The organism is Metabacillus bambusae (assembly GCF_017497975.1).
Lineage (GTDB): Bacteria > Bacillota > Bacilli > Bacillales > Bacillaceae > Metabacillus > Metabacillus bambusae.
Genome location: NZ_JAGDEL010000010.1, coordinates 115,195 through 172,865 on the forward strand (window position 1 = coordinate 115,195; position 57,671 = coordinate 172,865).

Below are 57,671 nucleotides of genomic sequence, written 5' to 3' on the forward strand. Positions count from 1 at the left end.
CAGCACGAAAGAACATATGATCGAGTTTTAAAGCTGTATGAGGAATGGGAAGATGATTATTTTCAAAGTACAGAAAGGTCCTCTCGATTAGCGAAACTGATTAAGCTAGAGAAAAATACGTCAGCTGAAGCTTTATTAGAAGCATTTGATCTTTTGCAACATATCCAGCAGATCATGTTAACAAGACAACAAAATCTTGCAGAGTTACTAATTATTAAACAAGATATAATTCAGTATGAAAATACAGTAAATGAGACATTGGAAGCCTGTGCGATGGAAAATGATTCAATAGAGGAAGCAGTATATGAGTTATTCAAGCTTTCTAGCTTAGAAGTGGAAAAAAATGAGCAACTCTTGAAAATCATGGATAGAAAAAATGAAACAGAAGAAGCGATAAACACATTAACGAATAAAATGAACTTTTTGAAAGATGAAAAAGATGAATTATTAACTAGAGTTGGTGTGGAAAATGAAGATGAATTTCGTAAAAAGGCGAAAAATTATCTAAAAAGTGAAGAATTAATAAAACAGAAGGTATGGGTAGAGAAGCAGCTAATCACTGAAATGAATGTGAATCTTGAAACGATACAAGTTGATGAATATGAGGATATTGATGAGAAACTGTTCGAGCTGGAGAAAGCAATTGAATTTAGTGAACAGAATGAAAAGCAAACACAACAAGAATATTCTAGTGTATTACACAAGATAAATGAGATCGAGCAGAGTGGAACATATTCAAGGCTTAGACATTCTGCTGAAAATGAAAAGGCTGTTGTTAGAGAGTATGCGGAGCAATGGGTAGTACGTGCGCTAGCGAAGGATCTATTAAATCAAACGGTTGAACGACATCGTGAAGTCAGATTACCGGCTTTGTTAGCTTATATAGAAGAATACTTTAAAAAACTAACATCTAATAAATACCAACATGTGTTTTTACCAAAGAATAAGCAATCATTTATTGTTGAACGAACTGATGGAATGAGGTTTTTTGCCGAAGAGCTAAGCCAAGCAACTGCTGAGCAATTGTACTTGTCCATTCGGTTAGCACTCGTAAAAACAATAAATGAACAATTTCACTTACCAATTATGATTGATGATAGTTTTGTTCATTTCGACCATCATCGAACCGCAAATATTATGCAGCTTTTACAAGAGCTAAAGCAGGATAACCAAGTCATTTATTTTACATGCCATCAGCATATCTCAAAAACCTACCATTCTAGTAATATGGTCAACTTATCAGAACTATATGTAGGGTAGAGGTAAAGATTTTTTCACCGTAAATTTGTAATAAAACCGTAGGTTGAATAACTATGCTATACTATCCATACAAAACGAATAATACACTTATATCGTTCATGAAGACATTAATTAACTTAAATAGTAGCTTAAAAAACTGAGAGGAGCTTTGTTTATGGCAAAAGGTATACTCCATTATGATGTAGGTGAACAAGTAGATGTACATCTGCTTATCAAATCTTCTACAAAGGGGATTGCAAGCAATGGAAAGGCATTTTTAACACTAATCTTACAAGACACATCAGGTGAAATTGAAGCAAAGCTCTGGGATGCTTCCCAAGATGATGAAGCTACCTATTCGCCACAAAGTATCGTTAAAATCTTTGGTGATATTCACCATTATCGTGGACGCAATCAATTAAAAATTCGTAACATTCGTCCAAAGCATGAGGAGGAATCTGTAGACATTGCAGACTTCCTAGAAACGGCTCCAATTGCGAAGGATGTCATGAATGATAAAATCACACAATATATATTCGATATGAAAAATCCAAATATTCAACGACTAACAAGATACCTGCTGAAAAAACATGGGGCTGCTTTTATTGAATATCCAGCAGCAACAAAGAATCATCATGAATTTGTATCTGGATTAGCATACCATGTTGTATCAATGCTTGATTTAGCGAAATCAATCGCAACATTATATCCGAGTCTTGATACCGATCTCCTATATTCAGGTGTCATTCTTCATGATTTAGGAAAAGTAATTGAGTTGTCAGGCCCAATTAGTACGACCTACACAGTTGAGGGCAACCTGATAGGACATATATCAATTATGGTGAATGAAATTGCGAAAGCAGCGGAGCATTTACAAATTGAAGGCGAAGAAGTAGTAGTTCTTCAGCATTTAGTTCTAAGTCATCATGGTAAAGCTGAATGGGGAAGTCCAAAGCCACCTATGATAAAAGAGGCAGAAATCCTCCACTACATTGATAATCTTGATGCCAAGATGAACATGCTTGACCGAGCACTTGAGCGGGTTAAGCCTGGTGAATATACAGAGAGAGTATTCGCCTTAGACAACCGAGCATTTTATAAACCAACTTTTCATGAGTGATCGATCTGAATAACCTCAAATTAATCGATTCATAAAGGGCAGTGTGGTTCCTTCCTAGGTTTCAAATGTAGTCTTACTATATCTACAAATATATGGAATATTACTTGCTTTTCCTACATAAGTATCTGTAAAAGGGCTTGTTTCATTAATTGTGTACAAGTTTTAAAAGGGGGAAGCATAGATGCTTTTATTACCATGGTGGATATATGTGTGTATTATCGGAATACTTGTTAGTGGATACATGGCCTTCAAAACAGCACGTGAGGATAAACTCGTTGATCATGAGTTTATAGAGAAGGAAGGCCAAGTATTTATTGAACGAATTGAACAGGAACGTCAAAAGAAACAAGAAATGTTAGAACAACAAAAAATTCAGAATGACCAAACAGAAACTGAAAAGTTTTCAGCAAGCTGAAAAACCTTCTATGCTTTTAAACATAAAAGAAGAGGCTGATTGAGCCTCTTCTTTACTATTTCAATAAGAGCTTGGTGTTTACTTTTCTTCAGTGTCAGCTTCTGTTTCAGTATCAGTTTCTTTTTCAGCTTCAGGTTCTTTAAACAGATCTTTTAAATCCTCATCTTTAACTTCAATGCTTGCATCTTCCATTTCTTTATCTAATACTGTTTGAATTGTCTCTGGTAGCTGCAATTTTTGGTTAAGGACTTCATCTTTTAAAGATTCCTTCATTTCATCAAAAGGTTTAACGGTTTCGGTTACTTTTATAATATGATAGCCATAATCAGTCTTAATTGGTGCACTTACTTCGCCTTCTTTTAACTTAAAGGCAGCCTCTTCAAATTCTTTCACCATTTGACCTTCACCAAACCAGCCTAATTCACCGCCATTTTGGGCAGAACCTGTATCAGTTGAGAGTTCTTTAGCTAGATCCTCGAATTTTTCTCCAGCTGCAAGCTTCTCCTTAACTTCTTTTGCTGTAGCTTCGTCAGCAACTAAGATATGGCTCGCTTTAACTTTTCCCTCTAGCGTGTCATAGTATGCTTTTAAATCCTCATCAGTAACTTTTACTTCCTCTTCAGCTGCCTTTTTTCTTAGTAGATCTACTTTTAGAATTTGTTTAACGACATCTTCACCTTGCATTTCAACCATGCTTGTAAATTGGGCACCCAATTGTGTTTTATATTTATCAAACTCTGTTTGAATTTCCTTATCAGAAACTTCATATTTTTCACTTAGTACTTTTTCATGAACTAGTTCTGTTAACGTGTCTTCACCAAAACGATCCTTCATTGCTTGGTAAAATTCATCTTTTGTAATATTTCCTGCTTTTGTTTCTACAACAACTTCAGAATCTGCATTGTTGCAAGCGCTTAATGCGAATAGGGTTGTTGCTGCTGCTAGTGCAATTGCTACCTTTTTCATCTTCTAATACAACTCCTAGTTATGATATTTAGAAATTTACTCATTAGATTAAACTTGGCTTAAAGCCTAGTTCTAATGGCGAAAGACTTAGTTTGCTTATACTATCTGCAGAAAAATATCTGGATAGTACAAGAAATACTATACCATAATGTGACAAATTCAAAAAGTTTTTTCAAGATGAGTCGCAATTTGAGGTTTTCATTTCTTCAACGGGCAGTAAAAGCAGGTAAATCCCTTCAAGATTTTAGAGTTGGATAGAAGAAAGGGGGGATCTATCTTCGCTATAAAGATTCGAAGAATAAAACACATTAATATAAGAAATGCATCAGACTGGGCGAACGTCCAATCATTAGAGAACAAATGACCATAGGATATTTGGAAAAGATAAAGGAGGTAATTTATTATGAGTAAAGGTTTTTCAAACAACTTTGCATTACTTGTCGTATTATTCATTTTGTTAATCATCATTGGAGCTTCTTATCTTTAATAAAAGGTAGCTACCGAGTGCATAAATTTTTCCACTATTGTGGCATATGCCTATTCGAATGTAGGCTTTACAGCATAGGATATTGTAAACATATAAAGGGGGTGTCATAATGGGCGGAGCATATTCAGGTGGATTCGCGTTGATCGTTGTATTGTTCATCTTATTAATTATCGTTGGTGCAGCATGGTTATAAGCTAAAGAAATAGCTGACAGGGATTCCTGTCAGCTATCATTCTTGAAAAATACAGAAAGTAATCTTTCTAAGTAAACAAGATTTCTATGTATGAAGAAATTAGCAAAATAGTGATAAGAACATTTATTGTTCTAAAAACCTTTGTTTGGCGGTCTTCAGGAATCTCACGTACTAAGCATAAAGCATTTGTAAGCTTGTTTATATAAAACAAGATAAAGACAGCAAACAGAATGAAGAAAATTAACATATTGAGATCCCCCTTCCCTCATTATACATATTAGATTACCAAACTATTTATGAAAAAGATAGCAATAAACTCTCAGTAAAATGAAATAAATGTAAAAAAGTGACAAGGTCCCTCCTTCACTTTTTCAACAGTTAGGAAAGTATAAAATTTTGTACATAGTTTTGGTGTCTAGCTCCAGCGCCTAGCCCCTCTTGGGTCTACAGCCACAAATGAATTGAAGACAAAGAACGTCTTCTATTCATTTGCGTCTTATGCTTTTCGGGGCTGATCAAGGCGCTTGCGCTTTTCTTATGAGGGTTATTTTTGTACAAGTACTTCATAGCCATCTTCAAATTCTTCAACAAGACACATTTTAGGTGCGAATAATATATGTTTAATAAAAATAAAATCTGGTACGCAAAGGCCAATATGGAAGGCCATAGCGATACATAAATAGTGTATATATGCAGGAAAATAAAGACTCCCTAACAATAGAGCTGTTGTGATAAAAATGAACGGAGCAAGTAAAGACAAGAGCATGTTACTTTTTTTAATGCTATGGCATGCTTTTATTTGGAGAATAGGTAACAGGTAATAAAATTTTATTTTTAATGAAACGCGACATCCACTTATTAGCAAAGGAAAGGCATGCAGTAATTTATGAATTGGAATCATGCTAATCAATAATAAAACAAACATTAAAAAATGTCCGTCTTCAAGATGAACGTTTGGTAATAGTAAATTAATAGGTAAATAGGTTAAAATAAAAACAACTATCATTGTTAGCATTGATATTAAAAGGATTCTGTGTATACCAATGTCCTTTGAAAGGTTTATGGTTTTCCAGCAGTTCATCTTTTCACCGTCCAAACTATTGTTAATTCTGAGTACTACCATACTTTACGACGGTGTGATAAAAAAATCAATACGAAAAAAGTAGTTGGAAGCGCATTAATAAAAAAAGAATTTTGGAAAGTATGTCTTTATTTGTCGAACGGTAAATATTCTTCTGATTTTTGTTAATATTATGGTCAATTTAGACAATAAGACATTTAAAAATCATAGAAGAGTGCGAATTTGTGTCCATCTATAAAGTAAGGATACATTACAAGTGATAAGATCTGCCTTTTCTTAAACAAGGAAATACTATACAATAAAGGACAATAATGTGTATTGAGAAAGAAGGTACGACATGGATTCTTTAGAAAAACGTTTGGCTAATTTAGAATATTATCATACATTAATGTTGCAAATGATTGAGCCAAATCGATTTCCTTTCTACTATCTAGTCATGGAAAGAGGGTTATCACGAGAAGAGATAGAAGAACTATATAGAATATGTGATGAATTGACTTACCTTCATGAAGAACAAAAAGCGCAAGGATTAGTGATCTTTACAGATCTCCTTACGCAGTTTGCGGGTCAATTGAACGAAAAGCTTGAAATAGTTGAAACTGTTCAAGCAATGTCAAAACAGGGCTTATATAAATCTCTCATGAATGACTTCATAGCCCTAATGTAGCAAGTATTCATCAGCTTGAGGATAATAATTGTTCAGACTTAGTCTCTTTTTTTATAAGAGTTCCGTTATCCTCATATAATGAATCCTCAATGTTATTAAAGGAGCGTTCAAAGATTTCCATGAAGTCATCGCCATAAATGTTGCGGATGATGCACATCATTTCTATCATTTCAGGAAACTTCCCATACAAATTTTGAAGTGGGAGAGCCCCTTTAAATACAGAATTTCTGTCTGGACTAAAATCTTCTAAAAGCTGTGAAAGAACTTCTTCCCCTTGCTTTGTAAGCTTAATATACGTGTTTCGCTTATCATTAGCTTTTTTAGAAAACTCTAAATATCCTCTTTCTTCCAACTTTTTCGAAAAGTTGAACGCAGTAGATACGTGCATTACTCCGAATTTAGCAATCTCTGAAATGGAAGCCCCATTTAAATGGTCAGCAATCCAAAGGATATGGTGCTCGTTGATATTTAAGTCATACGGTTTTATCCATTGTTGCCAATCCTTCTCGATCGTTTTCCATAATGCTTTACTTAGCTGCGCAACGCGCTGACTAAATAATAAGGCTTCCTTCATTGTATATTCCTTTTCATTATGTTTCATCACCGGTCACCCCTGCTCTTCCCAGAATGTATTATTCTCTATTATGCCAATAAAATAAAGATTAATAAAGATATAAATTTACGAAATTTTTAAATATTTTCACAACTCCTTATTTACCAAGACTTCACAGCACAAAAAAAGTGTGTTGAAAGAATTTTCCAACACACTTTTTACTGAAAAACAAAAACATTTATTTCAATTATTGTAGAAGGGAAATTAGCATTTCGTTAATTTAACAAGTTAGGTTTCTTTGTCATCTAAGAAAAATTTTATTGCAAAGTTTTCTCTAGCTGCTTAATTTTCAGCTCAACTTCCTCAATCTCTTTTTGCAAATCTTTTTTATGTGGTTCAATTTCTTTCTGAAATTGATTGATGGTTCTTTTTAAGTCGGTTGAAACTTCCTTGACAACTCCTGAACTTTCTTTAGCCGTAATCACAATTTGATTTTTTAATGCGATGCTCTCGGCCTTTAATTGTTGTATTGTTTCTTCAATCATTTTACGGTTGATAGTAAGTTGACCTCTCATCTCTTTTCCTGATGATGGGGTAGTCAATAACGTTGCTATTCCGCCAATTATTCCACCAACTATAAAGCCACAAAATAATGATTTGTTTTTTGACATATTCACAACTCCAATCATTACTAGATATATGTACTTTTCTACATGAATTTAAAACATCCTTCTTAACAAGTTACCCAAACAAGTCTTCATTAAACATTATACATAGATAAATACCTGTGAGCATAAATATTTATATAGGACTTGGAAGGGATTCTTCTTCGGGAATTTAGTGAGGACAGGTTGTCATTTTAGTTTTGTACCCTAGTTGCTGCCACAGTGACCCAAAAGAGGTTGTATAAGTGATTAACGGAGCGCTAGTATCGGCCTAGGGTCTCAAAGCCAATAAAAACAGAAAGGAAAAGTGCATCTATCTGTAATAATCGTCTTGTTTGTCAAAGGCTGACCAAGGAGCTTCCGTATTTCACTAAAAAGGGGGATGAGCATGTCAGGTGTTATCTTTTTATTTTTTGTGATAAGTTTATTACTTTTTATTGGAGCTTTTCATTATTTTAGACTTTTACAGCAATCAGCATCTTATCCGCCAAAAAAGGTAATAAAGCAAAAGGTAACGGTTCTTGCTTCAGCAGGCGGGGGAGCTTTGCTGATTGGTATTATGCTTATCTATTTTCAATAGATTTAATCTGGATCTAGGCTAAGACTGGATAAACAATAAAAAAACCCGATCCTTAGGGGTCGGGTTAATATTGTGTGCTATAGGTTATTACGCGATTGTTATTCGGTTAGAGCGTTTAAAAATAGCCTGAACAATTGGTAAAATCACAATCATCGCTGCTCCATTAAATAATGTGGCTGGAAGAACAACAGTTAAAAACAATGTTGTGAAGGCGACACCGCCTGGTAATCCAACAATCATTAAAGCGGCAGATAAGAAAATTGTTCCTGAAACAATTGTGCCAATCACTGCTAGAACAGTTGCTGTAGCTACCTTTTGTGCAATTTTCTTTACTACTAAGAATAATCCGTAAAACACGAATGCTGTAATGAATTTGTCAATAATATTAGGGATTTGCCCACCTGGAAACGTAGTTGTTAACGCAGATAGAATTCCTGTAACAATACTTAGTAATGTTACATTTTTTAGACTTGGGAATAAAATAATTCCTATAAACATCATGATCAGCATCATATCCGGCTTCATTCCATTGTAGAAAGGCGGCATGACCATATGGAGCACAGCCCCAATTGCAGCAAATAACGATAATGTAACTAAAACTCTTGTATTCATTTCTCAACTCTCCTCTTCTAATCTCTTAGCTTTTTCCCTCCAATAGTGAACTATTTTCCTATTGCAAGAGAAGTTATTTCATATTATAGCAGTAAAAATAAAGAACGTACAGATTTTTTCTGGATGAAAAAAAAGAAGAGGTTGACTCAAAATCAAAGGAGCAGACCGATCCAACATAATATATAGTCTCGAAGTTGATTCAAAAGATGCTATATATTGTGTTTGGATGGTTAGACCCTTTGGAGTCAACCTCTAAGAAGGATTATTTACTGATTTTGATTTTTAAATTCAGTCATAAATTTAGCTAATGCCGCACATGCTTCTTTTGGAACTGCATTATAAGTAGAAGCTCTGCAACCACCAACGGAGCGATGGCCAGCAAGACCGATAAACTGACGATCTTTCGCCTCTTGAAGAAATTTCTTCGTTAATTCTTCATTAGGTAGGGTAAAGGTAATATTCATTAAAGAACGACTGTCCTCTGTAGCATGTGCTTTATAAAAGCCTTCACTTTCGTCAATTGCAGAATAAATGTAGCCAGCTTTTTCTTCATTGATTTTTTGTATAGTCTTAACGCCACCTTGTTCCTTAACCCACTCTAATACTAGTGAAAGCATATAAATCGCAAAAGTTGGCGGTGTGTTATATAAAGAGTTACTTTCAGCATGTGTTGAATACTTTAGGATCGTTGGAACATTCGTACGCGCTGTTTCTAAAAAGTCTTTTTTCACGATCACAACAGTAACACCTGAAGGACCAAGGTTTTTTTGAGCCCCAGCATAAATTAGTGAGAATTTCTCAACATCTATTTCCTTGCATAAAATATCACTAGACATATCAGCAATTAATGGAATCGGACTTGTTGGGTATTCATTCCATTGGGTCCCGTAAATCGTATTGTTTGATGTAATGTGTAGGTATGCTCCATCTTCAAGATCTTCCATAGAATAGTCTCCTGGAATATGAGCATATTTAGCTTCCTTACTTGATGCTAAAATGCGAGTTTCTCCAAAAACTTTCGCCTCTTTTAAAGCTTTTTCAGACCAAGCGCCTGACATAATAAAATGGGCAGTTTTGTTTTCTTGAAGAAAATTCATTGGAATCATTGTAAATTGTAAACTGGCTCCACCTTGTAAAAATAAAACTTCATACGTATCAGGTATTCCTAGAAGCTCTCTTAGTAAAGTATTCGCACGATTGTGCACATCTTCATAATCTTTGCTACGGTGGCTAAGTTCCATAACAGACATTCCAGTATTTTGGAAATTGACTAGTTCTTTTTGTGCACGTTCAAGCACTGGTAATGGAATAGCTGCTGGTCCTGCATTAAAGTTATAAGCTCGCAATTTAATTGCCCTCCTTGATTGTACGTAAAATAATACTCATATCCTATCATGAATAGATAAGGAAATATAGACTGAATATTTTCATCTTTGTGAATGTTGATCATGAAAACGATAACAACATTTGAATAGGGAGAAAATACACATATCACAGTAAAATGAGATAGGAAATTTTGTTTCTCTACTTTTTTAAACTCAAAAATAAGTATTCTCTTTACGATCAATAAAAATCCAAATGGTCTTGTTAGAATCGTCCTATATAAAAAACCAAAACTGCTTTTGCAATTTTGGTTTAGTCATTTTTTAGTCATTATTATGAGATCCCGTCATTGATAGAAGTTGCAATTTCTTGTAGTTGTTCAGAATTGTATTCATCTGTGTGAGGTTTCCAAACAGCTCCAAATCCATCACCTTTTCCGTATCTTGGGATAATGTGCATATGATAATGGAAGACAGATTGTCCAGCTTTTTCACCGTTATTATTGAGTAAATTTAAACCTTCAGGTTGAAATTTATTTTTGATTGAATTGGCGATTTGTGGTACTACCTCAAATACTTTTCTAGCAATTTCAGGAGTTAACTCATAAATATTTTCTTTATGTACCTTTGGAACAACGAGTGTATGTCCTTTTGTTACTTGACTAATATCAAGAAAGGCATAGACGTGCTCGTTTTCAAACACTTTAGCACTAGGAATTTCTCCGTTAATGATTTTACAAAAAATACAATCACCCATGTTTTTCACACTACCTTCATAAAAAATTTTCCAAAGAACAATTTTCAACATCATTTGTATAGCAAGTATGTTATTTTTTCAATTATAACCGTATTTTACCATAGTTACACCAGAAAGCGGAAGCGTCTCGAGCTGCTCCTGACAAGCAAGAAATGTTACAACTATTAAAAAGCATACAAAAGAACAGGGTGAATCGAATGATCACCCTGTTCCTGAAGAAGGGAAGTTAAAACTCAAAGTTTTGGGATATTATCTTTGATAAACACCTCATTTAACATTTTGTTAAATGCTATCTGATGTGAAAATCACCATTGTTCAAAACGACCATCCCCTTGTTAAGTGATTAAATAATAAACTTAACAATATAAGAAATTGTCTTTAACAAACACCTCATTCACAAAATGATTGTAAAAATACAAGCGTTTAATTCAGAGAATTGCGGCCCGTAGACACCTCATTTCGTAAGTGTTGCTTTATCAATGGTTACAATATATCTTCAATTAAAGAAGAAAATTGTGTTTGATAAACACCTCGTTTAACATTTTGTTAAATGCTATCTGATGTGGTAATCACCATTGTTCAATACGACCATCCCCTTGTTAAGTGATTAAATAATCTTAACAATTAAGAGAAATTGTCTTTGACAAACACCTCATTCACAAAATGATTGTAATACCGAGCATCTAATTCAAGAGAATTACGGCCCGTAGACACCTCATTTCGTCTGTGTGTTACTTTCAATGGTTAAGAATGTTTAACTACCTTATTGAGAAAAATAGTTGTCTGGAACAAACACCTCATTTTTAAGGTTTCGTTTTGACAAGCTATCCCTTCCTCACTAATTATGATGTCCCTAATGAAGTTAATTATGCGAAAAAATTATCTCAATTAGGACAAGTGTATATGATTTTGATAAGATAAAAAGAAAGGCTCTGTTAAAGCTCATTGGAGCGGAAATGTGAGATTCCCGCTGGAGTGCGAGTCCAAGGGAGACTCATGCAGGTGCAAAGCAACGAGGAGGCTCCCGGACCGCCTGCGGAAACGGACGCCTGCAGCGGAAATCAACAACCAAGTTTAACAGAGCCAAAAGAAAAAGGAGAACAACATAAAAATGACGTTGTTAAAAATAGATCACTTAACTGGTGGATATACTCGAAATCCGGTTTTAAAGGATATCTCGTTCGAGGTAGATAAAGGGCAAATAGTTGGATTAATTGGATTAAATGGTGCTGGAAAAAGTACAACGATCAAACATATCATTGGATTAATGGAAGCACATAAGGGCAAAATCTCGATTAATGATAACACCTTTGCTGACGATGCAGCTGCATATCGCTCGCAATTTAGCTTTATTCCTGAAACACCAATCCTATATGATGAGTTAACGCTTCGTGAGCATTTGGAATTAACAGCAATGGCATATGGTCTAGATAAAGATACGTTTGAAAAACGACTTCAATCGCTTCTTAAGGAATTTAGAATGGAAAAGAGATTAAAGTGGTTTCCAGCGCATTTTTCAAAAGGGATGAAGCAAAAGGTAATGATAATGTGTGCGTTTTTAATTGAGCCTTCATTATATATTATAGATGAACCGTTTGTAGGGTTAGATCCACTTGCGATTAACTCGTTACTGGAAATGATGGAAAAGGCAAAAAAACAAGGTTCAGCAATACTAATGTCAACTCATATTCTTGCTACAGCAGAAAGGTATTGTGATTCATTTATTATTTTACATAATGGTGAGATCCGTGCTAAGGGAACGTTGGTACAGCTAAGAGAGCAGTTTGGAATGAAGGAAGCTACTCTAGACGATCTTTATATTCAGTTAACAAAGGAAGATCAAGATGAATAGCATTGATGAAATCTGGAAAACAAGGGTTAATCACCATATAAATGAAACAAGGGCTTACTTAAAGTATATGTTAAATGACCACCTTCTTTTTGTCTTTATCTTTTTAGCAGCAGGTGGGGCAATAACTTATCAAAAATGGCTTGAAACATTGTCTCCAAATTTTCCAGCCATACTAATCATGACGATTATATTTTCGTTAATTGTGATTTCCTCTAATGTCCGTACCCTGTTAATAGAAGCTGATATGGTTTTCCTACTGCCTATGGAACATAAGTTAAAAAGTTATTTTAAGAAAGCTTTTTCCTATAGTTTGATTACTCAAAGCTTTATCATTATTGTTGGAATCATTTTGTTTTCCCCACTGTATTTTAAAGTAGCTAATATAAACGGACGTGTGCTACTTATTAGCATAATTTTGTTGCTTATTGTTAAGTACTGGAATTTGCGCATAAGCTGGAAGATGGGGTATTTTACAGATTGGGCGGCTAAGTGGAGTGACCTTCTCGTTAGATTTACAATGAATGTATGTGTCATCTTTTTTATCCTTTCCCAACAATACGTATTTGTGCTCGTCCTATTTCTATTAATGGCAGGCTATGATGGATATTTTTCTAAGCTTGTGAAGCCGAAAGCAATTAAATGGGATCAGTTGATCAAAAAAGAAGAAGAAAAGAAACAATCTTTTTATAAAATAGCGAATTTATTTACAGATGTTCCGAAATTGAAAAAAGGAGCAAAACGTCGAAAATATCTCGATTGGATATTGAAGCAGGTGAACTATCATCAAGAGAATGTGTATGAGTATTTATATCTTCGAGCTCTACTGCGTTCAGGGGATTATTTCGGAATAATAATTAGACTTACAATTATCGGAAGTGTCATTCTAACTTTTATTAATGAACAGCTCATCGGAAGTTCCATAGTTATGGTTGTGTTTACGTTTTTAACTGGGATTCAAATTATGAGTTTGTATAAGCACTTTGAATTACTGGAACTACCAAATCTTTACCCCAATGCCAATAAGAATAGATTACGTAGTTTTATTAAAATTATTTTCAGGATATTAATGGTACAAACAATTATTTATTCTGTTGTTAATCTCATTACATCAACAATTTACATTTTTGTGTTGACTGTATGTGTGGATGTGTTGTTTGTTAGTGTGTTCGTTCTTGTTTATATGAAAAATCGTTTAAATAAGAGTGAAAAGGATGTCTACTAAATGACTTATGAAACGCAAATGGCAGAAGAGGCTAGATTATGGAAACAAAAGCTGATGAGAAAGCCTTCCTTTCTAGAGAGATCCTCTAAAAAGGCACAGGTAAAGTTTAATCAGTTTATACCGGAAAAGGTCCATCATACCATTACTGAAAGTATTAAGAAGATGGTTCAGGTTACACTTGTAGGTTCTAATATCACAACATTTCCGAAGAAGGTTGAAAACCAAACATTTGAAGAACGTGAACAACTAGTTCTAAAATCAATCGATACATTTAAGAAAACAGCTGCGATTGAAGGTGCATCAACAGGTGCTGGTGGTATTCTATTAGGATTAGCAGATTTTCCGTTATTCCTAAGTATAAAAATGAAATTTTTATTCGAGGTAGCAAGTATATATGGTTACAGCACAAAGGAATATGAGGAAAGATTGTTTCTTTTATACATTTTTCAGCTTGCCTTTTCAAGTGAAACACATAAGGAAGAACTTCTTGACCTAATTGAACAGTGGGAAACGAAAAAGCACGAAGTAAAGGATTTAGATTGGCGCATTTTTCAGCAAGAGTATAGGGATTACATCGATGTCATAAAGCTTATGCAAATACTCCCAGGTATCGGGGCGGTAGTTGGAGGGGTTGCTAATTACCATTTAGTTCAGCAGTTAGGTGAATGCGCGATGAATTGCTTTCGATTGAGGATTTTTTCGAATCATTGAAAAGAGAATTTGAAATGATGTTGCAACATTTCCTAGATACAGAACAGATTTGCAAACTATATATTTTTTCATAAACAGGCGTGAACCATTAAAAAAGGGTTGCGCCTGTTCTTTATTTTTGTATGAGTGTTTAAGTTTGAAGTGAGTGGAAATGCAATAAGAATTTCCTTATCTTTACAATAAAAATGAAACTTTACTGTTTTTTATTCGTATAAGTATATGTAACTAGTTATAGGTGACCAGTACTAAGTTGTACAACGTAAAGACATAAAGAACTAAGTTAAAAGCTCATATAGAAATTCTAAAGTTTTAGTTTAATACCCTACATATATAGGGTTTAATTAGATTACTTTTTTAGAAGGGGGAAGCGAGAATGTTAGATTTCATTGGAGTACTTATGTTTTTAATTCCAGTATTGATTATTGCAGCACTTGGAGGTATTGGGTATTTCTTTTGGGTAAGATATCGTTACCGAACAGCAAGATCCAATCAAGCTTTAATCATCACAGGTCCGAAGTTAGGTGACCCTGAGAAAGAAACAAATATTTTCACTGATCAAGAAGGACGTTCAATGAAAATCATCAGAGGTGGAGGATATCGCTTAAGAAGGTTCCAAACATCAACACCTGTTAATCTTACGTCGTTTCAGTTAAAACTATCCACTCCACGCGTTTACACAAATGGTGGTGTACCGATTGTTGCTGATGCTGTAGCGATGGTTAAGGTTGCAGATACATTAAATGGGATTGCAAATTATGCTGAACAATTTTTAGGTAAGGATCAAGAAGAGATTGAAGCTGAAATCATTGAGGTGCTCGGAAGTAACCTACGTGCGATTCTCTCTAAGATGACCGTAGAAGATATTAACAGTGACCGAGAGAAATTCAATCATGATGTATCAGAGGTTGCTCAAAAGCAACTAGATTTAATGGGGTTCAAAATTACGTCCTTAGGTCTTACAGACTTACGTGATGCTGATGAGGAAAATGGGTACTTAGAAAACTTGGGTAGACCACGTATTGCTGAGGTTCGAAAACTAGCTGAAATTGCTGAAGCGAACAGTGAACGTGAAACCAGGATCCATAAGGCCCAAACTGATCAAGAGGCAAAAGAAGAAGAATACAAACGTCAAATTGCCGTTGCCGAATCTAAAAAGGAGAAGGATATTAAAGACGCAGCCTTCAAAGAAGAAACCGAACGTGCTCGAGCGAAATCAGAACAATCCTATGAGTTAGAAAAAGCAAAATTAGCAAAAGAAGTAAAAGAAGAGGAATTAACTCTTAAATTCCTAGAACGTGAACGTGCAGTTAAGCTTGAGGAAGAAGAAAGTAAAGTTCGGAAAACAAAAGCTGATGCTGAATACTATGAAACAACTCGTAAAGCCGAAGCTGAGGCACGTAAAGCTGAAATTGATGGGGAGGCGAAAGCGAAAATTCGCAGGGAAGAGGGTTCTGCTGAAGCTGATGTTATTCGTGAACGTGGTAAAGCCGAGGCTGAAGCTCGTAAGCTTTTAGCTGAAGCAATGGAAAAACATGGCGATGTTATTATCACTGAGAAATTAATTGAAATGCTACCGGTATTTGCTGAAAAGATTGCTCAACCACTTAACAATATTGATTCAGTTAAGATTATTGACTCAGGTAACGGACAGGGTGTCCCATCTTTTGGGAAGAGCATTACAAGAACGATGGTAGACATGCAGGAGCCTTTAAAGGAAATGACAGGTATTGATGTAGCTCAATTATTAAAATCATATGTTTCAAGGTCAAATGGAAATCAAAATCAAGGTGCACCTACAGTCTTAGCTACAGAGCCGTCAGACAATAGCAAGGTAGAAGATGTAACAATTGATGATGATCTTAAGAGTATGGGATCTTAAAACAAATGGGGATCACTGTGGTACAAAAAATCTCCTAAATTAATAAAATAGTAGTTCAAAAAACAGGCGCTTTTCTTTAAATTAGAAAGCGCCTGTTTTCTTTTGGGATAAAGGCTGATCATTAATTTAAGATATAAAGCTCACTGTTGATTTTGGCACTTTGTTGATAAGAGAGAACGCCTGCAGCGGAAATCAACAACCAAGTTTAACAGAGACTAAGATATTGAAACAGGCTTATTATTCACTGAATCTAGTTGATACTGAATTGTTGCTTTACATAAAGTTTTTGCAGCAATGAGAAGCGCCTTTTCATCGATATCAAACTTAGGGTGATGATGTGGGTAGGCATTATCTTTATTTGCAGGCATTGCCCCAGTAAAAAAGAATGTACCTTTCACATGCTGCAAATAATAAGCGAAATCCTCACCACCCATTTGTAATGGACTTTCTTCAATCTCATAAACACCAGGTACTTGCTCGGCAACGCTTTTAAGAAATACTGTTTCGACAGGATGGTTCACAACAGCAGGGTATCCTCTAGTAAATTGATAATTGTATTGGGCATCATTCATTAAGCAAGTACCTTTAACGACATGTTCGATCTCTTGCTCAATTTGTAAACGCACAGCCTCATCAAATGTCCGAACAGTTCCGATTAGTGTCGCTGAGTTTGCAATGATATTAAAGGCATTTTCTGCAACAAATGAGCCAACAGTTACGACTGCTGAATGGATGGGATCAACCTTTCGACTAACAATTTGCTGTAAGTTGGTAACTACTTGGGAACCAATGAGAATTGCATCTTTTGTTTTATGAGGTTGTGCTCCGTGGCCACCTTGACCTAAGATATTGATTTCAAAGCGATCAGCCGCAGCCATAAAAGGTCCTACTCGATATTGAATTTTTCCAACAGGCTCACTTGCCCAAAGGTGGGTACCGAAGATGACGTCTACTCCATCTAAGCAACCATCTTTAATCATTGAATTTGCTCCACCTGGCGCATATTCTTCTGCATGCTGATGAATAAGAACAATATTACCATTTAGCAGATGATGATTGCTGAACAGAACTTTGGCTAACACAAGTAATGTTGCTGTATGACCATCATGGCCACAAGCATGCATCACACCAGGTACAGTAGATTTATACTCAACATCTTTTTCATCTTGAATGGGCAGAGCATCAAAGTCTGCTCGTAATGCAACTGTTGGACCTGGTAAATCCCCTTTTATTGTTGCCACAACACCGTTACCACCTACATTTGACCTTACCTCAACACCAAGTTTCTTATAATAATCCACTATATATTTCGCTGTGTTCACTTCCTTGAAGGATACTTCGGGGTGCATATGTAAAAAGCGACGGATCTCTACCATTTCTGAAAAATGGATATCCAGTGACGACCATAGATGATCAAGCATAATTTTCCTCCTTATTGATTTAGTGTATAAATAATATGGTTGTAAATCTAGAAGTTGTGTAAAAAGCATATGTCTTGAAATTGAAATGTATTAAAATAAAAAAGGAATTTATATTAGCTCGATTGTAGTTAAAAAATTTGAAAATTACAAGAATTTAATGAGGGTTGGAGGAATATTATGAAAAAATAATATTTTGCGTCTTTGTTAACACTGGCATTAATTCTACTAATTATTTTTATCAAAGTGAATACAATCAGTGCGATTTATTCAACTATCGGGAAGGGATTGTATAGCTTACATGATCAACCTTTAGTAAGTTTTATAAAATGGGTTGGTATTCTAGGTACTACTATAGGGATTGTAACAGTTCTTTTTGTATCCATGTTATTATTTATCATTTTTCAAAAAAATGTTAAAGCTGCAACCGTTTTGTTCTTATCTGTTCTGATTGGGAATGTAGGGAACAAGCTTCTAAAAGCTCTCATTGAAAGAGAACGTCCTACATTTCCAGAGCATATCGAGGACGGCTTTAGTTTTCCTAGTGGACATGTAATGGTTGGACTACTATTATTTGGCATGATTGCATACTATTTAATAAGAGCAAGTCAAACAATAAAAGTTAAACAAACAATTCTAATAAGTACTAGCTTGTTACTGATTTTAATTGGTTTCAGTAGACTACTAGAAGGGGAATACTTTCTCACTGACATTATAGGTGGTTACATAGCTGGGGGACTTGTATTAATAGGGATGATCTCAATAGATCAGGTCTTACATACGAAAATTGAACGAAGGAAAGGTAAGAACGACGTTGCTCTATAACGTCGTTTTTATATTAACAGGTAGCTAGGTTCATAAGTTGGAAATGACGATCCGAGGAGATGATCACTTCATGAAAAAACTGTTGAGTCTTATTTTACTAATCGCTATGATACAGACTGTTGTAGCGTGTTCTTATGGAATGGCTGGGAAGACATTAGATAATGTTAACGACCAAGAAGAAACAGAACAATCTGGGCAAAAAAATAAGATTGAAATGGAAACGGCAAATGAAAATGATCAAGATCAAGAGGAGTCAAAAGCCAAGAAGCTTCCCCCTGTAAATGAAAAGGACGCGGTCAGATTAATTCGTGAACATCTCGGCTTGGAAGAACATACTACATTGCATGTGGAGGTTGATCATGAGGAAGGAAATAAGTATGTGGTTCATGTTTATGAAATTGTGACACATGATGATATTTCTCATACAGCCACATATGGTTGGTATTATGTTTCAAAAGACTCTGGAAAGATTGAGGATATGATGGAATAGAAAGATAAGAAAACTCCTACTTCCTGTAGGGGTTTTTTATTGTCACCAGGAAATTATAAAATTCTTGTACTGTGGATAAGCGCTTGGCATCCAGCTCCAGCGCCTAGCCCCTCGAGGTCATAAGATAATTTAGAATTGAAGGCAAAGAACGCCTTCTATTCTAAATTATCTTATGCTTGTCGGGGCTGTTTAAGGCGCTTGCGCTTTTGTTCTTAAGTTTAGTTATTGCATTATATTGGAAATTATTATATAGTACATTACAACAGTAATGCACTATATGGAAAGAGGTTTGAAAGGAGGCTTGCGCTTGATTTTAAATACAGATAGTACAAAACCAATCTATGTTCAAATAGCAGAATGGCTAGAAACAGAGATTTTGAGTGGCAACATCAAACAGAATGAAAAAATCTATTCACAATATCAGCTTGCAGACATGTTCAATATTAATCCGGCAACTGCTGCGAAAGGATTAAATATTTTGGCTGATGAATTGATTTTATATAAAAAGCGGGGCCTTGGAATGTTTGTTTCTACTGATGCAAATTCCATTATTCTCAACAAACGGAAAAATCGAACGTTGAAAAGATTAGTTAGGGAAATTGTTATGGAAGCAGAGCGGTTAAGTGTGAGTGAAGATGAATTGCTACAGATGATTAAAGCAGCGAATAATGAAGACAAGGGGGATGTATAATGAAGGTCGTCGTTTGTAATGAGGTTTCGAAAGTATATGGACAGAAAAAAGCGTTGAATAATTTGTCCTTCTCGATAGAAAAAAATAAAATAACGGGTCTTATCGGTAGAAACGGTGCTGGAAAAACAACGCTTTTGAAATTAATCGCTGGGTTTATCCACGAAACTTCTGGAGAGGTACACGTTTTTTCAGAAAAACCGTTTAACAATTTGAAGGTTTCTTCTAACAGAATCTATATTGATGATCAGCAATACTTCCCAAACTCGTTAACCCTAAAAGACATTCTCCAATCAGCTCGTACTTTTTATGCAAATTGGGATAAAGAGCTTGCTGATCGTCTCTTTGACTATTTCTCTTTTCATCCAAAGCAGCACTATTATACTCTTTCTAAAGGTATGAAGAGTACTTTTAATATGATAATAGGCTTAGCTGCAAGATGTCCATTAACAATTTTAGATGAACCAACAACAGGCATGGATTCTTCCGTAAGAAAAGATTTTTATAGAGCCTTACTAAAGGATTATATTGACCACCCTCGAACGATCATCCTATCTAGTCATCTATTAAATGAAATCGAGGATCTATTAGAGGATGTATTGCTTATTAAGGATGGTGAAAAGCTCTTGCATCTTCCAGTTGCGGATTTGAAGGAATATGCAATTGGGATAAATGGTAAAGAAGATATTGTAATGGAAATCGTTTGTAGCAGAGAAATTCTTCATCAAAAACGAATAGGTATAGATGGCGTCTATGTTGTAGTAGAAAATAATTTTACAGAGTTTGAGACTGAAAATTATAGATTGAAGGGTGTTGAAATGACCTCAGTTGCTTCAGACGATTTATGTACATATTTAACGAGTAAAACGAATGGGGGGATTGATGATGTTTTTAACAGAGGTTAAGTTAGTTGATATAGTGAAGAAACAGTTTATGTATAAAATAAAAGCTTACTTAAGTGTTTTTAGTTCATTGCTAACCATACAAATCATTGGAATTCTCTTATCAACGACCGGTAGTAGATCAATGGGTACTAGTTCTAATGGTTTCTCACTGAATGTTAGCTATTATACAGGAGATATCATCATAATTTTTACAATGATATGGGCCTTGATAAGTGCAATTATTATTACGACAAAAGCCTACCGAAACGATGACTTTGTTTTTGTGTCTAATCGATTAAGCAGTAACCTTTCAAATATTGTTTTTTTACTATTTGCTAGTATCGTCGGGGGAATTACTACTATGCTTTCTGGAATTTTATTTAAGGTTATCATGTACTTTATTCTAGATGATGGAAATGTGGCGACAACATTTATTAGTATTCAAGAATTAATAGTAGGGATTATTGCTAGCATCCTTTATGTGTTTTTACTAGCATCCTTAGGATATTTTGTTGGAATGCTTGTGCAATTAAGTAAGTGGTTCACTATTATCCTTCCCGCAGTATTTTTAGGCTATTTATTTTTAGGAGGGAATAGGAACGGAGAGCCAACCTTTTTACTAGAGATAGGGAAATTTTTTATAGATGAAGCCTCATTACTCGTATTTTTCTTAAAGGTAATCGCTGCTGGAAGTTTTTTATTTTATGTTTCTATTATTCTGTCAAATAAGATTGAGGTGAGACAATGATTTTAACGACAATTATTCCGTTTGTACTGTTATTATTAATAATCGTAATGATTTATAAGATGGTTAATGTTATTAAGAAGGTACCATTTTTTCAAAAGCTTAACTTGAAATGGATGTTAAGTATTTATGGAGTTTTGTTACTTGTAGCAGTTGGATTATTTTATGTGCTTCCGATTGAGAGATCTTCAACTTCAAATAAAATCGTTGATAATCAGGATGAACTAGTGAAAGTCGAGAAGGCAAGACGTTTATTAACGATGGCTGCTTCTGAGGGAAAACAAATAACCAAGGAAAATATTGATGGCGTTGAGATAAAAAATCAATGGGATTTTACTTACGGAGAAAAACAGCTTGATGTCACTATATCGGATGAACAGCTTGGAACGTTGTTTACGTTAGTAGAAAGAAAAAATGTAAATGATGATAGAGTAGAGGTAATACAATATCATACAAGAACTATTATTGAAAACCTGGATATTACGGATGATATTCGCCCTTTAACTTTAGAATTAGCAGAAGGTGAATTAACGATTAGAGACACAAATGCTGTAGAAATTCACTTCGGGAAATTCGATAAAGAATTTACAATTTCTCAGTTTACTGAAGAAAAGGGATTAGAAGATTCATTTATCGATGAAGATCATATTTGGGCTGAGAATGTACTTTATATTCGTGTTCCAAAGGATATGGATGTTAATGGAGACTTCAAGTTTGTGACACAATAATTCTATTTTTATGGCTGTTTTAGCAAACTTTGTTGCTAATTACCAATTACCAAGTAATGCGGTGTGGTTGATTGCAGCGAGAGTTGCCCGCTTTCTGCGGGGCGGGCGGTGAGCCTCCTCGGCGTAAACGCCTGTGGGATCTCACCTGTCCCGCTACTCCCGCAGGAGTCTCGCACTTCCGCTCCAATCAACCAAATAGTTTTTGTTTTAAAAGCAACAATCTCTTAGAAAAGAGCCTTTTTATTAATGGTATGAATTGTGATTGAAGCAACATATGAGGAAAAACTAGCACTAATTCAAGCTCGCCATAACTTAGGTACACGGATAGAAATGAGTTCATCTTCTGTAAAAGAGCAAGAAAAATGAAATTAAAGTGCTGATCTATTTCTAGATTCTAGATATTATTTTCATAAAAAAGGATGCTCATTAGGATTAGACTGTTAAAAAAGGAACGCATTTTGATAGTAGCCTAGATTTTCATCAATATACTAATAACAAAAGAAGCTATGAACTTATATGTAGTAGTTCAGTAGCTTCTTTTATCTCTTTGAATGTATTTTTCAGTCCCCTCTGGTCTAACCCTTATTGGTTTAATCACTTCAAGTTAAATATGCAGGCTGTTCCCTTGAATTAGAGCTTTAATTCTAAAAGCTAAACGTAACCTTAATGTTTCTTCTGGTTCTTTCAAACTTCTGCCGATAATTTCCTCGCATTTTTCTAAACGATAAATCACAGTATTGCGGTGTACATAAAGCCGCTTTGCTGTTTCAGACATTTGACAATGTGTTTCTAAATAAACAGCCAACGTTTGTAGTAGTACTTGATGATCCCTTCTTGGTTCATTGGCAAATGCTTGAAATGTATCTGTATAAAACTTTTTTAATTGATCAAAAGGAACCATACGTAAAATTTCTGGAACCTCCTTAGGTTGGTATATTTCAATGAATTGTTTCTTTCCGGACATCTTTCCGTAATATAGGGCGTCAGTTGCTTCTTTGTATGAGGTAGGAACTTGGATGAGTTGTTCAGCGTAATTACTAATACCAAATGAAAGTTCCTCTTGGAAGTGAGCAGAAATCTTTATTTGTATTTTCTTTAAAAATGAGAGGAACGGTTGTTCAATCCCTTTCCATCCGCTTTTCATTTCCATTAGTAAGATGTATGATTGATCGATTGTGAAAAAGTGTATTTTTTGATGAAATCTTTGAAGTTCTGACTCAATTGTATCGTAAATCAGTTCCTGCTCGGACTGGTATTGCATCAAAGTAAGATTCTTCTCTTCATCATCTATTTTACCAACTGCACAAACATATCGTTGTTCATTTACTATCTCAAACTCTTTAGCTCTACTGATTACCTCTTCGGTGGTGGAAAATGCTCCTTTAATAAAGTTGGTAAAAAACTCGTTTTGGATACGTCTTGTATTTTGCTTAAGTGCATTTTCTTTCATTAATTCAAATGCAATAACATTTGTTGCTTGTTTAATGGTTAAAATCGTTGAGCGATCTGATAATGGTATAGATCCTAATGTACATAGGTAACTATACTGTTTATGTGTATAAACAGGGAATAGCGTGATTGTCTCTCGAGTTTCGTTTAATAATGAGAAAGCAGTCATTGTTGTTTTAGGGAAATGAAAGTAATGGCCGGTGGCAATTAATAATTCGATGTTTTCGTAAAGTTTTAAATTGTGAATTTTCTTTCTTCCTATTGGCTGTAATTGATGATTGAGCAGGACAACAGGTAAGCGAATAAGAGAAGATAAACTCTCAAGGATTTTATGTATGCCTTGCCCACTCATAATATGATTTGTAAATTGCTGATGTGTTTGCATGGCTTGATGAAGTTCATTTGTACGAATATCAAGGATATAACTGAGCGACTTATTTACAATATCGCCTAGTGAAGTGTAAATAGGTAATTCTAAAAGTGGGAAGTGAAGTTCATTTGCAAGTGAAATAGCTGCTTTAGGTATTTCTTGTAGAAATCGCTTTGTTTTAATTCCTAATCCCGAACATCCTTGTTTATTCATCTCTATAATAAGAAGTAAAAGTGAATCAAGATCATCCTTGAAATGGAAGGCTGTCGTTACGAGTAATTCATCCTTCTTTAAAAAGTGAATAATATCAGGAGCATCCATCATATTTACAGTACTTACTTCACGATCAACACCATATTTTCCTGCGATTAATTCTGCACCGTTGAACTGGGGAAGATCTATTAATTCACTTATTCTCATGTTTTCTCCTCCTGTTCTTTTGAGTGATTACAAGTTTCTTATGTTTTTAATGAGAATTTTAGACAATATAAACAATAAATTTAGTAAATGTTCTACATATATGTGAATGATTTTAAAGGATGTTTATTTTAAAATCAATATATATATTACTAAATATGTTAACTTTTATAACAATCTACGATAGGAAAAATAACTGGAATAGGGGGGATTAGGTTGGTTATAAACGAGAAATCACCTGCCTTATTCGGACAAATTGAAGAGATGGTGGAGTGGTTAGGTTCATTCGGAAAAAGTAAAAGTAATGGTGTTACAAGGCAATTGTATTCAAATGAATGGCGATGTGCACAACAAGCACTTGAGAAACGGATGAAAAAGATTGGATTAGATGTCTATTTTGATGATGTTGGTAATCTATTTGGAAGATTAACAGGTAGTCAAGAAGATTCTACTACTATATTAACAGGATCTCATATTGATACTGTCATTGATGGTGGAAAGTATGATGGAGCATATGGTGTCATTGCTGGCATGATAGCTATGCAGTATTTATTTGAATATTATGGAGTTCCTAAAAAGAATATAGAGGTTGTTTCATTGTGTGAGGAAGAGGGGAGTCGCTTCCCAATGACATATTGGGGATCTGGTAATATTACTGGTGTAAGAACCATGGAGGATGTTCGAAATTTAGTGGATCTTCAAGATACTTCTTTTATAAAAGCGATGCACGAATCAGGGTTTGGTCAAGGAGAATATCGACAACCAAAACGAGATGACATTGATTGTTTTGTAGAACTTCATATAGAGCAAGGTGAAGTATTAGAAAGAGAAGAAAAGTCTATTGGGATAGTAAGTCATATTGTTGGGCAAAGAAGATATGAAATTACCGTTATTGGGGAGAGTAATCATGCGGGTACGACACCGATGGCTTGGCGAAAAGATGCGTTGTATGTAGCATCTGGGCTTATTCAATTACTTATTCAGAAAGCAAGAGAGACAAATTCAGATTTAGTAGCAACAGTAGGTCAGATAAATTTAGAGCCAAATATTGCAAATGTTATTCCTGGTAAGGCTACATTTACTATTGACATTCGCCATAGTGAAGATGATGTTATTGACCGATTTTCTATGGGTATCTTTAAAGAATTTCAGTCGATTACGGATAGCCATAATACTGAATTAAGGATTAAAAATTGGATGAATGAAAAGCCGGTAAAAATGTGTGAAAAATTGATTGAAATTTCTGAATCGATTTTAAACAAAGATCAAACCCCTTATAAAAAAATGGCGAGCGGGGCGGGTCATGATTCACAAGTATTTGGTTCGTTTTGTCCAACCTCTTTATTATTTGTACCAAGTCATAAAGGGATCAGTCATTCACCACATGAATTTACTAGTACAGAGGATTTAGAAAAAGGAATTCGACTATTAATAAAGGTTTTATATGAATTAGCCTATTAAGGGAGGAGAAAACAATGAATACTTTTCATGAAATAAATACACCGTTACGAACGATAATGACTCCAGGACCTGTTGAAGTGGACCCAAGGGTTTTGCGTGCTATGAGTACACCGATACTTGGGCAGTTTGATCCAGCGTTTACACAGATGATGAATGAAACAATGGAAATGCTTCGTCGTGTGTTTCAAACAAAAAACAAGTGGGCATTTCCGATCGATGGAACATCTCGTGCTGGTATTGAAGCTGTTTTATGTAGTGTTTTAGAACAGGGTGATAGAGTTTTAATCCCGATATATGGAAGGTTTGGACATTTGTTAACGGAAATCGCTGAGCGAAATGGTGCTGATATCCACATCATGGAATGTGAATGGGGAGAAGTGTTTGATCAAGAAGAAATTATTAGTGAAATAAAAAGGGTAAAACCAAAAGTGGTAGCGATTGTCCATGGTGAAACATCAACTGGATGTATACAGCCTTTAGATAAGATTGGGCCTGCCTGCCGAGAGCTTGATGTATTATGTATCGTGGATGCGGTTGCAACGATAGGTGGAACAGAGGTAAAAGTAGATGAATGGCAGCTTGATGCAGTAATAGGCGGCACCCAAAAGTGCTTATCTGTCCCATCTGGTATGGCTCCTATTACGTATAATGAGCGTATTGAACAGATTATCACTGTTCGTAAAAAGGTGGAAAAAGGAATTGCGACAGAACATGATTTTTTAGATGTGAAGCAGCAGCCAATTCGTAGTAACTATTTTGACTTAAGTCAGCTGCAAGATTATTGGGGACCGAGGAGGTTAAATCATCATACCGAAGCCACATCAATGCTTTACGCATTACGGGAAGGGATACGTATTGTTTTACAAGAAGGACTAAAGGAACGATTTGAACGCCATCGTTTACATGAAAAAGCACTTGTAGAAGGAATTAAAGCGATGGGCTTGGAATTATTTAATGATGTCCCTTGGAAGCTGCCTATGGTTACATGTATAAACATTCCAGTTGGTATCGACGGTGATTCAGTAAGAACAATGCTTCTCCAACAGTTTGGGATAGAAATTGCAAGTTCATTTGGACCTCTGCACGGGAAGATTTGGAGAATCGGATCGATGGGATACAGCTGCCGAAAGGAAAATATCTTGTTTGTGCTGGCTGCTCTTGAGGCTGTGCTTATTCGTCATGGTGCATCACTTCAAGTAGGGAAAGGATTACAAGCTGCACTTACTGTATATGAGGTATCCCATTTAGTCGTGAAATAGTAGTAAATACGATTTGGTTGATAATGAAAATAAGGCGAGAGTCCTAAGATTACTTTAGAAGATGATTTGAAACGAAAGAAAATTTCTGTTCATATGGAGGGGACGATGATGAATGATAAATGGAGTGCATTCGTAGATAAGGATTTGGCCATTGAACCAGCAGTGTCTGGACAGTTAGATGGTTTAACATTTGCGGTAAAAGATGTAATTGCAATTCGAGGGTATACAAGTGGAGCGGGGAATCCTGATTGGCTCCGAACACATGATCCGGCAAAACAACATGCACCGGTCATAAGTCTCCTTCTCAATCATGGAGCAAAGCTTAATGGAACTACACATACAGATGAGCTTATGTACAGTTTGAATGGTGAGAATTTTCATTACGGAACACCTGTAAACCCTAAGGCACCTGGTCATATTCCAGGTGGATCCTCCAGCGGATCGGCAGTTGCAGTTTCTTCTAGTCTCGTAGACTTTGCATTAGGAACAGATACAGGGGGATCTGTTCGTATCCCTTCTTCCTATTGTGGAATCTATGGTTTTCGACCTACGCACGGTGTAGTCCCAATTGAAGAAGTAATACCTTTAGCGAAAAGCTTTGATACTGTTGGCTGGATGGCTAGAGAACCACAGTTATTACTGAATGTTGGTCAAATACTTATAGAGAATCAAAGTAAGAATGGGCGTTTTAATCGAATTTTCTTAGGAGAAGACGCTTGGGATCTGTTGGATAAAGAAAACAAAGAGGCTTTATTAGCTTGTATTCCTTCAGTAGAAGAAATAACGGATGACATTGAGCGGGTACAAATATCGGAAGAGGGTTTAGGGGTATGGGCGAATACGTTTCGTACCATTCAAGGAATTGAGATTTGGGAGGAACATGGTGAATGGATTCGAAAGGAAAATCCAACATTTGGACCTGGTATTGCAGAAAGATTCCAATGGACAAGTGCATTGAAAAAAAGTGAGAGTAAATCTCAATATGAATTAAGAGAAAAAATTCGCGAATCGATGTCAAACCTTTTAGGGGAAGAAGGGTTATTAATCATTCCAACTGCTCCAGGATCAGCACCGTTATTACATTTACATGGAGATAAAGCAGAGCAATATCGAGCGAAAACCATGCAGCTATCATGTATCGCTGGCTTAGCAGGCCTACCTCAGGTTACGCTTCCTGTTGCAGAAGTGAACGGACTTCCGATAGGATTATCGTTTATCGCTAATCATAATCAGGACCTGAAATTATTAAGTTGGGCAAATGAATTTTTTGAGAAAAGGACTGTTTAAAAATATAAGCTAAAGATAGACAGCTAATTTTAACTTTTACTTATAGTTAATCTACTTATTAAGAACTTTTTTGCATAACAATTAAGGAGAATTATGTAAAAAGCATTTTATGATTGATATAAGGAGAACAGATATGATACTAGCAACCGTGAATGCAGAAGGAGAAGAAATCGCTGCAATTATTTCTGGTGATAAAGTAATTTCAATGAATACGATAAACGAGATAGTGGGAAAAAATTGGAGTAAAGGCCTTTTTGATATTTTACAAAAGGGACAATTAGCTGATATAACTTTGTGGTATAACGAAGAGGGGAAGAGTAAACTGAATCAGTCCCCTCATATTCTTGCAGAAGAAATTACATATGCACCACTCTATCGTAATCCAGGGAAAATCTGGGGAGTCGGCATGAACTATATGGAAAAAGCAATAGAATTGTCAGGGAAGCCTCCTGAAGAAGAACCGGTTATGTTTATGAAACCTGATACTAGCTTAATTGGTTCTGAGGAATCTATTGTGCTGCCGCCTCAGTCTAGTATAGTAACAGCAGAAGCTGAACTTGGAATCATTATTGGAAAAACATGCAAAGATGTTAAGGAATGTGATGCATCAAGTGTTGTAGCTGGTTTTACTACTACATTAGATATGACTGCGAAGGATATTCATGCTAAAAACCCACGTTATATGCAACGATCTAAAAGTTTTGATACATTTTTTAGTTTTGGTCCGTATTTTATAACTGTTGATGAATTTTCTAACATTAAGGATCTTACTGTAGAAACTGTTTTAAATGGAGAAGTTCATCATCGTAATGTCGTAGCAAATATGATGTACCAGCCCTGGTGGATTGTATCTTTTTTTTCTCATAGTATGACTTTACATCCAGGGGATATTATTATGACAGGTACGCCTGGATCCGTTATAATTCGTCATGGCGATGTAGTAGAATGCAAAATTAATGGGTTTAAAAATTTACTAAACCCTGTAAAAGGAGTTCCTCGATAGGCCATTTACTATTGTATGAATAACATCATAGCGAGCAAGTCAAGCCTTTCTTAGAAAGTGCTTGGCTTGTTTTGTTTTTTCTAGGAAATTATAAAATTCTTGTACTGTGGATAAGCGCTTAGCATCCAGCTCTAGCGCCTAGCCCCTCGAGGTCATAAGCTAATTTAGAATTGAAGGCAAAGAACGCCTTCTATTCTAAATTAGCTTATTTGCCTTATGTTGATCAAGGCGCTTGCACTTTTGTTCATAGGGAAATTCTTTCAATAGACAAATCCTTTGATGTTTTCGATTCTGGGAATTTTGTATTTGTAAAAAATATGTTCTTCATTAATCCCGCTTCGGCCAAATTTCAAAAGCTATACTAAATGAATTTATGCTTATGTAATATAACTTCTCTTAATTTTGGTTAAAAAGCACAAAGAAATATCGGAAAATTCACATATCTCCTAATGAATTTTAAAAACAGCTAGTATAAACTGTTATTAAAGTCTAATGTTAGTTTTCGTTACATTAAATGTGAGTATATGTAACTGTATATGTAAAGTGTAAAACCTATCTATACTGAAAGGATGGAATAAAAATGGCGATAGAAAGAAGTGTAAATGTATCTAAAGGTATTCACAATGAACTTCAAGTAGTAAAAAAGAAGTTCGTAATGCCGCATATTTATGTCATTTTATTTTTATTTATTGTACTTGCGGGAATAGCTACTTATTTCGTTCCGGCGGGTGTATACGAAAGAATTCCAGGGCCAGAAGGGAGAACAACGATTGATCCGAATTCATATCAACGAGTTGAACAGACACCTGTTGGTTTGACTGACTTTATGACAGCAATACCAAGGGGGTTAGTAGCTGCTGGTGAGGTTGTGTTTTTTACCTTTATTATTGGAGGAATTTTTGTCGTAATCAGAAAAACGGGACTTATTGAAATCGGGGTAGATAGGCTAACGAGGAAATTTGCGACAAGAAGTATTGTGTTAATTCCGGTATTAATGGTTGTGTTTGCTACTGTTTGTAGTTTGATTGGCACCCAGGAATTAAGTTTAGTGTATGTTCCAGTTATTCTGCCATTAATGATCGCTTTAGGTTATGACTCAATGGTGGCTGCTGCTGTAGCTTTAGTAGCAACGACTGCAGGATTTATGACGGGCTTTCTTAATCCGATTAATACAGGTCTAGGTCAAAAGATATCAGGGCTTCCAGTGTTCTCGGGGATCGAGTTACGGTTTATAGCTTTTGTTGTATTTGCCTTAGTGGGAATCCTTTATATTATTCGCTATGCTCAAAAAGTGAAAAGAAATCCAGAAACTAGCTTAGTTTATGAAGAAGATTCAAGTAAAAGATCGGTTTATCTAAATAAAACCGCAGTGGACAAGCGTCGTGCAACAACTCGTCAAAAGGTTGCTTCAGTTATCTTGTTAGGCTTTTTCTCATTGCTTGTTTATGGGGTATTGATGAAAGGTTGGTTTATGTTAGAGATGGCAGGACTGTTCATTATCATGGGTATTGTGATTGGACTGATTGCTGGCTTAAAACTAACAGATATTTGTGAAGGATTTAATGAGGGTTTCCGTGAAGTGTTGGTTGGCGCAATTATAATTGGTATAGCCAGAGCGGTTGCTGTTGTCATGGAAGATGGTCAAGTGATGGACACGATTGTGAATAGCTTAGGTTCGGTTGTTGGTGAGTTTCCAGCGGTATTTAGCGCGATTGGGATGTTTTTTGTACAAATGTTGTTTAGTTTTTTGGTTCCGTCTGGTAGCGGTCAAGCTTTGGTTACAATGCCGATTTTGGCACCACTTTCAGACCTAATTGGGGTAACAAGACAAACGGCCGTCTTAGCCTATCAATTTGGCGATGGACTTGGAAATATTTTATTTCCCACATCGGGATACTTTATGGCGACACTTGCACTAGCTGGTGTTTCGTGGCAAAAGTGGGTTCGTTTTTACTTGCCATTGTTTTTAATATGGTTTTCGCTTTCGGTGTTTTTCCTTATTATCGCTCAAATGATTCAGTGGAATGGTTGATTGTAAAATGTTCGAGAAATGTTGTTTTATAAAACGTGGATCTATCCTTTTCTTAGAAAGGAGTTAAGAATAGTTACTAAAAAACTGTGATCCGTTTATGCTCAATTTTCAGAGTATGATTGGAAATAGTTGTTTTGTTAAAAACGTTTAAAGCAATGAGGGGAATCCTCTGCTTTAAACGTTTTTATTTTTATGTCTGTTTTATTGTGGGTTTCTAAATGAAGAAGGTTAATCATGCTTTGTGATCAATATGATGATTTTTGGTATGTATTTACCTAGTTAGGGATGTATCAAGAGTGTTTTTCTGGTTGGTGAAATTAATCCTTTTCTTTTTGGTTAAACGGTACAAATATATATTGGAAAATTCACATTTCTTCTAATGAAATATAATAACAGATATTATAAACTGATAATAAATCAAATGTTAGGTTTTTTAACATATTAAGTATTATTTCTTCTAGTATCACTTATTTTGTTCTAATGAAATTCTGGGTTGTGACGCATGAAAGCTATGTAAAGGAGTAATAAACATGGCATATTTGGACGTCCTTATTAAAAATGGAAAAGTTGTTCTTCCTAGCGGTGTAAAAGAAACTGATATTGGAATTAAGAATGGAAAAATTGCAATTATTAATGAAGGTATAACTGATGAAGCGGACTTTACATGGGACGCAAAGCACCAATTCATCTTTCCTGGAATGATTGATGTACATGTCCACTTTAGTGAACCAGGGAGAGAACACTGGGAAGGGTTCCATACAGGTTCGATGATGATGGCAGCAGGAGGATGCACGACTTATTTTGATATGCCGTTAAATGGAATTCCTTCAACCGTAAATCTAGAGGCATTATCTACAAAAGCGGAGCTTGGGAATGAAAAATCCTTTATTGACTTTAGCTTATGGGGCGGTCTTGTTCCGGGAAATGAAAAGGATTTAGAAGCTCTTGCTGAATCAGGTGTGATAGGCTTCAAAGCGTTCCTATCTACAACAGGTAATAAAGAGTTTGAGGCAGTTGATGATCTAACATTACTAAATGGAATGAAAATCATCGCAAAACTGGGTAAGGTGTTAGCTCTTCATTCAGAAAGTGCTGCAATTACGAACTGGTTAAAAGAAGAGAAAGAAAAAGAAGGGAAATCCAGTGCAGATGATTATCTAGAGTCACGTCCGATTATTGCTGAAGTCGAAGCCGTAGAACGTGCCATTTACTATTCAGAACTAACTGGCTGTCCTCTACATTTTGTACACATAAGCTCAGCTAAAGCGATTGAAGTGATTGAGCATGCAAAACAAAAAGGAATGAATATAACGGTTGAGACTTGCCCTCATTATTTATTATATAACCATGAACATTTAAGAGGATTAGGTATGATTGCTAAATGTGCTCCACCTTTACGTGAAAAAGACGAGCAACAAAAATTAATTTCTCTTTTACTAGAAGATAAATTTGATATGATCTCATCAGATCATTCCCCATGTCCTTATGAATTAAAAGATCCTAATGTTTATAATCTGTTTCAAGCATGGGGCGGAATTAGTGGCGGACAGTTTACATTGTTGTCAATGATTGAGCTTGCCTTAAAGTATAAAATACCATTTGATACTATCGCAAAATGGACAGCATCAGCGCCTGCAGAAAGATTCGGACTTGCGGATCGAAAGGGGAAAATAGCTAAAGGTGCAGACGCTGATTTAGCAATTATCACATTAAATGAATCACATACAGTTACGGAAGAAAACTTTTATGCAAAGCATAAACAAAGCTTGTATATGGGACACACTTTCCCATGCCGAATCGTGGGAACCTTTAATAGAGGCAACTTGGTATTTAAAGAGGGAGTAATAGTGGCTCCGATTCCTAATGGCCGTTGGGTAAAGCCAAGTGAAAATTCAGCACTTAAATCAGTTTAGGCTCTTTTGATAGCGTAAAAAACCTCTCTTCGAACAGAGATAGGTTTTTACATATGTTTATTTATTTTTACTAATAAATTTAACTATTTCACATTTTAATAATTTAAAGGAATAAACACCCTAATCTCGAATATAAAAAATGAATAGGTAGTAAAAAGAGATGGGAGAGCAAAAAATGGAATACAAAGTATTAGGAAAAAGCGGTTTGTTAGTGTCAGAGTTATGTTTAGGGGCAATGACCTTTGGGAAGGAAGTAAATGAAACTGATTCAACTGATATGATTCATCGCTTTCTAGACCAGGGTGGGAATTTTATTGATACAGCAGATGTTTATGTAGGTGGGGAATCTGAGCGTATTGTTGGAAAGGCAATTAAAGACCGACGTTCAGAAGTTGTATTAGCAACAAAGGTAAGAATGCGTGTAGGTCCACACCCAAATGATTTTGGTTATTCTCGTCGTCGTATTTTAGAGGGAGTTGACCAGAGTCTTAAACGTTTAAATACAGATTATATCGATCTATATCAGCTTCATGTTTGGGATAATATCACTCCTATTGAAGAGACAATCAGAACGTTAGATGACCTCATTAGCTCTGGAAAGGTAAGATACATAGGCTGTTCAAACTTTTTAGCTTGGCAAATGATGAAGGCTTTATCCTACAGTGACTTTCATAATCTTGTTCGATTCATTTCGATTCAGCCGCAGTATAGTCTATTAAACCGTGAAATGGATCGAGAAGTACTTCCACTTTGTAAAGAAGAAAATGTTGGTGTGATCCCTTGGGCGCCAATTGGTGGAGGGTTTTTAACAGGAAAATATAGTAAAGGTGAAGTCCCGACAAGTGGCAGGCTTTCAAACGGAGTTGGAGAATCTAGTTGGGAAAATAGAGCCAATGAAAAGAACTTTGAAATATTACAAGCAGTACAAGAAGTGACACATGAAATTGATAAAACGCCTGCTCAAGTTGCATTAAACTGGTTATTAAACAAAGAAGAAATTACTTCGCCTATATTTGGGGCAAGCAGCCTAGAGCAATTCGAAGAAAATATGGGAAGTGTTGGTTGGAAATTAAGTGAAGAGCATTGGAATAATCTAGACAAGATAAGTAAGCTTCCTAGTGAATACCCGACAAGATTTCTTGAAAAGTTTCGTAGATAGTAAGAACTTTACTAATCATAAAATTGGAAATAATTCGACTAGGATCTATTAATAGATTTTGGTCGATTTTTTTGTCTATTAAAAGATATAGTGGTTTATTACTCGCTTTTTGTAGCAAGCTCACGTAAAGGAACGGTGAAGCTAAATCTAACATACTAGATCTTTATCATTAATTTGGTGAAATGAATTTTTCATTTCGAAACAAATTGTTGAAAATTAACTACGAAACGAATGAAAAATAGTCAAGTGGATTTCGAAATGTCAAAAAACCATGTAAGAATATGTGACAATAACTCCCTTCTCTGAAAAAAATGTTGCTATAATGATCCCAATATTCAGATAATAGAAGGGAGTTTTATTAATGAGAAAAACACATCCTGCTTTTGTCATTTTTCTGTTCTTTTTAGGTTGGGTCTTTATGTATGCAGATCGAAATATACTTTCTCCAGTTATGGGGAGCATTGGTGAAGAGTGGGGGTTAGACAATGCTCAGCTAGGTTTAATGTCAACAGTGTTTTTCGCTGCTTATGCTTTCATGCAGATACCAACCGGGTTTTTAGCAGATAAGTTTGGAAGAGTAAAAGTTTTAGTAGTTGGATATCTTTTATTTGGAATTGCAACATACATGAGTGGATTAGCTGCAAGCTTTGGTCTTTTCTTATTGATGCGAGCAATGACTGGTCTTGGTGAAGGTACATATTATGGTTCACAATATGGAATATCTTCGAGCATCACTCCTAAAAAATATAGAGGGCTAGTCTCTGCTCTTATTAATAGTGGAATGGCGTTCGGTATTTCTCTTGGTTTTATCTCATCTAGTTATTTTACTTACACATTAAATAAAGGATGGCAATTTCCATTTTACGTTTTTGCAGTTCCAACTATCATTGTCGCGATTTTAATTGGAATCTTTGTCCAAGACAATCGGCATAAAGAGCCGAAACAAGGAAAGGAAATACAGGAAAAAGGCAACATCAAACAGCTATTTACCAAGAATCATATTTTAGTTTATATATTAATCTTTTGTTCATTATATGGATTTTTTGGAATGCTGACATGGCTTCCTTACTACTTGCAAACGGCGCGTGGAGTTGAAGCATCGCAAACTGGAGTCATTGCATCATTAGTACCATGGGCATCTATACCAGGTGCAATTATCTTTGGGTTCTTGTCAGACAAAATAAAAAGCAAAAAGCCACTAATTATCGTATTAGCATTTGCTGGAGCGTTGTGTCAATTTGCCATTCCATATATAGAAAACTATTCTTTACTTCTTGTAGGATTATCCCTTTATGGATTACTGGGGAAATTAGCACTTGATCCAGTATTAATATCATATATGGCTGATATTACACCATCTTCAATGTATTCAAGAGTATATGGATTTTTTAACTTTAGTGGTATGCTTTCTTCCATTTTTGCACCATATATTACAGGATATTTTGCTGATCAAACTGGAAGTCTAGAATTCGGTTTTTATCTTTCAGGAGGACTATTGATCATTGGGGCAATTATGTTTATCTTTACTGACAATAAAGTAAAGGAAACAACCAATTTTAAAACAAAAGTAATAAAAAGTAATTCAGTTACGGAGGAGAAAATAGGATGAATAAAGCAATTGTAGGGAGTAAGACAATGGTGGTGAGTCCCCATTATTTAGCATCACAAGCTGGAAATACAATTCTTCAAAAAGGTGGGAATGCCTTTGATGCTGCAGTAGCTGTTAGTGCATGTCTTGCTGTGGTTTATCCACATATGACAGGTCTTGGAGGTGACTCCTTTTGGCTTACTTATAGTGTAAACGATCAAAAGGTCCGTGCTTATAATGGAAGTGGTCGTTCGGGTTCTAAAGTAACACGTGACGTATATAAAGGGAAGAGTTCTATTCCCAATCGAGGGATAGAAAGTATCATAACCGTACCAGGAATGGTAGATAGTTGGGATGCTGTCCTGAAAGAGTATGGAAGATTATCATTAGGGGAAGTATTAGAACCAGCTATAGAGTATGCATTGTCAGGGTTTCCTTTTTCAATGGATCAGCATGAAAATACAGTGAAAAATATAGATATACTGCAAAAAGATCTAGATTCAGCTGCAATTTTCTTACCTAATGAAACAGTCCCTAATATAAATGGAAAATTTGCCCAAAAAGATTTAGGCAACTCTTTGAAAGATCTTGCAGTAAACGGAAGAGATAGTTTTTATAAAGGAAAGTTGGGAAATCGAATTATTTCAAGTTTAAAAGAAAAAGGTGGATTGCTCACTGAAGAAGATTTTGCAGAACATCAGGGGATATGGATTGAGCCGATTTCAACGACATATCGAGGTTATCATATGTATCAGGTTCCGCCTAATTCTCAAGGCTTCGTGGGATTAATGGCTCTTAATATAATAGAAAACTTTGATCTTGCATCTATACAGGAAGGTTCTTACGAATATTATCATTTATTAGTAGAATCATTAAAAAGAAGCTTTCAAGATCGAAATCAATTTTTAACTGATCCTGAGTTTCACTCTATCCCATTAGATAGATTACTAAGCAAATCCTATGCCCAAAAAATGGCCAACTCAATTCAATTTGATAAGGCAAAGGATATTCAAACTCAATCTGTAGGAAGTGATACTGCGCATGCAGCTGTAATTGATGATGAAGGCAACTCTGTTTCATTTATTCAAAGTTTATACTTTGAATTTGGATCAGGGGTAGTTGCAGGTGACACAGGGATTATAATGCAAAATAGAGGGTCATTCTTTTCTCTAGATTCATCACGTGCTAACTGCCTTGAACCTAAAAAGAGAACGTTCCATACACTAATGCCAGCGATGGCGTTAAAAGATGGACGACCTCGGATACTTTATGGTACACAGGGTGGTGAAGGCCAACCGCAAACACAAACAGTAATAATTACAAGGATGATCGACTATGGTATGAATCCTCAGCAGGCGATCAGTGAGCCTAGATTTGTTTGGGGAAGAACCTGGGGTGAAGAAACACAAGAACTTAAAATTGAAGGGCGAGTTAGCCTAGAGGTAATCGAGCAACTAATGAAATCTGGACATATTGTAAAAAGAGTAAATGAACTAGATGGTATTATGGGACATGCAAATGCAATCTTAATAGATGATCAAGGCTTTGTACACGGTGGTGTTGATCCCAGAAGTGATGGTGCAGCTGTTGGAAGGTAAAACTAAACGTTATTTTTACACATGATATTTTTGGAAGGCTTTCATCATTTACCTGTTAATATTATACTCATACTATATATTCTTAAAGGATGGGTCTAATTTGAAAATAGATAATATTGACAGGAAAATACTTGAGCTACTTACTGCTAATGGAAGAATGTCTTACTCAGATATAGGGAAAGAGCTAGATTTATCCAGAGTATCTGTTCGTGAACGTGTTAATCAATTAATAAAAAATGATGTCATTGAGAAGTTTAGTGTTGTAATTAATTCAGAGAAAATGGGAAAGAACGTTTCAGCCTTCTTTGAAGTTGATTGTGAACCTTCATTCTTAGTAGAGGTTGCCCAAAAGCTTGCTGATAATCCTTGTGTATCAAGTTGTTATCAAATGACAGGTCCGAGTACATTGCATATGCACGTTTTAGTTGATGACTTTGTTGCATTAGAAAAGTTTATAAATAATGAGTTGTATTCACTTGAAGGAATCACAAGGGTAGAAAGTCATATATTGCTTCGTCGCTTCAAAAGTAGAAGTGGAATGAAATTATAGAAAAAAAGGTCCCTTATGTTACATGACTTATGTAAAGGTTGACTTAAAGCCAAATCCATTAATTTCCTGTTTTATATAGGAGAAGGAGAGGGGGGCTTTTGAGTCAATCTTATTTTTTTGCTGTTTTAGAGAACTTTGGTCTTTACTTCTTATTGTATCGCTTAGATCGACTTATCTTTGGGAAAATTCAAGATATGAGAGAAAAGATGAACAATAGTGGCGGAAAACTCATTATATCAGTGAAAAATCCAATATATGCTTTGAACTAATAAATACTTCGTAGGCATCCATAAGAGTTCTGTAAAAGCAACAATCTTGTAGAAACAGCTTATTTTTTTATTTCCAATTGAGATTTATTATCCCTCGCTGAGATTGAAAATAATAAAAATTTTTTCTAGTTAATATCTAGAAAATCAATTACATTTACTATATAATCAAAAATAACTAGTTTTACCTTACTTTGTTAGTTTTTTTAAGGAATATTATTAACAATCGGAAATACAATGATCTTAGATGTAAATTTAAAACAGGATTAGCAGATTGTTAGATACTTTAACTAAAGAATAATAAGTTGAAAAAGAATTAGGGGAATAATAAGCATGTATGTTTGTATCTAACTAGTTATTTGCCTGGATTATAGAAAAGAAAAATAAAGGGGGATATTATGAAACATCTACAGTTATTTTTAGCCTTTTTTCGTGTAGGAATTTTAGGGTATGGTGGAGGACCATCCTCTATACCACTTGTACATAAAGAAGTAGTGGATAAATATAAATGGATGAATGATGATGAGTTTGCAGACGTACTAGCATTAGGTAATACGCTACCAGGTCCAATTGCAACAAAGATGGCTGGTTATATCGGCTACAGAGTAGCAGGGATATTGGGACTAATTAATGCGACCCTTTCAACTATCATACCTACAATTATTTTAATGATTGTCTTGTTGACAACAATCTCTTCAGTAAAAGACTATCCTTGGGTGCAGGGAATGACAGCAGCAGTAGTACCGGTAGTAGGTGTCATGCTGGCTACATTAACATGGGACTTTTTTAAAAAATCTCAGAAATCCTTAGGATGGTTAAAGTCATTGATACTCATTGTTATTAGTTTCTTCTTAATGGAGGTCTTTGGATTACATCCGGCTATTTTAATTGGTGTGCTTTTACTCGCAGCTATCATTAAGAAGGATAAAGATCCTAAAACAGAACGTAAGATAGAAAGGGGAAATGCTTCGTGATTTATTGGGAAATCTTTCTTGCCTTTTTTATCCCTGGAATACTTGGTTATGGTGGTGGACCAGCTTCAATACCGTTAGTTGAAAATGAGGTTGTTGATCGCTATGGATGGATGAATGTTAATGAATTTAGTGAAGTGCTTGCGTTAGGGAATGCTCTTCCAGGCCCAATTGCAACAAAGATGGCGGGGTATATTGGCTATCAACAAGGTGGTATTCTTGGTGGAGTAGTAGGGATTTTTGCAACTGTAGCTCCGTCACTTATCTTAATGATTTTGCTATTAGGCTTTTTATATAAATTTAAAGATTCTCCAAAGGTTAAAAGAATGACCACTTTTATTAGGCCGACGATTGCTGTCTTACTTGGGGTGATGGCCTTTAGTTTCTTTTCTACTTCTTACATGGATTCAGGTTTATGGCAAACACTCTTTTTAATTATTATCAGTTTTTTATTATTAGAGAAATGGAAGGTACACCCAGCTCTTGTCATTGTTGGGGCGATGGGGTATGGAGCCATTTTTATTACGTAAGATGTATCCATAACATTACAAATATAAATAGAAAAAATCTAACAAACTCTTAATTAAAAGACTTTGTTAGATTTTTTTAGTCAAACCTTCTTATAACAAAAACATTGCCACTATCGTTGTCACTACCAACCCAATTGAAACAGGAAGAAGATTTTTCCGTGCTAGTTCGAATGGGTCAACACCACAAATCGCGGCCGCAGGGATTAATGCCCAAGGAATTAATGTACCTCCACCGACCCAAATCGCGGTAACCTGACCTAATGCTGTTAGAGTAGCTGCACTTGCGCCAATTGCTGTTGAAAACAATTGCGCAATTGAGCCGGCAAGAGAAATGCCTGAGAAGCCCGAGCCGTCGAGTCCTGTTAAAATCCCTACACCTGTTAATGTAACTGCACCAACCTCTGGAGTTAGTGGGACTACATTTGCGAGAGCAACACCTAGATCATTCACAATCCCTTGAGAATTTTGCGGTAAATATTCGCCAATTATTGAGTAAAAACCTGCATCCCCTAGATAGAAAAATGCGGCAATTGGAATGACTGGCCCGAATACTCTAAAGCCAAACTGAAATCCTTCGATTAGGTAGTTAGTAGATTCTTCAAGCCCTCGCTTTTTGTGTGCTAAACATGTTGTGATAATTAAAATGATTAGCGCGGTTCCTCCAATTAATGCTGTTGCATCCCCACCCTGTAAATTAAGCGTGAACATTAACACCACATCTATTAGAAAAATAAGTGGAATCAACAAAGCGAGGACTCTCTTAGAAGTTGTAGATAATAGCTGAAGAGCTGTTTCTTGTGTTTGGTAAGTTGGTGAGACAGTAGAAAATGGTTTATTAAGCTTAATATCTTTCATTAAAATAAAATAAGCAGATATTGTCGTTACAATTCCCATTGTAAGCACAAGGGGAATACTCGCATTAAGAACATCTCCAACTGGTATTCCAGCAGCATCAGCGGTAAGCTTTGGTGCAGCTTGAATAATAAAATCACCTGAAAGAGCGATCCCATGTCCAAACAAGTTCATCGAAATTGCAACCCCTAATGCTGGGAGACCAGCTCTAACCGCAACTGGTAATAATACTGCTCCAATTAAAGCAACAGCTGGTGATGGCCAAAAGAAAGATGAGATGATCATCATTAAAAGTCCTATGGTCCAAAATGCAGTGGTTGGATTTTTAATTACTTTGGAGAAAGGTGAGATCATCACCTCATTGATTCCTGAAATCGTTAATATTTTACTCATTGCGACAATAATTGAAATAACGAGAATGGTTGGCAGTAGTTCTGTTATTGCAAAGATAAAGCTATTAAATAGGCTGCTAATAGAATCACTTAAAGAATACGTTGATACTGCCGCAAGTGAAAGAATCCCAACTATACATACAATGGTTGTATCTCGACGAAAGAGCATAAAACCTATTATTGCTATGATAAATGCTACATAAATCCAATGTATGAGTGTAATATCTACCTCCATTTGTATCACTCCTAAGCAAAAGCCTATTGTAGGTTTCTAATACTGTATGAATGAGTGAAATAGGTTGTGATAAGATTTTGTGGAAATATAGGGTAATGTTATGTAGAAACAAGTTGTCATTTCCAAGGAAATATTGTCAGAAGTGCACAAGATGTCTAATATTAGTAATGGTTATTATGGAGTCAAGCTAGGGGCTTTCTGCGAAAATCCAAGAATCATCCCTAAACTAAAAAACCCCCGCAAATTTTTTGCAGAGGTAATGTGAAAATGATTAGTCAATTTCAACTGAAGTGTACTTTGTGACATAGTGTGGACGTGAAAATGGTTGGGGGATTCCAACACTACTCTTTGTAATGCCAGTATCAAAGGATTTAGATTTCTGCCAAGCAGTGAAGTATTGTTCGTTTTCCCATAATGTTAAAATGATATAGGTGTCACCTTTAGAAGGTCTTAGCACTCTAATAGCAGAGAAGCCAAGTTCCTTTTCGATCAGGCGTGCTCGATCACTGAATCGTTTTTCAAATAGTGGTCTTCCTTCATATGAAACAGGGATATTGTTAAGTGCAGCATATTTTCCATTTGAAAGTTTTCCGGTAGAATCTAATACATCATAAGTTTTTGGTTCTTTAAAGATAGACTTTTCCTCAGTTTCGTGAAATAAGACTCCAGTATCATTGTTTGCCATAAGACGCAGGTTTTTGTCGTCATGTGCTTTCGCAAGTTTAGCTAAATAATCAACAGTCCCATAGGTTATGTAAAGCTTCATCACTCATCACCTCATCATTAAATATGCTTATCGACCCCTTCAGTATACCAACTACTGTTCAACCTTTCCCAATTTTAGTGTTTTTCACACATATACCTGGCTATTATTAACAATACTAAAAGATATAAGGGGTGATCCGTATGAAAAAGAAACTTTTATTATCAGGACTAACTTTATTACTAACAGTAATCTGCGCCTTCTTAGGTTATTTATTTATTATTTTCATGGGAAATTACGTGCTGGATGAAGAAAAATTAGTGATGAATACAGCTTCAAAACTAACTGACATAGAGGGTAATGAGATTACAAAGCTTTACATAGAGAATCGTGAACTTGTTGATATTTCTGAGGTTCCAGACTATGTGCAGCAGGCGTTTATTTCTGTTGAGGACCAACGCTTCTATGAGCATCATGGGATTGATGTTCAGGCAATCGGAAGAGCTCTTTATAAGGATATCCTTGCAGGGGGTAAAGTCGAGGGTGGCAGCACAATTACTCAGCAATTAGCTAAAAATATCTTTTTGACAAATGACAAAACGCTGTTACGTAAAACGAAAGAAGCGATCATCGCGATTAATCTAGAGAAACGCTATAGTAAATCAAAGTTATTAGAAATGTATTTGAATCAAGTTTACTTTGGACATGGGGCATATGGGATTAAGTCTGCAGCTAAATTGTACTTTAATAAGGATGTGTCAGAGCTAACACTTGAGGAAGGAGCCTTATTAGCAGGTATACCTAAGGCACCTTCAAATTACTCGCCAATTGCCAATGTAGAAAAAAGTAAGGAACGTAGGAACGTGATTTTAAGTTTAATGGGTGATCAAAAGTATATAACCTATGAAGAAGTAGTAAGGACACAAGGGAAAACTGTGAAATTGCAAGTAAACAAGAAACAGGAAAGTCCATGGTTAACAACATATATTGATATGGTTTTTGATGAGGCAAAAGAAAAATATGCTCTATCAAATGAAGAATTATTAAGGGGAGGATATACCATCACAGTACCTCTTCAAGTCAATATTCAAAAGTCGGCATATGAACTGTTTCAAAGGAAGGAATACTTTCCTGGTACAGATGGTTTTGCACAAGGTGCATTTATTCTTCTTGATAATAAAACGGGGGGAGTAATAGCTGCTATAGGTGGGCGTGACTATGTTCCAAAAGGATTGAATCGACTAAATGTGACGAGGCAGCCAGGTTCAACATTTAAACCAATTGCTGTTTATGCACCATCAATCGAAACAAAATTATTTCAACCTTATTCTATGCTAAAGGATGAAAGGCTTAAATATGGGGATTACGAACCAGAAAATTATGATAATCAATATGCTGGAAAGGTATCGATGTTTGATGCAATTGTCTCCTCTAAAAATGCAGCTGCTGTTTGGACTTTATCTGAATTAGGAATTGGAAAAAGTAAAGAGTATTTAAAAGAGGTTGGGATATCGATTAAAGACGAAGGATTGGCCATTGCGTTAGGTGGGTTATCAGAAGGTGTAACACCAATTCAAATGGCTAATGCTTATCGAACGTTTACATCAAGTGGGAACTATAGTGAGCATCACCTTATTCAAAAAATAACGAATAGAGAAGGGAAAATAATCGCTGAAAATCTTCCAGATGTTAAACAAGTGTACTCCCCACAAACTGCATGGGATATGACAAGAATGCTTCAGCATGTTGTAAGTGATGGTACAGCACAAAATGGTGTGTTTCAAGGTGAATTAGCAGGGAAAACAGGGACAACCTCATATTCTGCTATAGAAGGAGCCGCAAAGGATGCATGGTTTGTTGGGTTTACTGAAAATGTCGTTGGGTCACTCTGGATGGGATACGATAAAACAGATCAAAAACATTATCTGAAAAATGGAAGTTCATATGCTACTAAGTTGTTTAAAGATATTTTAACTGAGGCAAAGTGGGATCAAAACGTAGCATTTAAAGTCCCAGAGGGTGTAAATGACCTGGAAAACCCAATACGTATCAAAGATATAGAACAGGTTGATGCAAGGTATACGTTTAAGCCACTTGGATTAATTACGTTAACATTAGAATGGGAAGCCCAGCGAGATGAACGGATTGAATATCGAATCTATGAACAAACAGAAAAAGAACAAAAGCTTGTTGGCAAGGTTACGGGTGAAGGATTTTTTGAAATTCCTTATGTCAATGTGTTTTCAAACAGTACGTATAAGGTTGCACCATATAATGTCCAAACACATGAAGAAGGTGAGCCTAAACAATTTATTAAACCTAGTTTGTTTACATCTAATAAATGAGATAAAGTAAAGGCATTTTTCTGTGGGTACATGTATTCCTGATATAAGATTTGTTAAGGGAAATCGCTTTAAAATGTTATTTCGACTATTTTTCGACATTTGCTCATCTAAGCTATACAACATTACTTGAAAACGTTATAGTTGAAAGTGTTAAGGAATTAATATAGAATTAGTATTACATTATAATTAGTATTATTTGATAAAGGGGCTTTTCCCCTTTTTTTATAGAAAGGTGGACTTTTTGGATGGCTGAAAAGAAAATCAATGATACGTTTTTAAAAGCGTGTCGTGGAGAAAAAACGGACTATGTTCCGGTTTGGTATATGAGACAAGCAGGGCGATCACAGCCTGAATATCGTGCGATAAAGGAAAAATACAGCCTTTTTGAAATTACACATCAGCCTGAGCTATGTGCGTATGTAACGAGATTGCCTGTAGAACAGTATGATGTCGATGCTGCGATTCTTTACAAAGATATTATGACTCCACTTCCGGCGATTGGTGTAAATGTTGAAATTAAATCTGGGATCGGTCCAGTCATTGATGACCCAATTCGTTCATTAAGTGATGTTGATAAACTAGGGGAAATTGATCCTGAAAGCGATGTTCCATATGTATTAGATACTATCAAGCTCTTAACGAAAGAACAGCTTGAAGTACCTTTGATTGGATTTACTGGTGCACCTTTCACAATAGCTAGCTATATGATTGAAGGTGGACCTTCAAAAAATTACAATAAAACAAAAGCATTTATGTATGCAGAGCCAAAAGCTTGGTTTGCACTAATGGATAAGCTAGCTGAAATGAGCATTACATATGTAAAAGCACAAATCAATGCAGGAGCAAGAGCGATTCAAATTTTTGATTCATGGGTTGGTGCTCTTAATGTAGCAGATTATCGCTATTATATTAAGCCAACGATGGAACGAATTTTTAGTGAGTTAAAAAATGAAAACGTACCGTTAATTATGTTCGGCGTAGGTGCAAGTCATTTAGCAAAGGAATGGCATGACTTACCTTTAGATGTCGTTGGGCTTGATTGGAGACTTCCTATCCAAGAAGCACGTACTATGGGTCTAACGAAAACACTTCAAGGTAATCTCGATCCTGCTATTTTACTTTCTCCATGGGAAGTCATTGAAGAAAGAGCGAAAGAAATATTAGATCAAGGAATGCAGCAGAATGGATACATCTTTAACCTCGGACATGGTGTTTTTCCACAAGTGAATCCTGAAAATCTAAAGAAATTAACGACTTTTATTCATGATTATTCGAAGAAAGCAAAAGTAAGCATTTAATATCCTTTGTGAAATTAATAACTAGATATAAGGGAATAAGAAACAAACTAGAGGTGAATCAGTTTGAGTAAGAAAAAAATGGGACTATTAGTTATGGCATATGGAACGCCTTATAAAGAGGAAGACATTGAACGTTATTATACACATATACGACATGGTCGGAAACCTGCGCCTGAAATGCTTCAGGACTTAAAAGATCGATATGAGGCAATTGGTGGGATTTCCCCGCTAGCCAAAATAACAGTTGAGCAAGGTGAAAAGCTAGAGCAGCACTTAAATAACATCCAAGAAGATACTGAATTTAAGCTCTATATTGGCTTAAAACATATCGAACCGTTTATCGAAGACGCTGTAAAGCAAATGCATGAAGATGGGATCACTGAAGCAGTGAGCATCGTCTTGGCTCCACATTTTTCAACCTTCAGTGTTAAATCATATAACGGGCGTGCAAAAGAAGAAGCAGAAAAGCTTGGCATAACAATTACATCTGTTGAAAGCTGGTATACAGAGCAAAAATTCATTACCTATTGGGCAGACCGGGTAAAAGAAACATATAAAAGCATGAAGCCTTCTGAAAGAGAAACAGCTGTACTTGTTGTTTCAGCGCATAGTCTTCCAGAAAAAATCATTGCTAATGGCGATCCATATCCACAGCAATTACAAGAAACAGCAGACCTAATCGCAGAAGCGGCAGGAGTAAAAGATTATGTCATTGGCTGGCAAAGTGCTGGTAATACTCCAGAGCCATGGTTAGGACCAGACGTTCAGGATTTAACAAGAGATTTATATAAAGAGGGTCACAAAACCTTTGTCTATATTCCAGTTGGTTTTGTTGCAGATCATCTTGAAGTATTATATGACAATGATTATGAATGTAAGGTTGTAACTGACGAACTTGGAGCGAGCTATTATCGTCCGGAAATGCCAAATGCTAGACAAGAATTTATTGCTTGTCTTGGGACTGTTGTTTTGAAACAGTTGAAGCAGAGTAACTAGTTTTTAAATAAAAAGAATACCATGTATGTTAGGTTCGTAAATATTTTCGAGGAAAAGCAATAGATTCTATTAATGAGAATCTATTGCTTTTTCTGTTTATAATTACTTATAGGTGACGGAGATTATTATTTTTACAACGGTGCAATTGATTTATTAGGGTTGGATAAAGTCCGACTTTACATAAACTTTAAGTAAACAGTTTATGTAAGATTATATTAACTACATACTGTTAAAGGGGCAATCTTTGCTTAGAAGGGTATAATAAAGGGGCAGAAGTTGACACTAAAAAGGGATACCTTGTGATGATATGGAAAGTAGATAACTTTGTAGAATGTATTTTGTTTTATGTAAATGAAAGGCTCTTTTCTAAAAGATTGTTGCTTTTAAAACAAAAACTAATTCAGGTTGATTGGAACGGATTGCGAGACTCCTGCGGGAGCAGCGGGACAGGTGAGACTCATGCAGGCATTTACGCCGAGGAGGCTCACCGCCCGCCCCGCGGAAAGCGAGCAACTCTCGCTGCAATCAACTACACCGCATTACTTGGTAAATAGCAACAAAGTTTGCGAAAACAGCCAAAAAAAAACTAGGATACAAAAAAACAAAAGAAGAAGAGGAGATACGATGACAAAAGAAATAATTGATACGGGATGGAACTTAGACAATAGTTATGCTCGTCTTCCGAAATCATTTTTCACCAGCCATAACCCAACCCCTGTACAGTCACCGAAGTTGATCATTCTCAATGATCAGTTGGCAACATCTCTGGGGTTGAACGTTCAGGCGCTGCGAAGCGAGGATGAAGTAGCGGTGCTTGCTGGCAACCGAATACCTGAAGGCGCTTCGCCTCTTGCTCAAGCTTACGCGGGGCATCAATTTGGACATTTTAACATGTTGGGGGACGGCCGGGCTCTATTGCTTGGCGAGCAAATCACTCCTCTAGGTGAGCGGGTTGATATCCAACTCAAGGGTTCTGGTAGAACGCCCTATTCCCGCGGGGGTGATGGTCGTGCGGCGCTTGGACCAATGCTACGAGAATACATTATCAGCGAGGCAATGCATGCACTTGGTATTCCTACCACCCGTAGTCTAGCAGTGGTAACAACTGGTGATAAAGTAATCCGAGAAACAGATCTCCCTGGTGCAATTCTGACCCGTGTAGCTTCCAGTCATCTGCGCGTTGGTACCTTTCAATATGTTGCACAATGGGGTACAGTCGAGGATCTCCAGATCATGGCTGACTATACACTAAAACGCCATTTTCCAGATGTTGAAGCTGATGAGAGTCGATATCTTACCCTGCTTCAGGAAGTAATCAAGCGTCAGGCTGTGCTGATTGCCAAGTGGCAACTAGTTGGCTTTATTCACGGGGTGATGAACACGGACAACATGACTATTAGTGGAGAAACCATTGATTATGGTCCATGCGCTTTCATGGATGCCTATGATCCGGCAACGGTATTCAGTTCCATTGACACTCAAGGTCGCTATGCTTATGGCAATCAGCCTTATATTGCCGGATGGAATCTCGCACGATTTGCTGAAACCTTATTGCCGATGTTGCATGACGATCAGGAGCAGGCTGTCAAACTGGCCCAGGATGCGCTTTCAAATTTTACTAAGTTATATCAAACTAATTGGCTCACTGGAATGAGAGCAAAATTAGGAATATTCAACGAAGAGGGGCAGGATGAATCCCTTATTGAAGACCTTCTCAGTTTGATGCAGAAATATCGTGTGGACTTTACGAATACTTTCCGCGCATTAACTTTTGATCGACAAGAGGAAACAGACATGTTTGCGACCCAAGAATTTGCTAAGTGGCATGAGCAGTGGCAGGCACGACTAAGCAGGCAGCAGGAATCGAAGGCCTCCTCGCAGCAGTTGATGAAAAATAGCAATCCTGCACTAATTCCTCGGAACCACCGTGTAGAAGCTGCACTAGAGGCTGCTGTAAATCAAGGGGACTACAGCGTGATGGAACAGTTACTTGATGTTCTAGCAAGACCCTTCGCGCACTCCGCAGAACAGGCTGATTACTCCACCCTACCTGCGCAATCAACCACTCCATACCGAACCTTTTGTGGTACATGATATCGGAGGAATAGGCATGGATCTTCCTGTTTTTCTTAATCAAGTTTACAATTAGAAAATGCTACCCATTTACTTAGGGTAGCATTATTTTAATTATTGGATTTTTCAAAGCATAATTAATCTACCAGTAAACGATTGGCTACATGCTCTACAATAACTGTTTCCAATTAAGAAAACAGATTATTCTTAAATTGGAAACAGTTATTGTAAATAAGGTCATGTCATGATATATTATTTTTATGAAAAATGACTAAAATGTTCATTTGGTCATTTTAACTATAGGAGTGAATCATTTGAGTATAAATCGTAAGCAACTTATTCTTGATGCTGCAACAAAATCCTTTACACAATTTGGTTACAAAGCAACAACAATGGATCATGTCTCGAGGCTAGCTAATGTAGGAAAAGGGACTATTTATACTTTTTATAAAAACAAGGAAGAATTATTTTCTGAAATAATTGAGGGACTACTCTTTGATATGAAAGAAGTTGCAGAAAGTGCATTTGATCCACAGCTCCCTTTTTTAGAAAATGTACACCGAGCGTTATATAGTATCTTGGATTTTCGAAAAACGCATCAATTAACAATTAAAATTTTTCAAGAAAGCAATGAGCTAGGAACACCAACGGTTAATGAGGGTGTTCAAAAGATGGAAGAGATGGTTTTAAACTATATTAAGCAAAAAATTATCGTTGCTATTGAAAATAAGGATATCAAACCATGTGATCCAGAGCTAACAGCATTTATCTTATTAAAGCTTTACGTATCACTCATATTTGATTGGGAAAAACAGCATGAACCACTTGAAAAAGAAAAAATTGCGCAAGTTTTTGAACAGTATTTACTAAAGGGATTGTCGATCTGATAATCCTATCTTTTTTGATATTTAATGACCAAATGAACTATTTGGTCAGTTAGTAATATAGGAGGTTGAAATAAATGTCATTAATTAAACAAGAATGGAATGCGCTTTTAAAAAACAAAAAAGTTCTGATTGCAGTAATAGGGGTACTATTTATCCCATTAATGTACAGTGGTGGATATCTTAGTGCTTTCTGGGATCCCTATGGAAAGCTTGATCAGCTACCTGTTGCTGTTGTAAATAATGATACTGGAACAATATATGAAGGGGAAGAGCTTGATGTTGGTGATGAACTTGTAGAGAACTTAGAGGAAAGTGCAAAGTTTGAATGGCGTTTTGTTGATAAGGAGGAAGCGGAAAAAGGTCTTAAAAATCATGATTATTACATGACGATTGAAATACCTGAAAACTTCTCAAGCAATGCAACAACATTACAAGATGAACAACCACAGCATCTAGAGCTTTCTTTCAAAACGAATAAAGGCTATAACTTTATTTCAGGGCAAATTGGTGAAAGTGCTATTGCAAAAATAAAAGAAGAGGTTGCCACTTCTATAACAAAAACATATGCTGAAACTATTTTTGACAACATTGAGTTAATGGCAGACGGAATTGGTGAGGCAAGTGATGGTGCCGATAAAATTAACGAAGGTGTCGGAGAGCTAAAAGAAGGTTCCAGCACGCTTGATGAGAGCCTTCATGAGTTAGTGACAAAATCTGTTACTTTTAAGGAAGGGCTACAGGAAGCATCAAATGGTTCTTCGAAGCTAGCAAATGGTGTAAGTAGCTTAGATAATGGATTGAGTGTGATGAAACAAGGTCAAGATGAGTTATATAAGGGATCTGTTAAAGCAGAATCTGGGACATCACAATTAGTAACAGGTTTAAATGATTCCCTATCAGGAATGAAGGAATTACAAGTAGCTCTACCAAATTTAACAAATGGTACGGAGATTCTAAAAAGTAGTGCACCTAAACTAGCTGAAGGCACAAAACAGCTTGCGGATGGAAGCAATTCTGCAAGTGTCGGAGCTGCTGCTTTGTCACAAAATTTATCTCTAGTGACAAATGAAGTAAATAATATGCTCAAAGAATTGCAGACAATGCCTCTTCCAGAAGAAAAGAAACAAGAATTAGTTAAGTTAGTAGAATCTCTTAATGCTTTAGATCAAGGCGGGAAAGAACTATCTGCAAATCTAAGTGAATTATCTGCAGGAGCAGATGATCTCAACAAGAATGTTGCTCAGTTACCAACTAGTACTGCAAAGCTTTATGAAGGTACTGCTTCAGTACAAGATGCAATAAATCAATTAACTGAGGGTCAAGAAAAGCTATATAATGGTGCAGTTCAAGTAAATGAGGGGCAATCACAAATCACTGACGGTCTTAGTGTGTTAAGTGATAAAATTGCTAAAGCAAAAGATGGAACAACTCAGCTGAAAAATGGTGGAGTAGCGCTCGAAAATGGCATTAGTCAGTTAGCAGATGGTTCTGTTGCCTTAGAAGACGGGTCTATGAAATTAGCAGATGGTGCTGATCAAATTGATAAAGGCTTAACAGAGCTTTCAGACGGAACAAGTGAGCTTTCAACGAAGCTAGGAGAAGCATCTGAAGATACAAAGGATGCTAAAGGATCTAACGAATTATATGATATGGTCGCAGATCCAGTTAAGTTAAATACAGAAGAATTAACAGAGGTACCTAACTATGGAACTGGTCTTGCACCGTATTTCTTATCGTTAGCTTTATTTGTTGGATCACTACTTTTGACAGTCGTCTTTCCACTACGAAAATCTTCAGGTGTACCTAAATCAGGATTTTCTTGGTTTATAAGCAAATTTAGTATTTTATTCATTGTGGCAGTTATTCAAGCTTTATTAGCTGATCTTATTCTTTTATACGGATTAGGTATTGAGGTGAAAAGTGATGGATTATTTATCCTTTTTAGTATGTTGACAAGTTTAACGTTTATCTCAATCGTTCAATTGTTGGTAACAACAATGGCTGATCCAGGGAGATTTATCGCAATTATCGTGTTAATTCTTCAATTAACAACAAGTGCAGGGACATTTCCTTTAGAGTTACTTCCAAATGTATTTCAGAAAATAAATCATTGGTTACCAATGACGTATTCAGTAGCTGGATTTAAAGCAATTATTTCTAGCGGTGATTTCGGTTATATGTGGTCACAAGCCCTTGTGTTAGTCAGATTCTTAATGTGTACAATGATAGGAACTATCATTTACTTTACTTTGAAACTGAAAAAGGAGAGCTATACAAAAGCTCTTATTACAGAAGAAGCTAGATAATCAAAATACAAATAGGGTGAAGAGGTGGTGAATAAGAATGATCATCACCTCTCTTTTAGGATAAAATTAATAGACTATTAGTAATAAGTTTTAATTGTCATTAAAAAAGGATTGAAAAATAAATGATATTTTCATATACTTTAATATGAAAACGTTTTCAGGTGTCGAACAAGGTGGGCAATATAGAGCCATGGGGAGGGAGAAATTTGTCTACCATAGAAGATGTCGCGAAACTAGCAGGATTATCAAGGACGACTGTGTCAAGAGTCTTAAATGATCATCCATATGTTTCAATTGAGAAAAAGAAGCTTGTTCAGCAGGCGATGGAGCATTTGGGGTATGTGCCAAACTCTGCTGCAAGAAGCTTAAGGAATCAGAAAACAGGCATTATCGCTGTCTTGATTCCGAAAATATCCACACCGTTTTTCAGTCAGCTTCTTGAAAGACTAGAAATGGCTGCTTCTGCCAAAAGCTATCAATTAATCATTTGTCAAACACAATTCTCAAAACAAAAGGAACGAAACTATTTAAATCTCCTTAAAACAAAGCAAGTTGATGGTGTCATCATGACATCATTTGAAAATGACTGGTCGATTATTGAGTCTTATTTAAATTATGGTCCAATCTTGCTTTGCAATGAGATTGTAGAGAATGCTGAAATTCCAACGGTGTATATGAATCAAGCAAATTGTGGCTATATCGTGGCCAAGCATTTGCTTGAAAGGGGTCATAGACATGTTGCTTATTGTTCAAATGGAATTGTAAGTGAAGGAATGAAGGCAAGGGAGCAAGGATTTAAACGCGCATTAGCAGAGGCAAGTTGCTTCTTTGATGAGAAATTCTACTTTGAAAATGTTTCAAGTGTTGAGGACGGTAAACAAATTTTTAGAAAGATAGCAAACATGAAGATTATTCCAACAGCAATCTTTACCGGAGGCGATCATGTTGCGGCAGGAATTATTTCTGAAGCTAAAAAACAAGGATGGAGCATTCCAGAGGAACTAGCTGTTGTTGGTTTTGATGACATGGAAATTACCGAGCTTTTGGATCCGATGATTACAACCGTTGTACAGCCTGTTGAAGAAATGGCTTTGAAATCGATGGAGGTCATTTATGAGAAAATACATAAAAAACAATACCGCTCCTTCGAAAAATATGAGTTTTTTTCTAAGTTAGCTGTACGTGATTCAACAAGGATGAAAAGAAAGCTAGTTGCGACATTTTAAAAAGGATGGCGATTATTCGCCATCCTTTTTTCGTTGTCTAGGAAATTATAAAATTCTAGTACTGTGGATAAGCGCTAGGCATCCAGCTCCAGCGCTGGTCTACAGCCACTCATGAATTGAAGGTAAAAAACATCTTCTATTCATGAGCGTCTTATTTGTCCGAGGCTGTTCAAGGCGCTTGCGCTTTTGTTCTTTGGAATTAAATATCTAACACAAAGTGTATTAGTACAGAGTATCTTTTTAAATATCTGTTACATGTAGACATTCATTACATGTGTTACCATAGCATTCGTGCTGTTCTTCAATTTCATTTCCACACTCTTTGCATTGTTTTTTTGGTAAGTTTCTGAAAAATTCAGTTAATTTCATGATCATTTTGGAATCCCCTCCGTTGTCATTTGTTGCTTTTATTGTATTATAACAGATTAAATTAGTCAATAACTGTTTTGTAACAATTTTTCGAGGGGATAGGAACTTTTTCGTGTTTAAATAAGGTTTTTTGCACTATTTTGCAATATGGAACAATTTTCTGTAAAAGCCTGATGATATAAACATTCATACAGAACATGCAATAGTCATATAGAAGCTTGTTCAAGTGTATTCGTCATAGTCGTTTAGTATAATGGGGATATTGAAGGAATTAGTGAATTTGAAAGGATGATGAGCACATGAATCTAAAAGTTATAGGCTACTGGGGTGGGTTTCCAGGAGTAAATGAAGCGACTTCAGGATATTTAGTCGAATCAAATGGCTTTCGATTATTAGTTGATTGTGGAAGTGCTGTTTTGTCAAAGCTTCAGGAGACAATTGCAATTGATGATTTAGACGCTGTTATTCTATCTCATTATCACCATGATCATGTTGCAGATATTGGATCATTACAATATGCAAGCTATGTTACATCATTCATTAAGGGATTCGAAAAAAACATACCAATTTATGCTCATACATTAGAGAGGAGTGCATTTGAGAAGCTTACCTATAAGGATGCAACGACAGGAGTAGAATATGACCCTAATCAGTCATTAACAATTGGACCATTTACGATAACCTTTTTACGTACAATTCATCCAGTTCCTTGTTTTGCGATGAGGATTACCGATCAGCAATCAACGATTGTATATACGGCTGATTCAAGCTTTCAAGAAGCGTTTATTCCATTTACTAAAGGTGCAGATTTACTGATTGCTGAATCGAGCCTTTATGGAAATCAAGATGGAACAAATGCCGGCCATATGAATAGTAAAGAGGCAGCAAGTATTGCAAAAGGTGCTGGAGTGAAGCAATTACTATTAACTCATTTACCTCATTTCGGTGAACACGATCAATTAGTAAAAGAAGCAAAAGAACTATACACTGGACAGGTTGTACTCGCAAGCTCAGGATATGAGTGGAGCATAAAGTAATGGAGGAATTTACATGCTTTTTATCGATAATAACGGCATAACAGATCCTAGAATAAATTTAGCAATTGAGGAATATGCGGTTAAATATTTAAATCCAAATGAAACGTATTTATTGTTCTACATAAATGAACCATCCATCATCATTGGAAAAAATCAAAATACGATTGAGGAAATTAATACTACTTACGTTGAAGAACAAAAGATCCATGTTGTAAGAGGGCTTTCAGGTGGTGGTGCTGTATACCATGATAAGGGCAATTTGAATTTTAGTTTTATCACGAAAGATGATGGTGAAAGCTTTCATAACTTCAAAAAATTTACTGAACCAGTGGTTCATGCACTTGAAAAGCTTGGTGTGAAAGCTGAAATGAGCGGAAGAAACGATATTATTGCAGGTGACGGTCGTAAGATTTCTGGAAATGCGCAATTTTCTACAAGGGGACGAATGTTTTCTCATGGGACGTTATTATTTGATTCAGAAATAGATAGTGTCGTTTCTGCATTAAAAGTAAAGAAAGACAAAATTGAGTCAAAAGGTATTAAATCAATAAGAAGTCGTGTCGCAAATATTAGTGAATATTTAGATGAAAAAATTACAATTGAACAATTTAGACAGCTATTGCTTCTTAATATATTTGAAGGTGTTGATCATATACCAACCTATGTTTTAACAGAGGAAGATTGGAAGAAAATCAATGAAATCTCTAAAGAACGCTACCAAAACTGGGATTGGAACTATGGGAAATCTCCAAAGTTTAACTATCAGCATTCACACCGATTCCCTGTTGGACAAATTGATGTTCGACTAGAAGTTCAAAAGGGCTTAATCGAAAATTGTAAGATTTATGGTGACTTTTTTGGAGTTGGCGATGTAGATGAGGTTGAAAAGGCGTTGATCGGGACTCGTTACGAAAAGGCAGATCTCGAAAAAGCCTTGGATGATATAGATGTGCAGAAATACTTTGGAAATATCGAAAAAGCAGATTTTATTAATCTTATTTATTAAGGTCAAGAATAGAATAGATCATTTTAATAGGAATTGAAATGGTAATGTAGGATTTCAATATGAAACTCGATACAAATGATGCACTAATTAAGGTATAATATATCCTAGTGAAAGTAATCTTTAATCTTAGATTCAAAGTAGAAAGAGAGTGTTCATTATGGGCCGTAAGTGGAATAATATTAAGGAAAAAAAAGCGTCAAAAGATGCAAATACAAGTCGTATCTATGCAAAGTTTGGACGAGAAATATATGTGGCTGCTAAACAAGGTGAACCAGATCCGGAATCAAATCAGGCATTAAAAATCGTTCTTGAGCGTGCAAAAACGTACAGTGTCCCGAAAACAATCATTGACCGTGCAATCGAAAAGGCAAAAGGCGGTTCGGAGGAAAGCTTTGATGAGCTACGTTATGAAGGCTTCGGTCCTAGTGGTTCAATGATTATCGTAGATGCATTAACAAATAACGTGAACCGTACTGCATCAGATGTGCGTGCTGCATTTGGTAAAAATGGTGGAAACATGGGTGTTAGTGGTTCAGTAGCATATATGTTTGATGCTACTGCAGTAATCGGAATTGAAGGAAAAACTGAGGATGAAGTGCTAGAACTATTAATGGAAGCAGATGTAGAGGTACGTGATATTTTAGAAGAAGATGAGCAAGTTATCGTCTACGCTGAACCCGACCAGTTTCGTGCGGTGCAAGAAGCATTTAAAAATGTTGGCATTACTGAATTTACAGTTGCTGAATTAACAATGCTTGCACAAAATGACGTATCACTTCCAGAAGATGCTCAAGCACAGTTTGAAAAATTAATAGACGTATTAGAAGACTTAGAAGATGTTCAGGAAGTGTACCACAATGTGGATTTAGGTGAATAAACAAAAGGGTCAGCACTCTCCTTCGTATTGTTTTTCGTAATGGACGGGGGGCTGACCCTTTGCTTTTCTATAACTATGAAAGAAATACCTAAATGACTTATATGTGGAATCCTTCCCAGAGATTGTATAATCTATGGACATTCAATATAATAAAGAAAGGATCTTTTTAATAGAAAAATGAATGGTTATTCATTCATTTTAACTAAGGGGTGGGAGAATGAATTTATCTTCACAGCTATCACAAACTGTAAAAGATTTAGGTGACAAACCAGCGTTTGTTTTTGAAGGAAAAGAAACGTCCTATGTGCAACTTGAAGGAGCAATAAATAAATTTGCAAGCAGCTTACATGACTTAGGTATTAAAAAGGGGGATCATGTAGCTGTAGTATTAGGCAACACTCCGTATTATGTAATCTCTTTGTATGGAGCGTTAAGAGCTGGGGCAACAGTCATTCCAATAAACCCAATTTACACACCAGATGAGATTGCTTATATTATCAATAATGGTGATGTGAAAATCGTTGTTACATTAGATCTTCTCATCCCATTATTTGATAAGCTTGATGCTTTGCTTACAAAGGTTGAGCAGCTTATTATATGTGAAACACCGTCTAGTGAGAGCAAAGGGCAAGTGGATATTACAAAGCTATCCATTTACGAAAAAGTGAAACCGTTTGCAAGTTTGCTATCAGGAGGATCTGTTTCTTTTGTAGGACCTGAGCTTGATGAAGAAGATATTGCAGTTATTCTCTATACTTCAGGGACAACAGGAAAACCAAAGGGGGCAATGCTGACACATAAAAATTTATATAGTAATGCAATTGATACAGCAAATTATTTAAAAATGTCAAAGGAAGATATAATTGTCACTACATTACCTATGTTCCATGTTTTCTGTTTAACTGTTTCACTAAATGCACCATTAATGAATGGGGCTACATTGCTAATTGTAACAAGATTTAGTCCTGATACGATTTTTAATTAACTAAAACATATGGTGCAACAGTGTTTGCTGGTGTTCCAACCATGTATAACTTCTTGCTTCAGCATGAACATGCGAATCCAGCCGATTTAAATACGCTAAGGCTATGTATTTCTGGTGGGGCTTCTATGCCAG

53 protein-coding genes and 1 pseudogene (2 of these 54 only partly in view) are annotated in these 57,671 nt (G+C 35.9%); 41 read left to right on the top strand and 13 right to left on the bottom strand.

The genetic code is table 11. The annotated features are described in order from the left end of the window. The 3 genes from I7822_RS14645 to I7822_RS14655 all read left to right on the top strand — a co-directional run. On the top strand, nt 1–1,260 hold the final stretch of the coding sequence (locus I7822_RS14645) for an ATP-binding protein (RefSeq protein WP_207979381.1). It extends 1,725 nt beyond the left edge of the window; only the last 1,260 of its 2,985 coding nucleotides appear in the window; the start codon falls outside the window, past its left edge; its stop codon occupies nt 1,258–1,260. Nucleotides 1,261–1,414: 154 nt separating this feature from the next. Continuing rightward, nucleotides 1,415–2,359, top strand: a complete 945-nt coding sequence (gene yhaM, locus I7822_RS14650; protein WP_066336898.1) for a 3'-5' exoribonuclease YhaM — start codon at nt 1,415–1,417, stop codon at nt 2,357–2,359. Nucleotides 2,360–2,540: 181 nt separating this feature from the next. Continuing rightward, nucleotides 2,541–2,774, top strand: coding sequence for a sporulation YhaL family protein (locus tag I7822_RS14655; RefSeq protein WP_207979383.1), 234 nt, complete (start codon nt 2,541–2,543; stop codon nt 2,772–2,774). 78 nt (nt 2,775–2,852) lie between these two features. On the opposite strand, the gene I7822_RS14660 is transcribed toward I7822_RS14655, so the two are convergent. After that, on the bottom strand, nt 2,853–3,740 hold the full coding sequence (locus tag I7822_RS14660) for a peptidylprolyl isomerase (protein WP_207979386.1): 888 nt from the start codon (nt 3,738–3,740) through the stop codon (nt 2,853–2,855). Nucleotides 3,741–4,143: 403 nt separating this feature from the next. Here I7822_RS14660 and I7822_RS14665 point away from each other — a divergent pair, with 403 nt between their 5' ends. Both I7822_RS14665 and I7822_RS14670 read left to right on the top strand, forming a co-directional pair. Then, the gene (locus I7822_RS14665) at nt 4,144–4,227 is read left to right on the top strand and encodes a YjcZ family sporulation protein (protein ID WP_207979519.1); all 84 of its coding nucleotides are present in this window, start codon (nt 4,144–4,146) and stop codon (nt 4,225–4,227) included. A gap of 109 nt (nt 4,228–4,336) precedes the next feature. Then, on the top strand, nt 4,337–4,420 hold the full coding sequence (locus I7822_RS14670; protein WP_207979527.1) for a YjcZ family sporulation protein: 84 nt from the start codon (nt 4,337–4,339) through the stop codon (nt 4,418–4,420). A 67-nt stretch (nt 4,421–4,487) separates the two neighbouring features. On the opposite strand, the gene I7822_RS14675 is transcribed toward I7822_RS14670, so the two are convergent. Both I7822_RS14675 and I7822_RS14680 read right to left on the bottom strand, forming a co-directional pair. Further along, nucleotides 4,488–4,667, bottom strand: a complete 180-nt coding sequence (locus I7822_RS14675) for a hypothetical protein (protein WP_046586239.1) — start codon at nt 4,665–4,667, stop codon at nt 4,488–4,490. Nucleotides 4,668–4,964: 297 nt separating this feature from the next. Continuing rightward, a complete protein-coding gene (locus I7822_RS14680; protein ID WP_207979387.1) occupies nt 4,965–5,501 on the bottom strand; it encodes a DUF3267 domain-containing protein in 537 nt (178 codons plus the stop codon). Between the two features lie 337 nt (nt 5,502–5,838). Between I7822_RS14680 and I7822_RS14685 the strand changes: the two genes are divergently transcribed. Then, nucleotides 5,839–6,168 carry a DUF1878 family protein gene (locus I7822_RS14685; RefSeq protein ID WP_207979389.1) on the top strand — a complete coding sequence of 110 codons (330 nt, stop codon included), beginning with the start codon at nt 5,839–5,841 and terminating at the stop codon, nt 6,166–6,168. A 10-nt stretch (nt 6,169–6,178) separates the two neighbouring features. Here I7822_RS14685 and I7822_RS14690 read toward each other — a convergent pair whose 3' ends face one another. After that, nucleotides 6,179–6,769, bottom strand: a complete 591-nt coding sequence (locus tag I7822_RS14690) for an HTH-type transcriptional regulator Hpr (protein ID WP_207979391.1) — start codon at nt 6,767–6,769, stop codon at nt 6,179–6,181. Between the two features lie 269 nt (nt 6,770–7,038). Then, nucleotides 7,039–7,392 (bottom strand): YtxH domain-containing protein, encoded by a 354-nt coding sequence (locus I7822_RS14695; RefSeq protein WP_207979393.1) that lies wholly within the window; start codon nt 7,390–7,392, stop codon nt 7,039–7,041. Nucleotides 7,393–7,774: 382 nt separating this feature from the next. Between I7822_RS14695 and yhzF the strand changes: the two genes are divergently transcribed. Then, nucleotides 7,775–7,966 (top strand): membrane protein YhzF, encoded by a 192-nt coding sequence (yhzF, locus tag I7822_RS14700; RefSeq protein WP_207979395.1) that lies wholly within the window; start codon nt 7,775–7,777, stop codon nt 7,964–7,966. Nucleotides 7,967–8,053: 87 nt separating this feature from the next. Here the strand turns inward: yhzF and I7822_RS14705 are convergent, their stop codons facing one another. The 3 genes from I7822_RS14705 to I7822_RS14715 all read right to left on the bottom strand — a co-directional run bounded on the left by I7822_RS14705 (nt 8,054) and on the right by I7822_RS14715 (nt 10,657). Continuing rightward, nucleotides 8,054–8,578 carry a tryptophan transporter gene (locus tag I7822_RS14705; protein WP_207979397.1) on the bottom strand — a complete coding sequence of 175 codons (525 nt, stop codon included), beginning with the start codon at nt 8,576–8,578 and terminating at the stop codon, nt 8,054–8,056. Between the two features lie 266 nt (nt 8,579–8,844). Continuing rightward, nucleotides 8,845–9,930 carry a 3-phosphoserine/phosphohydroxythreonine transaminase gene (gene serC, locus I7822_RS14710; RefSeq protein ID WP_372442163.1) on the bottom strand — a complete coding sequence of 362 codons (1,086 nt, stop codon included), beginning with the start codon at nt 9,928–9,930 and terminating at the stop codon, nt 8,845–8,847. Between the two features lie 304 nt (nt 9,931–10,234). Further along, a complete protein-coding gene (locus I7822_RS14715; RefSeq protein WP_207979406.1) occupies nt 10,235–10,657 on the bottom strand; it encodes an HIT family protein in 423 nt (140 codons plus the stop codon). A gap of 1,111 nt (nt 10,658–11,768) precedes the next feature. Between I7822_RS14715 and I7822_RS14720 the strand changes: the two genes are divergently transcribed. The 4 genes from I7822_RS14720 (at nt 11,769) to I7822_RS14735 (ending at nt 16,321) form a co-directional block, all read left to right on the top strand. Beyond that, the gene (locus I7822_RS14720; protein WP_207979409.1) at nt 11,769–12,509 is read left to right on the top strand and encodes an ABC transporter ATP-binding protein; all 741 of its coding nucleotides are present in this window, start codon (nt 11,769–11,771) and stop codon (nt 12,507–12,509) included. After that, nucleotides 12,502–13,731 carry an ABC transporter permease gene (locus I7822_RS14725; protein ID WP_207979411.1) on the top strand — a complete coding sequence of 410 codons (1,230 nt, stop codon included), beginning with the start codon at nt 12,502–12,504 and terminating at the stop codon, nt 13,729–13,731. Before I7822_RS14720 ends, I7822_RS14725 begins: the two co-directional genes overlap by 8 nt. After that, nucleotides 13,732–14,442 carry an EcsC family protein gene (locus I7822_RS14730; protein ID WP_207979413.1) on the top strand — a complete coding sequence of 237 codons (711 nt, stop codon included), beginning with the start codon at nt 13,732–13,734 and terminating at the stop codon, nt 14,440–14,442. Nucleotides 14,443–14,815: 373 nt separating this feature from the next. Next, nucleotides 14,816–16,321 carry a flotillin family protein gene (locus I7822_RS14735; protein WP_207979415.1) on the top strand — a complete coding sequence of 502 codons (1,506 nt, stop codon included), beginning with the start codon at nt 14,816–14,818 and terminating at the stop codon, nt 16,319–16,321. A gap of 215 nt (nt 16,322–16,536) precedes the next feature. On the opposite strand, the gene I7822_RS14740 is transcribed toward I7822_RS14735, so the two are convergent. Further along, the gene (locus tag I7822_RS14740; protein ID WP_207979417.1) at nt 16,537–17,742 is read right to left on the bottom strand and encodes a M20 family metallopeptidase; all 1,206 of its coding nucleotides are present in this window, start codon (nt 17,740–17,742) and stop codon (nt 16,537–16,539) included. 285 nt (nt 17,743–18,027) lie between these two features. On the opposite strand from I7822_RS14740, the gene I7822_RS14745 reads away from it, so the two are divergent. From I7822_RS14745 to I7822_RS14770, 6 genes are all read left to right on the top strand, one after another. After that, nucleotides 18,028–18,564, top strand: a complete 537-nt coding sequence (locus I7822_RS14745; RefSeq protein ID WP_207979419.1) for a phosphatase PAP2 family protein — start codon at nt 18,028–18,030, stop codon at nt 18,562–18,564. 70 nt (nt 18,565–18,634) lie between these two features. Next, nucleotides 18,635–19,054: a hypothetical protein gene (locus I7822_RS14750; RefSeq protein ID WP_207979421.1), complete on the top strand. Its 420-nt coding sequence runs from the start codon at nt 18,635–18,637 to the stop codon at nt 19,052–19,054. A gap of 307 nt (nt 19,055–19,361) precedes the next feature. After that, nucleotides 19,362–19,745: a GntR family transcriptional regulator gene (locus I7822_RS14755; protein ID WP_207979423.1), complete on the top strand. Its 384-nt coding sequence runs from the start codon at nt 19,362–19,364 to the stop codon at nt 19,743–19,745. Further along, a complete protein-coding gene (locus I7822_RS14760) occupies nt 19,745–20,647 on the top strand; it encodes an ABC transporter ATP-binding protein (protein ID WP_207979424.1) in 903 nt (300 codons plus the stop codon). The genes I7822_RS14755 and I7822_RS14760 overlap by 1 nt, the downstream gene beginning before the upstream one ends. After that, nucleotides 20,625–21,374, top strand: coding sequence for a hypothetical protein (locus I7822_RS14765; RefSeq protein WP_207979426.1), 750 nt, complete (start codon nt 20,625–20,627; stop codon nt 21,372–21,374). The genes I7822_RS14760 and I7822_RS14765 overlap by 23 nt, the downstream gene beginning before the upstream one ends. After that, nucleotides 21,371–22,099, top strand: a complete 729-nt coding sequence (locus tag I7822_RS14770; RefSeq protein ID WP_207979428.1) for a hypothetical protein — start codon at nt 21,371–21,373, stop codon at nt 22,097–22,099. The genes I7822_RS14765 and I7822_RS14770 overlap by 4 nt, the downstream gene beginning before the upstream one ends. Nucleotides 22,100–22,703: 604 nt before the next feature. Here I7822_RS14770 and I7822_RS14775 read toward each other — a convergent pair. After that, nucleotides 22,704–24,338, bottom strand: a complete 1,635-nt coding sequence (locus I7822_RS14775) for a PucR family transcriptional regulator (RefSeq protein ID WP_207979430.1) — start codon at nt 24,336–24,338, stop codon at nt 22,704–22,706. A gap of 213 nt (nt 24,339–24,551) precedes the next feature. Between I7822_RS14775 and allC the strand changes: the two genes are divergently transcribed. The 13 genes from allC (at nt 24,552) to I7822_RS14840 (ending at nt 39,952) form a co-directional block, all read left to right on the top strand. Beyond that, a complete protein-coding gene (gene allC, locus I7822_RS14780) occupies nt 24,552–25,796 on the top strand; it encodes an allantoate deiminase (protein ID WP_243459478.1) in 1,245 nt (414 codons plus the stop codon). 14 nt (nt 25,797–25,810) lie between these two features. Further along, nucleotides 25,811–27,055 (top strand): pyridoxal-phosphate-dependent aminotransferase family protein, encoded by a 1,245-nt coding sequence (locus I7822_RS14785; protein ID WP_207979432.1) that lies wholly within the window; start codon nt 25,811–25,813, stop codon nt 27,053–27,055. A 108-nt stretch (nt 27,056–27,163) separates the two neighbouring features. Beyond that, on the top strand, nt 27,164–28,342 hold the full coding sequence (locus I7822_RS14790; protein WP_207979531.1) for an amidase: 1,179 nt from the start codon (nt 27,164–27,166) through the stop codon (nt 28,340–28,342). Nucleotides 28,343–28,475: 133 nt separating this feature from the next. Next, nucleotides 28,476–29,345, top strand: coding sequence for a fumarylacetoacetate hydrolase family protein (locus I7822_RS14795; RefSeq protein WP_207979434.1), 870 nt, complete (start codon nt 28,476–28,478; stop codon nt 29,343–29,345). Nucleotides 29,346–29,925: 580 nt separating this feature from the next. After that, the gene (locus tag I7822_RS14800) at nt 29,926–31,377 is read left to right on the top strand and encodes a YfcC family protein (protein ID WP_243459479.1); all 1,452 of its coding nucleotides are present in this window, start codon (nt 29,926–29,928) and stop codon (nt 31,375–31,377) included. A 530-nt stretch (nt 31,378–31,907) separates the two neighbouring features. After that, nucleotides 31,908–33,290, top strand: coding sequence for an allantoinase (locus I7822_RS14805; RefSeq protein WP_207979436.1), 1,383 nt, complete (start codon nt 31,908–31,910; stop codon nt 33,288–33,290). A gap of 175 nt (nt 33,291–33,465) precedes the next feature. After that, entirely contained in the window at nt 33,466–34,449 is a 984-nt protein-coding gene (locus I7822_RS14810; protein ID WP_207979438.1) for an aldo/keto reductase, read from the top strand. A 361-nt stretch (nt 34,450–34,810) separates the two neighbouring features. After that, complete coding sequence (locus tag I7822_RS14815) at nt 34,811–36,058, top strand: MFS transporter (protein ID WP_207979440.1); 1,248 nt, start codon at nt 34,811–34,813, stop codon at nt 36,056–36,058. Then, a complete protein-coding gene (gene ggt / locus I7822_RS14820) occupies nt 36,055–37,635 on the top strand; it encodes a gamma-glutamyltransferase (RefSeq protein ID WP_207979442.1) in 1,581 nt (526 codons plus the stop codon). Before I7822_RS14815 ends, ggt begins: the two co-directional genes overlap by 4 nt. Nucleotides 37,636–37,735: 100 nt before the next feature. Then, nucleotides 37,736–38,185 (top strand): Lrp/AsnC family transcriptional regulator, encoded by a 450-nt coding sequence (locus I7822_RS14825; protein ID WP_207979444.1) that lies wholly within the window; start codon nt 37,736–37,738, stop codon nt 38,183–38,185. Between the two features lie 98 nt (nt 38,186–38,283). Beyond that, on the top strand, nt 38,284–38,454 hold the full coding sequence (locus tag I7822_RS14830; RefSeq protein ID WP_207979446.1) for a hypothetical protein: 171 nt from the start codon (nt 38,284–38,286) through the stop codon (nt 38,452–38,454). 395 nt (nt 38,455–38,849) lie between these two features. Then, nucleotides 38,850–39,425 (top strand): chromate transporter, encoded by a 576-nt coding sequence (locus tag I7822_RS14835; RefSeq protein ID WP_207979448.1) that lies wholly within the window; start codon nt 38,850–38,852, stop codon nt 39,423–39,425. Continuing rightward, complete coding sequence (locus I7822_RS14840) at nt 39,422–39,952, top strand: chromate transporter (protein WP_207979450.1); 531 nt, start codon at nt 39,422–39,424, stop codon at nt 39,950–39,952. Before I7822_RS14835 ends, I7822_RS14840 begins: the two co-directional genes overlap by 4 nt. A 90-nt stretch (nt 39,953–40,042) precedes the next feature. Here I7822_RS14840 and I7822_RS14845 read toward each other — a convergent pair whose 3' ends face one another. Further along, nucleotides 40,043–41,431 (bottom strand): hypothetical protein, encoded by a 1,389-nt coding sequence (locus I7822_RS14845; protein ID WP_207979451.1) that lies wholly within the window; start codon nt 41,429–41,431, stop codon nt 40,043–40,045. Nucleotides 41,432–41,702: 271 nt separating this feature from the next. Continuing rightward, a complete protein-coding gene (locus tag I7822_RS14850) occupies nt 41,703–42,197 on the bottom strand; it encodes an antibiotic biosynthesis monooxygenase family protein (RefSeq protein ID WP_207979453.1) in 495 nt (164 codons plus the stop codon). 140 nt (nt 42,198–42,337) lie between these two features. On the opposite strand from I7822_RS14850, the gene I7822_RS14855 reads away from it, so the two are divergent. The 7 genes from I7822_RS14855 to I7822_RS14885 all read left to right on the top strand — a co-directional run bounded on the left by I7822_RS14855 (nt 42,338) and on the right by I7822_RS14885 (nt 53,265). Beyond that, on the top strand, nt 42,338–44,479 hold the full coding sequence (locus I7822_RS14855) for a transglycosylase domain-containing protein (protein WP_207979455.1): 2,142 nt from the start codon (nt 42,338–42,340) through the stop codon (nt 44,477–44,479). Nucleotides 44,480–44,724: 245 nt separating this feature from the next. After that, nucleotides 44,725–45,777, top strand: a complete 1,053-nt coding sequence (hemE, locus tag I7822_RS14860) for a uroporphyrinogen decarboxylase (RefSeq protein WP_207979457.1) — start codon at nt 44,725–44,727, stop codon at nt 45,775–45,777. Between the two features lie 63 nt (nt 45,778–45,840). After that, nucleotides 45,841–46,773 carry a ferrochelatase gene (hemH, locus tag I7822_RS14865; protein WP_207979459.1) on the top strand — a complete coding sequence of 311 codons (933 nt, stop codon included), beginning with the start codon at nt 45,841–45,843 and terminating at the stop codon, nt 46,771–46,773. A gap of 624 nt (nt 46,774–47,397) precedes the next feature. After that, nucleotides 47,398–48,867, top strand: a complete 1,470-nt coding sequence (locus I7822_RS14870) for a protein adenylyltransferase SelO (RefSeq protein WP_207979536.1) — start codon at nt 47,398–47,400, stop codon at nt 48,865–48,867. Nucleotides 48,868–49,160: 293 nt separating this feature from the next. Then, on the top strand, nt 49,161–49,733 hold the full coding sequence (locus I7822_RS14875) for a TetR/AcrR family transcriptional regulator (protein ID WP_207979461.1): 573 nt from the start codon (nt 49,161–49,163) through the stop codon (nt 49,731–49,733). A gap of 74 nt (nt 49,734–49,807) precedes the next feature. Continuing rightward, complete coding sequence (locus I7822_RS14880) at nt 49,808–52,039, top strand: YhgE/Pip domain-containing protein (RefSeq protein ID WP_207979463.1); 2,232 nt, start codon at nt 49,808–49,810, stop codon at nt 52,037–52,039. 206 nt (nt 52,040–52,245) lie between these two features. Then, nucleotides 52,246–53,265 carry a LacI family DNA-binding transcriptional regulator gene (locus I7822_RS14885; RefSeq protein ID WP_207979465.1) on the top strand — a complete coding sequence of 340 codons (1,020 nt, stop codon included), beginning with the start codon at nt 52,246–52,248 and terminating at the stop codon, nt 53,263–53,265. A gap of 240 nt (nt 53,266–53,505) precedes the next feature. On the opposite strand, the gene yhfH is transcribed toward I7822_RS14885, so the two are convergent. Further along, a complete protein-coding gene (gene yhfH / locus I7822_RS14890) occupies nt 53,506–53,640 on the bottom strand; it encodes a protein YhfH (protein WP_207979467.1) in 135 nt (44 codons plus the stop codon). A 293-nt stretch (nt 53,641–53,933) separates the two neighbouring features. Between yhfH and I7822_RS14895 the strand changes: the two genes are divergently transcribed. The 4 genes and pseudogenes from I7822_RS14895 to I7822_RS14910 all read left to right on the top strand — a co-directional run. Then, nucleotides 53,934–54,671, top strand: coding sequence for an MBL fold metallo-hydrolase (locus I7822_RS14895; protein ID WP_207979474.1), 738 nt, complete (start codon nt 53,934–53,936; stop codon nt 54,669–54,671). A gap of 13 nt (nt 54,672–54,684) precedes the next feature. Next, complete coding sequence (gene lplA, locus I7822_RS14900; RefSeq protein WP_207979481.1) at nt 54,685–55,677, top strand: lipoate--protein ligase; 993 nt, start codon at nt 54,685–54,687, stop codon at nt 55,675–55,677. Between the two features lie 157 nt (nt 55,678–55,834). Next, nucleotides 55,835–56,554, top strand: coding sequence for a YebC/PmpR family DNA-binding transcriptional regulator (locus tag I7822_RS14905; protein WP_207979484.1), 720 nt, complete (start codon nt 55,835–55,837; stop codon nt 56,552–56,554). A gap of 217 nt (nt 56,555–56,771) precedes the next feature. Beyond that, nucleotides 56,772–57,671 (top strand): annotated as a pseudogene (locus tag I7822_RS14910) (fatty acid--CoA ligase family protein) (it continues 656 nt past the right edge of the window).

What these genes read in the sequence shown, in the direction of transcription:
- yhaM (WP_066336898.1), top strand. Translation starts at nt 1,415, where the DNA reads ATGGCAAAAGGTATACTCCATTATGATGTAGGTGAACAAGTAGATGTA.
- I7822_RS14655 (WP_207979383.1), top strand. Translation starts at nt 2,541, where the DNA reads ATGCTTTTATTACCATGGTGGATATATGTGTGTATTATCGGAATACTT.
- I7822_RS14660 (WP_207979386.1), bottom strand. Translation starts at nt 3,740, where the DNA reads ATGAAAAAGGTAGCAATTGCACTAGCAGCAGCAACAACCCTATTCGCA.
- I7822_RS14665 (WP_207979519.1), top strand. Translation starts at nt 4,144, where the DNA reads ATGAGTAAAGGTTTTTCAAACAACTTTGCATTACTTGTCGTATTATTC.
- I7822_RS14670 (WP_207979527.1), top strand. Translation starts at nt 4,337, where the DNA reads ATGGGCGGAGCATATTCAGGTGGATTCGCGTTGATCGTTGTATTGTTC.
- I7822_RS14675 (WP_046586239.1), bottom strand. Translation starts at nt 4,667, where the DNA reads ATGTTAATTTTCTTCATTCTGTTTGCTGTCTTTATCTTGTTTTATATA.
- I7822_RS14680 (WP_207979387.1), bottom strand. Translation starts at nt 5,501, where the DNA reads ATGAACTGCTGGAAAACCATAAACCTTTCAAAGGACATTGGTATACAC.
- I7822_RS14685 (WP_207979389.1), top strand. Translation starts at nt 5,839, where the DNA reads ATGGATTCTTTAGAAAAACGTTTGGCTAATTTAGAATATTATCATACA.
- I7822_RS14690 (WP_207979391.1), bottom strand. Translation starts at nt 6,769, where the DNA reads ATGAAACATAATGAAAAGGAATATACAATGAAGGAAGCCTTATTATTT.
- I7822_RS14695 (WP_207979393.1), bottom strand. Translation starts at nt 7,392, where the DNA reads ATGTCAAAAAACAAATCATTATTTTGTGGCTTTATAGTTGGTGGAATA.
- yhzF (WP_207979395.1), top strand. Translation starts at nt 7,775, where the DNA reads ATGTCAGGTGTTATCTTTTTATTTTTTGTGATAAGTTTATTACTTTTT.
- I7822_RS14705 (WP_207979397.1), bottom strand. Translation starts at nt 8,578, where the DNA reads ATGAATACAAGAGTTTTAGTTACATTATCGTTATTTGCTGCAATTGGG.
- I7822_RS14715 (WP_207979406.1), bottom strand. Translation starts at nt 10,657, where the DNA reads ATGGGTGATTGTATTTTTTGTAAAATCATTAACGGAGAAATTCCTAGT.
- I7822_RS14720 (WP_207979409.1), top strand. Translation starts at nt 11,769, where the DNA reads ATGACGTTGTTAAAAATAGATCACTTAACTGGTGGATATACTCGAAAT.
- I7822_RS14725 (WP_207979411.1), top strand. Translation starts at nt 12,502, where the DNA reads ATGAATAGCATTGATGAAATCTGGAAAACAAGGGTTAATCACCATATA.
- I7822_RS14730 (WP_207979413.1), top strand. Translation starts at nt 13,732, where the DNA reads ATGACTTATGAAACGCAAATGGCAGAAGAGGCTAGATTATGGAAACAA.
- I7822_RS14735 (WP_207979415.1), top strand. Translation starts at nt 14,816, where the DNA reads ATGTTAGATTTCATTGGAGTACTTATGTTTTTAATTCCAGTATTGATT.
- I7822_RS14740 (WP_207979417.1), bottom strand. Translation starts at nt 17,742, where the DNA reads ATGCTTGATCATCTATGGTCGTCACTGGATATCCATTTTTCAGAAATG.
- I7822_RS14750 (WP_207979421.1), top strand. Translation starts at nt 18,635, where the DNA reads ATGAAAAAACTGTTGAGTCTTATTTTACTAATCGCTATGATACAGACT.
- I7822_RS14760 (WP_207979424.1), top strand. Translation starts at nt 19,745, where the DNA reads ATGAAGGTCGTCGTTTGTAATGAGGTTTCGAAAGTATATGGACAGAAA.
- I7822_RS14765 (WP_207979426.1), top strand. Translation starts at nt 20,625, where the DNA reads ATGATGTTTTTAACAGAGGTTAAGTTAGTTGATATAGTGAAGAAACAG.
- I7822_RS14770 (WP_207979428.1), top strand. Translation starts at nt 21,371, where the DNA reads ATGATTTTAACGACAATTATTCCGTTTGTACTGTTATTATTAATAATC.
- I7822_RS14775 (WP_207979430.1), bottom strand. Translation starts at nt 24,338, where the DNA reads ATGAGAATAAGTGAATTAATAGATCTTCCCCAGTTCAACGGTGCAGAA.
- I7822_RS14785 (WP_207979432.1), top strand. Translation starts at nt 25,811, where the DNA reads ATGAATACTTTTCATGAAATAAATACACCGTTACGAACGATAATGACT.
- I7822_RS14790 (WP_207979531.1), top strand. Translation starts at nt 27,164, where the DNA reads ATGAATGATAAATGGAGTGCATTCGTAGATAAGGATTTGGCCATTGAA.
- I7822_RS14795 (WP_207979434.1), top strand. Translation starts at nt 28,476, where the DNA reads ATGATACTAGCAACCGTGAATGCAGAAGGAGAAGAAATCGCTGCAATT.
- I7822_RS14800 (WP_243459479.1), top strand. Translation starts at nt 29,926, where the DNA reads ATGGCGATAGAAAGAAGTGTAAATGTATCTAAAGGTATTCACAATGAA.
- I7822_RS14805 (WP_207979436.1), top strand. Translation starts at nt 31,908, where the DNA reads ATGGCATATTTGGACGTCCTTATTAAAAATGGAAAAGTTGTTCTTCCT.
- I7822_RS14810 (WP_207979438.1), top strand. Translation starts at nt 33,466, where the DNA reads ATGGAATACAAAGTATTAGGAAAAAGCGGTTTGTTAGTGTCAGAGTTA.
- I7822_RS14815 (WP_207979440.1), top strand. Translation starts at nt 34,811, where the DNA reads ATGAGAAAAACACATCCTGCTTTTGTCATTTTTCTGTTCTTTTTAGGT.
- ggt (WP_207979442.1), top strand. Translation starts at nt 36,055, where the DNA reads ATGAATAAAGCAATTGTAGGGAGTAAGACAATGGTGGTGAGTCCCCAT.
- I7822_RS14835 (WP_207979448.1), top strand. Translation starts at nt 38,850, where the DNA reads ATGAAACATCTACAGTTATTTTTAGCCTTTTTTCGTGTAGGAATTTTA.
- I7822_RS14845 (WP_207979451.1), bottom strand. Translation starts at nt 41,431, where the DNA reads ATGGAGGTAGATATTACACTCATACATTGGATTTATGTAGCATTTATC.
- I7822_RS14850 (WP_207979453.1), bottom strand. Translation starts at nt 42,197, where the DNA reads ATGAAGCTTTACATAACCTATGGGACTGTTGATTATTTAGCTAAACTT.
- I7822_RS14855 (WP_207979455.1), top strand. Translation starts at nt 42,338, where the DNA reads ATGAAAAAGAAACTTTTATTATCAGGACTAACTTTATTACTAACAGTA.
- hemE (WP_207979457.1), top strand. Translation starts at nt 44,725, where the DNA reads ATGGCTGAAAAGAAAATCAATGATACGTTTTTAAAAGCGTGTCGTGGA.
- I7822_RS14870 (WP_207979536.1), top strand. Translation starts at nt 47,398, where the DNA reads ATGACAAAAGAAATAATTGATACGGGATGGAACTTAGACAATAGTTAT.
- I7822_RS14880 (WP_207979463.1), top strand. Translation starts at nt 49,808, where the DNA reads ATGTCATTAATTAAACAAGAATGGAATGCGCTTTTAAAAAACAAAAAA.
- yhfH (WP_207979467.1), bottom strand. Translation starts at nt 53,640, where the DNA reads ATGATCATGAAATTAACTGAATTTTTCAGAAACTTACCAAAAAAACAA.
- I7822_RS14895 (WP_207979474.1), top strand. Translation starts at nt 53,934, where the DNA reads ATGAATCTAAAAGTTATAGGCTACTGGGGTGGGTTTCCAGGAGTAAAT.
- lplA (WP_207979481.1), top strand. Translation starts at nt 54,685, where the DNA reads ATGCTTTTTATCGATAATAACGGCATAACAGATCCTAGAATAAATTTA.
- I7822_RS14905 (WP_207979484.1), top strand. Translation starts at nt 55,835, where the DNA reads ATGGGCCGTAAGTGGAATAATATTAAGGAAAAAAAAGCGTCAAAAGAT.